The organism is Pantoea sp. WMus005 (assembly GCF_013415305.1).
Taxonomy (GTDB): Bacteria; Pseudomonadota; Gammaproteobacteria; order Enterobacterales; family Enterobacteriaceae; genus Pantoea; species Pantoea rara.
This window is the reverse complement of sequence record NZ_JACBXU010000001.1, coordinates 633,336-689,331: the sequence shown is the minus strand read 5'-3', so window position 1 is coordinate 689,331 and position 55,996 is coordinate 633,336. Positions and strand designations below refer to the sequence as shown.

Annotated in this window: 54 protein-coding genes, 1 tRNA gene and 1 pseudogene (1 of these 56 running past the window's edge); 16 read left to right on the top strand and 40 right to left on the bottom strand. The window is 56.6% G+C overall.

What is annotated here, in order from left to right:
* Positions 1-207 precede the first annotated feature (207 nt).
* From HZZ01_RS02965 to HZZ01_RS02955, 3 genes are all read left to right on the top strand, one after another.
* Positions 208-426: a DUF2525 domain-containing protein gene (locus HZZ01_RS02965; protein WP_179895444.1), complete on the top strand. Its 219-nt coding sequence runs from the start codon at positions 208-210 to the stop codon at positions 424-426.
* A gap of 367 nt (positions 427-793) precedes the next feature.
* The gene (locus HZZ01_RS02960; protein ID WP_179895443.1) at positions 794-1,585 is read left to right on the top strand and encodes a mannosyl-3-phosphoglycerate phosphatase-related protein; all 792 of its coding nucleotides are present in this window, start codon (positions 794-796) and stop codon (positions 1,583-1,585) included.
* A gap of 30 nt (positions 1,586-1,615) precedes the next feature.
* Complete coding sequence (locus HZZ01_RS02955; protein ID WP_090959981.1) at positions 1,616-2,836, top strand: glycosyl transferase; 1,221 nt, start codon at positions 1,616-1,618, stop codon at positions 2,834-2,836.
* Between the two features lie 85 nt (positions 2,837-2,921).
* On the opposite strand, the gene HZZ01_RS02950 is transcribed toward HZZ01_RS02955, so the two are convergent.
* The 5 genes from HZZ01_RS02950 to HZZ01_RS02935 form a co-directional block, all read right to left on the bottom strand.
* Entirely contained in the window at positions 2,922-3,098 is a 177-nt protein-coding gene (locus HZZ01_RS02950; RefSeq protein WP_179895442.1) for a YodC family protein, read from the bottom strand.
* 184 nt (positions 3,099-3,282) lie between these two features.
* Positions 3,283-3,414, bottom strand: a complete 132-nt coding sequence (locus HZZ01_RS20920; RefSeq protein ID WP_255434091.1) for a hypothetical protein — start codon at positions 3,412-3,414, stop codon at positions 3,283-3,285.
* Between the two features lie 33 nt (positions 3,415-3,447).
* Positions 3,448-4,359: a DUF808 domain-containing protein gene (locus HZZ01_RS02945; RefSeq protein WP_179895441.1), complete on the bottom strand. Its 912-nt coding sequence runs from the start codon at positions 4,357-4,359 to the stop codon at positions 3,448-3,450.
* Positions 4,360-4,369: 10 nt separating this feature from the next.
* On the bottom strand, positions 4,370-4,645 hold the full coding sequence (locus HZZ01_RS02940) for a hypothetical protein (protein ID WP_090959971.1): 276 nt from the start codon (positions 4,643-4,645) through the stop codon (positions 4,370-4,372).
* A 51-nt stretch (positions 4,646-4,696) separates the two neighbouring features.
* Complete coding sequence (locus HZZ01_RS02935; RefSeq protein ID WP_179895440.1) at positions 4,697-5,176, bottom strand: very short patch repair endonuclease; 480 nt, start codon at positions 5,174-5,176, stop codon at positions 4,697-4,699.
* 190 nt (positions 5,177-5,366) lie between these two features.
* Here HZZ01_RS02935 and dcm point away from each other — a divergent pair, with 190 nt between their 5' ends.
* Positions 5,367-6,752 (top strand): DNA (cytosine-5-)-methyltransferase, encoded by a 1,386-nt coding sequence (gene dcm, locus HZZ01_RS02930; protein ID WP_179895439.1) that lies wholly within the window; start codon positions 5,367-5,369, stop codon positions 6,750-6,752.
* Positions 6,753-6,786: 34 nt separating this feature from the next.
* Here dcm and HZZ01_RS02925 read toward each other — a convergent pair whose 3' ends face one another.
* Both HZZ01_RS02925 and HZZ01_RS02920 read right to left on the bottom strand, forming a co-directional pair.
* Complete coding sequence (locus HZZ01_RS02925) at positions 6,787-7,068, bottom strand: Arc family DNA-binding protein (protein ID WP_179895438.1); 282 nt, start codon at positions 7,066-7,068, stop codon at positions 6,787-6,789.
* A 71-nt stretch (positions 7,069-7,139) separates the two neighbouring features.
* Entirely contained in the window at positions 7,140-7,844 is a 705-nt protein-coding gene (locus tag HZZ01_RS02920; RefSeq protein WP_179895437.1) for a phosphohydrolase, read from the bottom strand.
* Positions 7,845-8,451: 607 nt separating this feature from the next.
* Between HZZ01_RS02920 and HZZ01_RS02915 the strand changes: the two genes are divergently transcribed.
* The 3 genes from HZZ01_RS02915 (at position 8,452) to HZZ01_RS02905 (ending at position 10,254) form a co-directional block, all read left to right on the top strand.
* Entirely contained in the window at positions 8,452-9,129 is a 678-nt protein-coding gene (locus HZZ01_RS02915; RefSeq protein WP_179895436.1) for a hypothetical protein, read from the top strand.
* A 172-nt stretch (positions 9,130-9,301) separates the two neighbouring features.
* Positions 9,302-10,075 (top strand): DgsA anti-repressor MtfA, encoded by a 774-nt coding sequence (mtfA, locus tag HZZ01_RS02910; RefSeq protein WP_179895435.1) that lies wholly within the window; start codon positions 9,302-9,304, stop codon positions 10,073-10,075.
* Positions 10,076-10,178: 103 nt separating this feature from the next.
* Positions 10,179-10,254 (top strand) — tRNA-Asn (locus tag HZZ01_RS02905).
* 58 nt (positions 10,255-10,312) lie between these two features.
* Here HZZ01_RS02905 and HZZ01_RS02900 read toward each other — a convergent pair.
* From HZZ01_RS02900 to HZZ01_RS02890, 3 genes are all read right to left on the bottom strand, one after another.
* The gene (locus tag HZZ01_RS02900; protein ID WP_179895434.1) at positions 10,313-10,468 is read right to left on the bottom strand and encodes a hypothetical protein; all 156 of its coding nucleotides are present in this window, start codon (positions 10,466-10,468) and stop codon (positions 10,313-10,315) included.
* A gap of 140 nt (positions 10,469-10,608) precedes the next feature.
* Entirely contained in the window at positions 10,609-11,721 is a 1,113-nt protein-coding gene (locus HZZ01_RS02895; protein WP_179895433.1) for a beta-propeller fold lactonase family protein, read from the bottom strand.
* A gap of 193 nt (positions 11,722-11,914) precedes the next feature.
* Positions 11,915-13,324, bottom strand: coding sequence for an EmmdR/YeeO family multidrug/toxin efflux MATE transporter (locus HZZ01_RS02890; RefSeq protein ID WP_179895432.1), 1,410 nt, complete (start codon positions 13,322-13,324; stop codon positions 11,915-11,917).
* Positions 13,325-13,785: 461 nt separating this feature from the next.
* Here HZZ01_RS02890 and HZZ01_RS02885 point away from each other — a divergent pair, with 461 nt between their 5' ends.
* Complete coding sequence (locus tag HZZ01_RS02885; RefSeq protein WP_179895431.1) at positions 13,786-15,240, top strand: AMP nucleosidase; 1,455 nt, start codon at positions 13,786-13,788, stop codon at positions 15,238-15,240.
* A 730-nt stretch (positions 15,241-15,970) separates the two neighbouring features.
* On the opposite strand, the gene HZZ01_RS02880 is transcribed toward HZZ01_RS02885, so the two are convergent.
* The gene (locus HZZ01_RS02880) at positions 15,971-17,269 is read right to left on the bottom strand and encodes an NCS2 family permease (protein WP_218928096.1); all 1,299 of its coding nucleotides are present in this window, start codon (positions 17,267-17,269) and stop codon (positions 15,971-15,973) included.
* A gap of 423 nt (positions 17,270-17,692) precedes the next feature.
* Between HZZ01_RS02880 and HZZ01_RS02875 the strand changes: the two genes are divergently transcribed.
* A complete protein-coding gene (locus HZZ01_RS02875; RefSeq protein ID WP_179895430.1) occupies positions 17,693-18,436 on the top strand; it encodes a response regulator in 744 nt (247 codons plus the stop codon).
* Between the two features lie 35 nt (positions 18,437-18,471).
* Here the strand turns inward: HZZ01_RS02875 and HZZ01_RS02870 are convergent, their stop codons facing one another.
* A complete protein-coding gene (locus HZZ01_RS02870; protein WP_179895429.1) occupies positions 18,472-19,203 on the bottom strand; it encodes an SDR family oxidoreductase in 732 nt (243 codons plus the stop codon).
* A gap of 135 nt (positions 19,204-19,338) precedes the next feature.
* On the opposite strand from HZZ01_RS02870, the gene HZZ01_RS02865 reads away from it, so the two are divergent.
* Positions 19,339-20,271 (top strand): AraC family transcriptional regulator, encoded by a 933-nt coding sequence (locus HZZ01_RS02865; RefSeq protein WP_179895428.1) that lies wholly within the window; start codon positions 19,339-19,341, stop codon positions 20,269-20,271.
* 23 nt (positions 20,272-20,294) lie between these two features.
* Here HZZ01_RS02865 and HZZ01_RS02860 read toward each other — a convergent pair whose 3' ends face one another.
* The 4 genes from HZZ01_RS02860 to HZZ01_RS02845 form a co-directional block, all read right to left on the bottom strand.
* Entirely contained in the window at positions 20,295-20,978 is a 684-nt protein-coding gene (locus HZZ01_RS02860; protein ID WP_179895427.1) for a D-lyxose/D-mannose family sugar isomerase, read from the bottom strand.
* 43 nt (positions 20,979-21,021) lie between these two features.
* Positions 21,022-21,960 carry an ABC transporter substrate-binding protein gene (locus HZZ01_RS02855; protein WP_090959892.1) on the bottom strand — a complete coding sequence of 313 codons (939 nt, stop codon included), beginning with the start codon at positions 21,958-21,960 and terminating at the stop codon, positions 21,022-21,024.
* A 90-nt stretch (positions 21,961-22,050) separates the two neighbouring features.
* Positions 22,051-23,031 (bottom strand): ribose ABC transporter permease, encoded by a 981-nt coding sequence (locus HZZ01_RS02850; RefSeq protein ID WP_179895426.1) that lies wholly within the window; start codon positions 23,029-23,031, stop codon positions 22,051-22,053.
* A 10-nt stretch (positions 23,032-23,041) separates the two neighbouring features.
* Positions 23,042-24,556, bottom strand: a complete 1,515-nt coding sequence (locus HZZ01_RS02845) for a sugar ABC transporter ATP-binding protein (RefSeq protein ID WP_179895425.1) — start codon at positions 24,554-24,556, stop codon at positions 23,042-23,044.
* A gap of 147 nt (positions 24,557-24,703) precedes the next feature.
* On the opposite strand from HZZ01_RS02845, the gene HZZ01_RS02840 reads away from it, so the two are divergent.
* A complete protein-coding gene (locus tag HZZ01_RS02840; protein WP_179895424.1) occupies positions 24,704-27,319 on the top strand; it encodes an ATP-binding protein in 2,616 nt (871 codons plus the stop codon).
* Here HZZ01_RS02840 and phnE (HZZ01_RS02835) read toward each other — a convergent pair.
* The 16 genes from phnE (HZZ01_RS02835) to HZZ01_RS02760 form a co-directional block, all read right to left on the bottom strand.
* Positions 27,273-28,157, bottom strand: a complete 885-nt coding sequence (phnE, locus tag HZZ01_RS02835) for a phosphonate ABC transporter, permease protein PhnE (protein WP_179895423.1) — start codon at positions 28,155-28,157, stop codon at positions 27,273-27,275. The genes HZZ01_RS02840 and phnE (HZZ01_RS02835) overlap by 47 nt on opposite strands.
* Positions 28,154-29,014, bottom strand: a complete 861-nt coding sequence (gene phnE, locus HZZ01_RS02830) for a phosphonate ABC transporter, permease protein PhnE (RefSeq protein ID WP_179895422.1) — start codon at positions 29,012-29,014, stop codon at positions 28,154-28,156. The genes phnE (HZZ01_RS02835) and phnE (HZZ01_RS02830) overlap by 4 nt, the downstream gene beginning before the upstream one ends.
* A 94-nt stretch (positions 29,015-29,108) precedes the next feature.
* The gene (gene phnD, locus HZZ01_RS02825) at positions 29,109-30,035 is read right to left on the bottom strand and encodes a phosphonate ABC transporter substrate-binding protein (RefSeq protein WP_179895421.1); all 927 of its coding nucleotides are present in this window, start codon (positions 30,033-30,035) and stop codon (positions 29,109-29,111) included.
* Between the two features lie 26 nt (positions 30,036-30,061).
* Positions 30,062-30,892, bottom strand: coding sequence for a phosphonate ABC transporter ATP-binding protein (gene phnC, locus HZZ01_RS02820; protein WP_003852452.1), 831 nt, complete (start codon positions 30,890-30,892; stop codon positions 30,062-30,064).
* 79 nt (positions 30,893-30,971) lie between these two features.
* Positions 30,972-31,742 (bottom strand): phosphonate metabolism protein PhnP, encoded by a 771-nt coding sequence (gene phnP / locus HZZ01_RS02815; RefSeq protein ID WP_179895420.1) that lies wholly within the window; start codon positions 31,740-31,742, stop codon positions 30,972-30,974.
* The gene (gene phnN, locus HZZ01_RS02810; RefSeq protein ID WP_179895419.1) at positions 31,739-32,275 is read right to left on the bottom strand and encodes a ribose 1,5-bisphosphokinase; all 537 of its coding nucleotides are present in this window, start codon (positions 32,273-32,275) and stop codon (positions 31,739-31,741) included. Before phnN ends, phnP begins: the two co-directional genes overlap by 4 nt.
* On the bottom strand, positions 32,275-33,411 hold the full coding sequence (gene phnM, locus HZZ01_RS02805; protein WP_003852448.1) for an alpha-D-ribose 1-methylphosphonate 5-triphosphate diphosphatase: 1,137 nt from the start codon (positions 33,409-33,411) through the stop codon (positions 32,275-32,277). Before phnM ends, phnN begins: the two co-directional genes overlap by 1 nt.
* Positions 33,408-34,121: a phosphonate C-P lyase system protein PhnL gene (gene phnL, locus HZZ01_RS02800; RefSeq protein ID WP_179895418.1), complete on the bottom strand. Its 714-nt coding sequence runs from the start codon at positions 34,119-34,121 to the stop codon at positions 33,408-33,410. The genes phnM and phnL overlap by 4 nt, the downstream gene beginning before the upstream one ends.
* Entirely contained in the window at positions 34,122-34,883 is a 762-nt protein-coding gene (gene phnK, locus HZZ01_RS02795) for a phosphonate C-P lyase system protein PhnK (RefSeq protein ID WP_179895417.1), read from the bottom strand.
* Entirely contained in the window at positions 34,873-35,721 is an 849-nt protein-coding gene (locus tag HZZ01_RS02790; RefSeq protein ID WP_179895416.1) for an alpha-D-ribose 1-methylphosphonate 5-phosphate C-P-lyase PhnJ, read from the bottom strand. Before HZZ01_RS02790 ends, phnK begins: the two co-directional genes overlap by 11 nt.
* A complete protein-coding gene (locus HZZ01_RS02785; protein WP_179895415.1) occupies positions 35,714-36,790 on the bottom strand; it encodes a carbon-phosphorus lyase complex subunit PhnI in 1,077 nt (358 codons plus the stop codon). The genes HZZ01_RS02790 and HZZ01_RS02785 overlap by 8 nt, the downstream gene beginning before the upstream one ends.
* On the bottom strand, positions 36,790-37,365 hold the full coding sequence (gene phnH, locus HZZ01_RS02780; RefSeq protein WP_090959849.1) for a phosphonate C-P lyase system protein PhnH: 576 nt from the start codon (positions 37,363-37,365) through the stop codon (positions 36,790-36,792). Before phnH ends, HZZ01_RS02785 begins: the two co-directional genes overlap by 1 nt.
* A complete protein-coding gene (gene phnG, locus HZZ01_RS02775; protein WP_179895414.1) occupies positions 37,365-37,811 on the bottom strand; it encodes a phosphonate C-P lyase system protein PhnG in 447 nt (148 codons plus the stop codon). Before phnG ends, phnH begins: the two co-directional genes overlap by 1 nt.
* The gene (gene phnF / locus HZZ01_RS02770; RefSeq protein WP_179897028.1) at positions 37,811-38,524 is read right to left on the bottom strand and encodes a phosphonate metabolism transcriptional regulator PhnF; all 714 of its coding nucleotides are present in this window, start codon (positions 38,522-38,524) and stop codon (positions 37,811-37,813) included. The genes phnG and phnF overlap by 1 nt, the downstream gene beginning before the upstream one ends.
* A gap of 152 nt (positions 38,525-38,676) precedes the next feature.
* On the bottom strand, positions 38,677-39,486 hold the full coding sequence (locus HZZ01_RS02765) for a Brp/Blh family beta-carotene 15,15'-dioxygenase (RefSeq protein WP_179895413.1): 810 nt from the start codon (positions 39,484-39,486) through the stop codon (positions 38,677-38,679).
* Positions 39,483-40,196, bottom strand: a complete 714-nt coding sequence (locus HZZ01_RS02760) for a bacteriorhodopsin (protein WP_179895412.1) — start codon at positions 40,194-40,196, stop codon at positions 39,483-39,485. Before HZZ01_RS02760 ends, HZZ01_RS02765 begins: the two co-directional genes overlap by 4 nt.
* Positions 40,197-40,758: 562 nt before the next feature.
* On the opposite strand from HZZ01_RS02760, the pseudogene HZZ01_RS21165 reads away from it, so the two are divergent.
* Both HZZ01_RS21165 and HZZ01_RS02755 read left to right on the top strand, forming a co-directional pair.
* Positions 40,759-40,902: pseudogene (locus tag HZZ01_RS21165) on the top strand (chloramphenicol acetyltransferase); the annotation flags it as partial.
* Between the two features lie 269 nt (positions 40,903-41,171).
* Positions 41,172-41,675 (top strand): AAA family ATPase, encoded by a 504-nt coding sequence (locus tag HZZ01_RS02755; RefSeq protein WP_179895411.1) that lies wholly within the window; start codon positions 41,172-41,174, stop codon positions 41,673-41,675.
* 109 nt (positions 41,676-41,784) lie between these two features.
* On the opposite strand, the gene HZZ01_RS02750 is transcribed toward HZZ01_RS02755, so the two are convergent.
* From HZZ01_RS02750 to HZZ01_RS02735, 4 genes are all read right to left on the bottom strand, one after another.
* Complete coding sequence (locus HZZ01_RS02750) at positions 41,785-43,323, bottom strand: methyl-accepting chemotaxis protein (protein WP_179895410.1); 1,539 nt, start codon at positions 43,321-43,323, stop codon at positions 41,785-41,787.
* Between the two features lie 672 nt (positions 43,324-43,995).
* Positions 43,996-44,199: a hypothetical protein gene (locus HZZ01_RS02745; RefSeq protein ID WP_179895409.1), complete on the bottom strand. Its 204-nt coding sequence runs from the start codon at positions 44,197-44,199 to the stop codon at positions 43,996-43,998.
* Between the two features lie 91 nt (positions 44,200-44,290).
* Positions 44,291-46,207 carry a methyl-accepting chemotaxis protein gene (locus HZZ01_RS02740; protein WP_179895408.1) on the bottom strand — a complete coding sequence of 639 codons (1,917 nt, stop codon included), beginning with the start codon at positions 46,205-46,207 and terminating at the stop codon, positions 44,291-44,293.
* A gap of 681 nt (positions 46,208-46,888) precedes the next feature.
* A complete protein-coding gene (locus tag HZZ01_RS02735; RefSeq protein WP_179895407.1) occupies positions 46,889-48,367 on the bottom strand; it encodes a SulP family inorganic anion transporter in 1,479 nt (492 codons plus the stop codon).
* A 708-nt stretch (positions 48,368-49,075) separates the two neighbouring features.
* Between HZZ01_RS02735 and HZZ01_RS02730 the strand changes: the two genes are divergently transcribed.
* Together HZZ01_RS02730 and HZZ01_RS02725 are read left to right on the top strand one after the other, a co-directional pair.
* Positions 49,076-50,338, top strand: coding sequence for a DUF2254 domain-containing protein (locus HZZ01_RS02730; protein ID WP_255434089.1), 1,263 nt, complete (start codon positions 49,076-49,078; stop codon positions 50,336-50,338).
* 94 nt (positions 50,339-50,432) lie between these two features.
* Positions 50,433-52,427, top strand: a complete 1,995-nt coding sequence (locus HZZ01_RS02725) for a choline BCCT transporter BetT (RefSeq protein WP_179895406.1) — start codon at positions 50,433-50,435, stop codon at positions 52,425-52,427.
* 107 nt (positions 52,428-52,534) lie between these two features.
* Here the strand turns inward: HZZ01_RS02725 and HZZ01_RS02720 are convergent, their stop codons facing one another.
* On the bottom strand, positions 52,535-53,626 hold the full coding sequence (locus HZZ01_RS02720; RefSeq protein ID WP_179895405.1) for a mechanosensitive ion channel family protein: 1,092 nt from the start codon (positions 53,624-53,626) through the stop codon (positions 52,535-52,537).
* A gap of 164 nt (positions 53,627-53,790) precedes the next feature.
* Here HZZ01_RS02720 and HZZ01_RS02715 point away from each other — a divergent pair, with 164 nt between their 5' ends.
* A complete protein-coding gene (locus HZZ01_RS02715) occupies positions 53,791-53,928 on the top strand; it encodes a hypothetical protein (RefSeq protein WP_179895404.1) in 138 nt (45 codons plus the stop codon).
* 47 nt (positions 53,929-53,975) lie between these two features.
* Here HZZ01_RS02715 and HZZ01_RS02710 read toward each other — a convergent pair whose 3' ends face one another.
* The 3 genes in view from HZZ01_RS02710 to HZZ01_RS02700 are tightly spaced (each overlapping or abutting the next) and all read right to left on the bottom strand, a layout consistent with a single transcriptional unit that may run on beyond the window.
* Positions 53,976-54,662, bottom strand: coding sequence for a cysteine hydrolase family protein (locus tag HZZ01_RS02710; protein ID WP_179895403.1), 687 nt, complete (start codon positions 54,660-54,662; stop codon positions 53,976-53,978).
* Positions 54,643-55,959: a cytosine permease gene (locus HZZ01_RS02705; RefSeq protein WP_179895402.1), complete on the bottom strand. Its 1,317-nt coding sequence runs from the start codon at positions 55,957-55,959 to the stop codon at positions 54,643-54,645. The genes HZZ01_RS02710 and HZZ01_RS02705 overlap by 20 nt, the downstream gene beginning before the upstream one ends.
* Positions 55,956-55,996: the end of an amidase gene (locus HZZ01_RS02700; protein WP_179895401.1), read on the bottom strand. The gene runs 1,396 nt beyond the window's last position; the window shows 41 of its 1,437 coding nt (coding positions 1,397-1,437); its start codon lies off the right edge, out of view — the gene reads right to left on this strand; the stop codon is at positions 55,956-55,958. The genes HZZ01_RS02705 and HZZ01_RS02700 overlap by 4 nt, the downstream gene beginning before the upstream one ends.

The following is a 55,996-nucleotide window of genomic DNA, read 5'->3' as shown; positions in this document are numbered from 1 at the left end:
GTCTTAACATTTCACTGCAAGACTTCTTACGCGTCTGCCCTTTAAACTTCTCTCTACTGCACCACCCCATAGGTGCAGCCACAACCTGAAAGTAACAAGGATTTTGCCCGCGCAGCGCGGGCTTTTTTTTGCCTGCGATCTGCCCGCCCCCGCCTTTCGGTATCGCGTTCTATACTGAATATTCTGTTTGCTCTCAGGAGTAAGAAAATGACAGACGAAAAACAGCACAGCGAGGGTCAGCCGTCGGATTTGCAGGTTGATGTCGAGGGTTTACTGGCGGCGATTCAGGCCAGAACGTCAGGAGAAATACGAGAGTACATGGATCAGGGTCAGACGCCACGGCTGGAAGTTGAAGGACACATTTACTCTTCCTATACCGAACTGGCGGAGGCGTTTGAAATTGACATTTCTAACTATCGCGCCTGAGAAATCAGCCGATGAAATCGATTTCAAAAAAATACCCGGCGGGATGGCCGGGTAAAAAATTCAATTCGTTACACCAGGGAATTCTTAACACCCTTGCAGATTACGCGATCCCGATTTCGAAACAAGCATCAGATATGCACGTTTCTGCAACCTGCCAGGTAATTTTAGCGCTACTGTAATCAAAATATCGCACCAGTCAGTGACTTAGCCCCGCACACTTCATGCATTCCCTTTTTTCAGTCCTCTGTTTTTAAGAATTATCCTGGATTTCGCGACAGCGTGGCAGGAAAAAAAGTGTGAGCCATATTCAACTATAATATTGAAAATCCGCTGCTTTAGCCGCGAACGTGATGAAAGGAGCCTGTCAATGCCCGATCTCCACCAGCCGTTAATGATTATCACCGATCTGGATGGTTCATTACTTGACCATCATACCTATCGCTGGGATGCGGCCACCGAGTGGCTCACCACACTGAAGCAACACGACATTCCGCTGGTGATCTGTTCCAGCAAAACGGCAGCTGAAATTATTCCGCTGCAAAAAAGGCTCGGCATCAGTGCTTCACCATTCATTGCTGAAAACGGGGCCGTGGTGCAGACGCTCGATCAGCAGCAAATCCGCCTGCCCGACAATACGCTGACCTATGACACCCTCTGCCAGCGTCTTGCTACTTTGAAAACCGACTACCGTTTTACCGGCTTCCATGACTTCTCTGATCCGGAAGTGGCCTCAATGACTGGTCTGAGCGAGGCGGAATCGGCGCTGTCCCGTCAGCGCGACGCGTCAGAAGTGATTGTCTGGCGCGACAGTGATGAAGCCTTTGACCGGTTCCATGACGCGCTGCGCGCAGAAGGTCTGGCACTGACGCAGGGCGGTCGTTTCTGGCATGTGATGCCGGCGGGCAGTGGCAAAGGCGAAGCGCTGCGCTGGCTACTGGACCACTCGCCCGGTGAGACGCGCACGACCATCGGTCTGGGTGACGGACCCAACGATGCCCCAATGCTGGATGCGGTTGATTTTGCCGTGGTCATCAGGGGCTACAGTAAAACACCGGTCACACTCAGCCGGACCGACCAGCAGCAGGTTTATCATACCGCCCATCATGGCCCTGAAGGCTGGCGTGAAGGGCTGGACTATTTTTTGACTCAACCTCAATAAGCTGCCCACGGGCATTAAAAGGATGATGCGATGAGTGACTTTTATCAGAATGGCGTAATCACCAACTTCCACAACCTTACCCACCGTAGCGTGGAGTCGCTGGAAAAAGAGATGGTTCGCTTTGCCCGCAAACGCAAAATGGGGCTGATCCTGCCATCGCTTTTTTCTGAACTTGAAGGCCCGGCGCTGACAAAAATCGTCGATGAGCTGGCGAAAGTGCCCTATCTGGATGAGATCGTCATCGGACTGGATCGGGCCGACCGCGACCAGTTCCTGTTTGCCCGCGAGTTCTTTTCCCGCCTGCCGCAACGCCATCGCATTCTGTGGAACGATGGCCCGCGTCTGAAGGCGATTGATGCAGAGCTGGATAAAGAAGGTCTGTCGCCCACTAATCCTGGAAAAGGCCGTAATGTCTGGTTCTGTACCGGCTATACGCTGGCGTCGGACCGCACCAGCTGTGTCGCGCTGCATGACTGCGATATCGTGACCTACGAGCGCGGCATGCTCGCCCGTCTGCTCTACCCGCTGGCCAACCCGTCATTTCAGTATGAGTTCTGTAAGGGCTTCTATGCGCGCGTCGCGGATGGCAAGCTTAATGGCCGCGTAGGGCGTCTGCTGGTTGGGCCGCTACTGCGCTCGCTGCAGAAAGTTTATGGTCACTCAGAGTACCTGGATTACCTGTCGAGTTTCCGCTATCCGCTTTCCGGGGAGTTCGCCATGCGGACGCATGTGCTGAACGGCATCAAAATTCCTGGCGACTGGGGTCTGGAGATTGGCGTGCTGTCGGAGATTTACCGTAACTACACCACCCGTCAGTCATGCCAGGTTGAGATCGCCGACAATTACGACCACAAACACCAGCCTCTGGCGGAAGATGATGGCACCGGCGGCCTGAAGCGCATGAGCAGTGATATCGTCCAGTCACTGCTGCGTAAGCTCGCCACCATGGGTGTGCCACTGACCAGCGACTCGTTCCGTGTTCTGAAGGCCACCTATTATCGTAATGCGCTGGATATGATGGAGACCTATAACCATGAGGCGGCGATGAACGGGCTGAAGTTTGATCAGCACGTAGAAGAGGCAGCGGTAGAAATGTTTACCCAGTCGATTCTTGAAGCGGGACAGGCCTTTATTGAGCGTCCTAACGATAAGCCGTTTATACCGAGCTGGAGTCGCGTGCAGTCCGCTTTCCCGGACGTCTTGCAGCGCATCTATCAGGCCGTGGAAGAGGATAACGACGGTAACGTCTGAAACAGGGCGGCACAGGGAGCGTGCCGGGCCTTCAATAAGCAGAAAGCGGGCCTGACGGGTCGCAGGACCCACAGGCCTGATGTTATCAGCTCGCCAGTTGCTCAGCATTCAGTGCGCTCAGCTCATCGCTGCGAAACGCTTCGCTGCGCACGGCATAGCCGTCATACCAGCGGCACTCCACCATGCCACTCGCGAAGCCGGTCACCACCATCGTCTGACCCTGTTCCTTGTGCTGCACTTCTTCACTGATTGCGAAAACCATGTTGCGCTCCTTAAATGGATGTTACTAACCTGAGTGATTATTATCTTTATAGCAGGCAAAGCCGACACCTGCCTGTTAAGGCAAGTAAAAAACGGGCAAATTCGGAATTAATCAGCTGGATATGCGGAAAATAAAAAAGCGGATAAGAAAACATATCCGCTTTGATGAAGCATTGACGCTGACGTCAGATTTTACAGCCTTCGCAATCGGCTTCGTCGCCAGGATCATCCGGCACTTCGCTGGCTTTTTTCTCTGCTTTCGCTTCAGCCTGCTCAAGCTGTGCGTCGATATCAAATTCAAACATGTCGTCGTTCATCGTCATTCTCCTGACCGTAAATCACAGTGCGCTTTATACCGATTTTCCGCGCACTCTGGCAATAAGGTTGACCACTAACAGCACGATCGACCCAATGATAAAACCGAGTACCAGGTTGGCGCCGTTGCTCAGCAGCATCGCGATCCAGCCGCTGAAGCCGCCGCTGACTTCCTCAATAAGATGATGCAGCGGCGCAATGCCATGAACCACGATACCGCCGCCGACCAGGAACATCGCGATGGTGCCGACGACCGAAAGAATCTTCATCAGCCAGGGCGCGGCAGCCAGCAGCACGCTACCGATGCCCTGCGCGATGCGTGACGTTTTTTCACGCAGCCAGAAGCCGAGGTCATCAATTTTTACAATGGCCGCCACGATGCCGTAAACGCCGATGGTGACCAGAATCGCGATGCCCGCCAGAATAATCACCTGGTTGAGCAGCGGCGCCTCCGACACGATGCCTAAGGTAATCGCGACAATTTCTGCTGACAGAATAAAATCGGTGCGCACTGCGCCTTTGATCTTCTTCTTTTCAAACTCAGCCGCATTCTGGTTCGCCAGCGAATCGAGTCGCTGCTTACGCGCTTCCGGTGATTTGCTCTGCTTGTCCTGCTGCAGCGTGTGCATCACCTTCTCAACGCCTTCGTAGCAGAGATAGGCACCGCCGATCATCAGCAGTGGCGTAATCAGCCAGGGGGCAAACGCGGAGATAATCAGCGCCAGTGGCACCAGAATCAGTTTGTTGAGAAACGATCCCTTGGCCACGCCCCATACGACCGGCAGTTCACGGTTGGCTTTTACGCCGGTGACCTGCTGTGCATTCAGCGACAAATCGTCGCCCAGTACGCCAGCGGTCTTTTTCGCCGCCACTTTTCCCATGACGGAAATATCGTCCAGAAGTGTTGCAATATCATCAAGTAAAGTCAGTAAACTGGTGCCTGCCAAAATCTTATCCTTAGTCTGGTTCGTTATGTTGACAACATGGGCAGCGCTCAATTTCCGTTACGGTCATCTCGGCGATGCCCTCACAATCCCACTCTACCCGCACCGTCTCGCCTGCTGCTCCTTCAGCATGCAAATATTTGCTGACCGGGCTTTCAGTCATGCCAGTGATCTCCTCCGTGGCGATAAGCCTGTCGCCGCAGTAGACCCGCGCGGTCGCTTTGGTATTCACCATTCGCTCGTCACGAATCTGGTAAAGGCGTTTTACCGTCAGTTTTATGCTGCTCATTAAGGCTCCTGGCCACGGAGAAAGCGCAGATCTAACCAATTATGTCCCTGATTAGCAATCGGCGTTGTAATGATGGATGCCCTGATGGTCGACCTCGGCACTCTCCGACATCACCATCAGCCACTCCTCCAGCCGCTCCAGCAGGTCCTGATCGCCCAGGCGCAGTTTGCCGCGAAGCGCGCACTCCCAGATGATCAGTACTTTCCAGCCGGCTTCCTGCAGCAGGCGCACATAGCGCCGGTCGCGTTCAACATTACTGTTGATTTTGCCGGTCCAGAACTCTGTGCGCGTCGCCGGCATTTTAAACAGATAGCAGTGATGACGATGCCAGAAGCAGCCATGAACAAAGATAATCGCCTGTTGTTCTGTCAGAACGAAATCGGGCCGTCCCGGCAGATTTTTATCCTGTACGCGAAAGCTAAACCCCCGGTCTTTCAGCAACAGCGCAATACGTTGCTCAATGGCCGTATCCTGAGCGCGAATGGCACGCATATTTTTGCTGCGTGTTTCGCTGGAGTGAACATCAGCCATAACCTCTCCTTTTTTGCTGGTTCAGTAACTTTAGTCTGCGCCACGAAAAGCGAAAGCTGTCGCCAGACGACTTCGGAACAAGCACCGCAAAAACAGAACTTTCCGGGGCGCGGGTACAGGGCACATCCCGGCAATTTCCACACAGCGTCTGGAGTGATAGCATAGGCACCTTACTGTTAAGGAAAAACGCATGCATCCCGCCGCCCTCGCTGAACCACTCTCTGCTGCACTTTCATCTGCTGATGCGTCTGAACTTTTTCAGCAGGTGCTGGCAATCTATTCGGTTCGTGATGTCACGACCCGCCTGCAGCAGGCGGGATTTTCCTGCTGGACGCCGGCCCTGCTGAACCGGATTCGGCAGGGTAAAAGCGCCCTGCCACCGCTGTGTGAGGCGGAGCTGTCGCTGTTACAGGGTCTGCTGCCGACCCGACCGGCCCATTATGATCATCCTGAGTTTCGTTTTATCGATCTCTTTGCCGGGATTGGTGGTATTCGCAAAGGATTCGAAGCGATTGGCGGCAAGTGCGTCTTTACCAGTGAATGGAATAAAGAAGCCGTGCGCACTTACAAAGCCAACCACTACAGCGATCCACTGGAGCATCACTTCAATACCGACATCCGTCAGGTGACCCAGCCGGAAGGTCTGACTGACGATGACGAGATATACCGCGCGATTGATGCCGCGGTTCCCGATCATCAGGTGTTACTGGCCGGTTTTCCCTGCCAGCCCTTTTCGCTGGCGGGCGTCAGCAAGAAAAATGCGCTGGGCCGCGCGCACGGTTTTGAGTGTCAGGTACAGGGCACGCTGTTTTTTGATGTCGCCCGCATTCTGGCTGCCAAGAAGCCGCCCTTCTTTGTGCTGGAGAATGTGAAAAACCTCAAGAGCCACGATAAAGGCCGCACCTTCGCCATTATCATGGAGACGCTGGATGAGCTGGGCTATGACGTGGCGGATGCCGGCGCCAGCAGCCCGGATGCCAAAGTGATCGATGCGCGTCACTTCCTGCCGCAGCATCGCGAACGCATTGTGCTGGTGGGTATTCGCCGTGACCTGAAAAAGCAGGATTTCACCCTGCGCGATATCCGTCGTTTCTATCCGGCGCAGGTGCCCAGCCTGCAAAGCCTGCTGGAAAGCGCGCCTGACGACAAATATACTCTGTCGCCAGTGCTGTGGCGCTACCTCTATCAGTATGCAAAAAAACATAAAGCGAAAGGCAATGGGTTTGGCTTTGGCCTCAACGATCCGCGCAATCCTGACTGCTGCGTGCGTACGCTGTCGGCGCGTTACTATAAAGATGGCTCAGAGATTCTGATCGATCGCGGCTGGGATAGCGCATTGGGTGAAGCGGCGTTTCAGGATGCGGATAATATGGCGCGGCGGCCACGCCGTCTCTCCCCACGCGAGTGCGCGCGCCTGATGGGCTTTGATGTGCCAGGCCGTGAGCCGTTCCGCATTCCGGTCTCGGATACCCAGGCGTATAAACAGTTTGGTAACTCGGTGGTCGTGCCGGTATTTGCTGCGGTCGCACAGCTGCTGCTGCCCCATATTCGCCAGCTGAAGTCGTCAATGCTCTGAAATGAAAAAACCCGTCCTGAGACGGGTTTTTGTTTTATTTCTTCTTCTTGGTCTGCTTCTTCAGCAGCAGGCGGATCTGCTTCAACTCAGAGGCGCTTAATCCATCGGTCTTCGCATCCGTGGCACCGGCTCCCTCCGTCCCCTCTTCAGTGATGTCCTGATTATCAATTGCCGGATGGGGATGCGTTTCCAGGCTCGCCTGCAAACGCTGAACGATTTCCTGGCTCATTGAAATCTGGTTTTCCAGCGCCAGCTGCTTAATCGTTTCTTTAAGCTCGGGATCAATTTTAATCGTTAAATTAACAGTTTCGGTCATCGGGCAGCTCCTTTTTGTTATCGCTACACGCTACCGGATGACCGTTTCGATTAACATACTGTCATAAAAATTTAATATTCGGTTTGCAAAGGGGTGAAGTCCCGCAGCACGCCTTCATCCATTCCCACCAGATTGCCCTGAAGCTCGGCATAAAGCTTTGCCATATAGCGTACCAGGAAGTCGGCGTTATGCTCAGCCAGCAGGCGACCGGTTTCGGTGTGCATGGTTTCCGGCAGCCGGAGCAGCTTCTTCTGAAAATGGTCCAGAGTCCACTTAACATCGTTCAACTCGCGATTTTTACCCAGTGGGTCCTGACTATCGAACAAGGGGCGATTCAGTGCACCAGCGGTGTAGAAGACACGCGCCAGCCCGATTGCGCCCAGCGACTCCAGCCGGTCAGCATCCTGCACAATTTTGGCTTCCAGCGTTTGCGGCGGTATCCCGGCGCTGAAACTGTGGGTTTTAACGGCATGCATCACCGCATCAATCTTATCAGCAGGGAAATCGAGGAAATCCTGCTGCAGAATGCGCTGGGTTTCCGCTGCGGCATAGGTCGAGGCGAGATGGCGTTCCGGATGGTTCTTCGGCAGATTCACCACATCGTGAAAATAGCAGGCGGTCAGCACCACCAGCGGATCAGCGGGCGTACCGGACATGATGCGCTGTGCGCTCATCCAGACGCGCCGTAAATGGGCGATATCGTGCGCGCCGTCGTCGTGGATCCAGTTCGCCTGAAACCAGCTTTCATAGCGAGATTGCCAGAGTGTGAGTGACATAAACTTTCTCCCTGTAGTGATCGACCGCAGATTCGTTGCGCCAGTGCGCGAACGGCAAGCCATCATAGCGACTGGCTAATGACACTTTTCTTACAGTGGTGTTGAAAAGAGCGGCGCTGCCAGTGTTTTCGGGCAGAAAAATGAGATCTGGATCATCTGTATAGCATCTCTGTTACACAATAACCGCAATTTTGGCCGTTTTCAGCCTTTACTCAGTCAATTTCTGCTAAGAAAATTAGTTTAACAGCAGTAATGTTTTGTAAGTGCTTAACCCATTATACAGACCCTGCTGAACATTTTTTTGTCACGCAATTAATTGTAAAAGTGTGCGCAATGACAGGCGAGAAAGTCTGAAAAGGTTCCTATTTTTATCGTTATAACGTACTGTATCCGTGCTGTTCGTCGCGATCAGCCCGTTGTGAAAAAAGCGTTGGTGCGCTTTTTGCATTTTGCTGGTTTTTGATACCCAACGTGACAATTTCCAGGCGACTATCAGGCGAAAAATTATTAAGCAAAATGATTTAAAGCTTTTATGCTAACTACCAGATGTGAAGCAAATGGACTTATACAGCAGTAACCGGGTTCTACTAATAAAAAGAGGTAATCAATGAAAGAACGGCCGATTCTTTTTTCCGAACAGCGTGTTCGTGCCCTGTTGGTTGGCCAGCAAACGCAAACCCGGCGCATTATGAAAACTCAGGCTTTCGGTCCGGGACAGGATCATCACGAGGGCGTACACGCCTTCGATGTGAGTGCTAACCATCTGCATGGCTACAAAATGATGTCGATGACCGACATCAGCTATCAATGCCCCTATGGCAAACCAGGTGACATACTCTGGGTGCGTGAAACCTGGCGTGGCCCGATGGTGCCTGAGCGCGATCTGGCCGAGTATGAACGTGACCCGACACCATTTCGCCTGCCAGAATATTGTCAGTATCGTGCCGACAGCAATGAGCTGGGACAGCATGCACTGAGCACCCCGGAAGCCGAAGAGTTTGGCTGGCAGACTGCCATTCATATGCCGCGCTGGGCCAGCCGCATCAATCTTGAAATTACCGGCGTCCGTGCAGAGAAGATTCAGGACATCAGTGAAGATGACATCCGGGCCGAGGGCGTACAAACCGACTCGCATTTCCTGAATAACTTCTTCACCATAAAAGCCAACTCTGAATCCCCCAAAGAGGCGTATCGCAAAGCCTGGGAAAAACAGTATGGTGCGACCAGCTGGGAAGTGAATCCCTGGGTCTGGGTCATTGAATTTCAGCGCATCGAACGCAACTGATGCCTCAGCCCTGAGCTTTGCGGGTTTAATCACAGACAATGGTCGCGCTAACGGGTTGAATAGACAGTCTTCAGCCCTGCACTCAGATAGTTGATGCCAGCATTCGATGCTGGCATTTTTATGTCTGGCGCGTCAGGATAGCGAAATAGTCCGGTTCTGTGCGGGAGTTGCGATGTTTAAATGGCCCTGGAAAACGCATGATGACATGCTGGCTGCGCTGCCGTGGCAGCGGGGCCTTGCCCAGCCGGTATTCAGCCCGCTCAGTGATGCCGAACAACAGGCGCTCGTTGAGCTGGCGAAGCGCTTTCTGCAACAGAAAAAACTGGTTCCCCTTGAAGGTGCACAACTGGATGAACTGCGCAGCGTGCGCATCGCCCTGCTCTTCTCTTTGCCGGTGCTGAAACTGGGTCTGGAATGGCTGGACGGTTTTCACGATGTGCTGATCTATCCTGAACCGTTCGAAGTTGACGACCACTGGCAGGATGAAGATGGGCTGGTTCACAGCACGCCTGCTGTTCACTCGGGGCAGAGCTGGACCCAGGGGCCGGTGGTGCTCAACTGGCTTGATATTCAGGACTCTTTCGATCTGTCCGGCTTTAATCTGGTCATTCATGAAGTCGCACACAAGCTGGATGCGCGCGGCAGCGGTTATACCAGCGGCGTTCCGGTGATACCGTTGCGTGACGTGGCGCAGTGGGAAAAAGATTTGCGTGCCGCAATGGCAGAGATTGAGAGTGAGGTTGAACTGGTGGGCGAACAGGCTGCCACGATTGATCCTTACGCTGCCAGCGATCCGGCTGAATGCTTCGCCGTGCTCTCTGAATATTTCTTTACGGCTCCGGTTTTGCTGGCCGAGCGTTTTCCCGCCATGTATCAGCATCTGCGCCAGTTTTACCAGCAGGATCCGCTCACCCGAATGGCTGGTGATACGGCTCAGACTGCTTAAATCACGATCGCTTTGCGTTAAAGCTAGCCAGTTGAATGATAATGTATTTTTTGCTGTTGACACCTTAGAGCGACGCCGTTAATATTCGCCTCGTTCAAACGATTCCTCTGTAGTTCAGTCGGTAGAACGGCGGACTGTTAATCCGTATGTCACTGGTTCGAGTCCAGTCAGAGGAGCCATATTTAGAGAAGCCCGCTCAGGGAAACCTGAGCGGGCTTTTTGCTTTATACCCGATCCCTACTTTTCATGATAACGATGCACTGCCGGATAATATTCCAGTCCATACAGCTGACTCAGCGGCAGCAGGAGTTCCACGTGAATGTCATGGCTATGCGCATTCCCGGCAGAGCCGTTCAGCAGCTGTTCAAACCAGGCTATCAGTTTCTGTTTCATCTCAGGTTCTCCGCATCAGTTAATAACCTGAGTAAACCTGCTTGCGCGCGCAATCTGAAGCAAAAATTTCTGCGCTGCTTATGCCGGAAATGGCATAAGCCACCTGCCTGGCCAATTAGCCAGCACCAGACACTGGCCTGTTACTGCCTTATCAGCGTCACCCAGTTCGCGCCTTTACCGGCCGGCGCTTCAGCGACCCGTTTGAGTTCGCCGCTGGCAGGATCGATAGCGTAGCTGCCAATCACGGCACTCTTCTCTCCGCTGGCGATCAGCCATTTGCCCTGCGCATCAATAGCTATACTGCGCGGCTGTTTTTCCACTGGCCAGCTGCCGATGAGCGTTAACTCGCCCGACTGTTTATCTACCCGGTAACCGCTGACGGTACTGGAGGTGCGCTCGGTTACGTAAATAAATTGTCCATCCGGCGTAATTTTGATGTCTGCCGCCCAGATGCGCGGCGTCGGATCGCTGTAACCCGCCGGGCGCTGCTCGCCATGCTGCAGGTTATATTTCTTCGCCACCGCATTCGGCCAGCGTTTCAGCTCTGTTAGTGAGCCATCCGCCGCGCGCCGGAACTGGGTGATGGTGCCGCTCATTTCCGCGAGGTTATAGAGAAAACGATTATCCGGCGAGATCACCGAATGCCGCGCACCGCTGTTCTTCTCACCCTGAACAAAACCGGTGCCCAGCGGCGTGATGGCTCCATCACTGGCAAAGGTATATTGCAGCACCCGATCCGCGCCAAGATTGCCAACGTAGAGTGAATGGTTAGTGACGTCGGTGATGACGGAATGAGCATGTGGCCCGGTTTTCACCTCGCCCGTGACCTGAGCGGTCACAATCCCTTTGTCATCAATCCGGTTGCTGGTGACGATATCGCTGTCATAGGAGGCGGCCAGCAGATAGCGCCCGCTCTTATCAGTGGTGATCCACGGAAAGCTGGCTGCAACCGGCGTTACCGCCAGTTTCTTCAGATCGCCGTGCGGGCCGGTGACGCGCCAGCTGATGATCGAATAAGGCGGACTGCGCAGCGCACCATAGAGATGTTTACCATCCGGGCTGGCCGCCAGCGGCATGATTTTTTTTCCGGCCGGCGTATCGCCCCGCCATTGCAGGCTGCCGTTCGCCTCACTGAGCTGATAGCGTGAAACGGTGCCGGATTCAGCATTCGACACATAGACAAAGGTTGTCGCCCACAGCGGGCAGCTACACAGCAGCGGCAGGAGCGCCAGCGCCGTTTTAGGACGGATCATAGGGTCACCTTGATAAGTAGTCTCTGCGTCAGTGCGCAGCAGGCGTTACGCTAACCCTGTCCGGCGAGGCTGGCTTTGTGCAACTGTCTGAATTTAGGACCGGAAGTCTGGAGATGTGACGGAGATGTTATTTTTTGGGGCGGGAATGAGAGTTGACGCCTTCCCCGGGATCAGGGAAGGCGTAAGCAGAACGCTAACCGGTTTTGGCGATCATCTTCCGGTAGCGATTGAGCCACTTACCACTGTTGAGCCGCCACCAGAAGAAGATGCCGCGCACCGTCCAGTCGAGGAACATCCCCAGCCAGACACCAGTGACGCCCATCCCCAGCACAATGCCAAGCAAATAACCAACCACCACACGGGCGCACCACATGCTGAACATCGAGACATACATGGTGTAACGTGCATCACGCGCGCCCTTAAGTCCGGCGGGCAGCACCCATGACGCGGCCCACAGCGGCATAAACAGCGCGTTAAGCCAGAGCAAATGCTTCGTCACATTGATCACCTCTGGATCGCTGGTGTAGAAACGCGCCAGCACCCCGGCCAGGGGAACCGTCAGCAGCGCTATCACGCTCAGACACAACGTCGCCAGCCAGAAGACATGGCGCACCTGACGCTCAGCCTGAAACACCTGATTTCTGCCCAGACGGGTGCCGGTAATAATGGTGGATGCTGAACCCAGCGCATTGCCCGGCAGGTTAATCAGGGACGCTACCGAGAACGCGATGAAGTTACCGGCAATTTCGCTTGTACCCATGCCAGCCACAAACACCTGAGTCAGCAGTTTACCGCCGTTGAACAGCACAGACTCGATGCTGGCTGGCACACCGATACCTAAAACTTCCATCAGAATGCTGCTGTTCCAGCGCCGGAAATAGCTCGACAGCGTGATTTTCAGTGAGGCGTTGAAGCCGATCATCAGCACGTAAATCACCGCGATCGCCCCGATGTAGCGGGTGATGGTCAGCCCGAGTCCGGCTCCGACAAACCCTAATCCCTCCCACGAGAAGCAGCCATAAATCAGCACGCTACTGATGATGATGTTCAGGATGTTCATGCCGCCGTTAATCAGCATCGGAATCTTGGTGTTGCCTGCACCGCGCAGCGCCCCGCTGCCGATCAGCGTAATGGCGGCAGCCGGATAGCTCCAGGCAGAGGTCTGCAGATAGCTCAGCGCCAGCGCTTTCACTTTAGGATCGGCCGCACCAGCGATTGCATCAACAATCAGGTGGCCCCAGAACTCAATGGCGATCACCAGCACAAAGGCGAGTATCGTCATCATGGCCAGCGACTGACGCGTGGCGGCGCGCGCGCGCTTGCCGTTGCGTTTTGCCAGGCTGAACGCCACCACTACCGTGGTACCGAGATCGATGGCAGCAAAGAACGAGATGATCACCATGTTGAAGCTGTCGGCAAGGCCAACGCCCGCCATCGCCTCTTTACCCAGCCAGCTGACCAGGAAGGTGCTCAGTACGCCCATCAACAGCACACAGGCGTTCTCGAAGAAGATAGGCACTGCTAATGGCGATATTTCACGCCAGTAGAGCGTGCGATACGAGCGGCGTTTCGGATACCACGCCGTGCGTTTGATCGCCTGCATCACTGCTACGCCAGGATTTTGCAAAGGATTACCAAATCAGAAGTGACAGACGAGATCTAATGATGATAGGGGGCAGAGAAATATGCAAAGTCTTTCCGGTGCAAATTAATCATGGTTACAAACTTTTTAATCCCGTTACGGCAGATTCTGCCTCACTGCCCCGTCCGCTGTAGCAAACCTGATTATTTCCCTGACGTTATGACCCGATGTTAATGCTTTGCCGCTGCCTGCTTTGCCACTCTTTTGTTATCTGAATCGCATTTGAATATGGCGATTCTTTTCTGAAATAGTAAAGATTTTCTTAATGGATTTAAGGGCGCCGGATTCTTTCTTAAAACAGCACTGCTCAGATTATCTTCGCCGTTAGTGCAAAAAAAAGGCGATCACAGATTCTTCACCAATCTCTGCAACAAACCCGCTAAGCTTGGGGCAAATTGCGGAAAAAAATGGAAGGAGAAACCATGCCGACATTACGGAAAAACCTGACCAGCCAGCAGGCGCTGGATGAACTTGAACGCCTGTACGACGGTGCCGTTGATGCGCTGCGCGCGGCGATTAAAGTCTTTACCGAAAACGGCACGCTGCCCGACGAGGCCGATCGCGCCAGGGGACTGTTTGTCTACCCGGAGCTGCGCATTACCTGGCACGGTGAAGGTCCACAACAGAACCGCACGCGTGCCTGGGGACGTTTCACCCACACCGGTAGCTACAGCACCACGGTTACCCGTCCGGCGTTGCTGCGTCACTACATTTCGGAACAGCTTCAGATGCTGGAGAAGGAGTATCAGCTGGAGATCGACGTGGGGCCGTCCAGCCAGGAGATCCCCTATCCTTACGTGATCGACGGCTCCGATCTGTCACTGGATCGCACCATGAGCGCCGGTATCGCGCGCCACTTCCCGACCACCGAACTGTCGCAGATTGGCGATGAGACCACCGATGGTCTGTTCCACGCTGACGCCAAATTCCCGCTGTCGCACTTTGACGCGCTGCGCACCGACTTTTCACTGGCCCGTCTGCGTCACTACACCGGCACCAGCGTGGAGCACTTCCAGCCGTTTGTACTGTTCACCAACTACACCCGCTATGTTGATGAGTTTGTGCGCTGGGCGATCGAACAGGTGCGCGATCCCAATACCCCTTATGACAGCCTGGCCTGCGCCGGTGATGTGGTGCTGACCGCCGACACCGCCGATAGCGAGTCGATGCTCTCTGACCTGGCGTGGAAGAAGCACCAGATGCCAGCCTGGCACCTCACCTCACCGAATCGTCGCGGCATTACACTGATCAATATCGGTGTTGGCCCGTCGAATGCCAAAACCATCTGCGATCACCTGGCAGTAATGCGACCCCACGCCTGGCTGATGATTGGTCACTGTGGCGGCCTGCGTGAAAGCCAGCGAATTGGCGATTATGTGCTGGCCCACGCCTATCTGCGCGACGATCACGTGCTCGATAGCGTCCTGCCGCCCGACATCCCGGTGCCAAGCATTGCCGAAGTCCAGCGTGCGCTGTATGACGCCACGAAAGCCGTCAGCAATATGCCAGGTGAAGAAGTGAAGCAGCGACTGCGCACCGGCACCGTGGTCACCACGGACGATCGCAACTGGGAACTGCGCTACTCTGCGTCAGCCCTGCGCTTTAACCTGAGCCGTGCCGTCGCGGTCGATATGGAGAGCGCCACCATTGCCGCACAGGGTTATCGCTTCCGGGTGCCCTACGGCACGCTGCTGTGCGTTTCCGACAAGCCGCTGCACGGCGAGATCAAGCTGCCGGGTCAGGCAAACCGCTTCTATGAGGGGGCGATTTCAGAGCATCTGCAGATTGGTATCCATGCGGTTGAGCTGCTGCGCGCCGAAGGCGATAAGCTGCATTCGCGGAAGCTGCGGACGTTTAATGAGCCGCCTTTCAGGTAAGTTTTTCGCTGCTGGCGAGGGTGGTGTTCGCTGCGCGAACGGGCTATGAGAAGGTTTCGTTCGCCTGGCGGATTGGGCAGTTTCAGTCACGTCTCTGCAGGCGACCCACAAGGGGGCGCCAGTCGCCGCGCCCCCTTGACCCCGGGCTCCGGCCTGCTTCACCGCCGCTTCGCGGTTCCTTCGCCTCTTCCGGATTTCTTACGGACCGCCGGGACGCGCCATCCCTGGCGCGAACCCGCCTCTTCGCGGCATCCCTGCCGCTCGTCCTGAAATCCCTCATCCGCTCAGCGGTTCTGACGGCCTCCTTCCCCGCTTTTATCTCTTCTTTTTGTGTTGAGTACGTTATCGCTTTACGTCTCAGAAAAGGTCTTCAGGCAGCAGACAGCTCAAAAAACTCACAGACGAGGGTTTGTGAGAGGCATCCGAAGCGCTGAGGAACAACCGGAGGCGAGGATGAGCCGACAGGACGTCGGCGAAAGGACGGTTCGCGCCAGGGATGGCGCGTCCGGACGGTCCGTGGGCCGCAGGGCGTGACGAAGGCACCCCGCGAAGCGGGGCGCGCAGGCAGCCGGACGCCGGGATTGTTAAGGGGCGGGCGTCCGCCCCTTGACGCGTCCGCCTGCACGGGCGACCTGAAACTCCCCACCGCCTGGCGGGCGTAACCTTCTCAGCGTAACCCGCTCAGCGCCAGCCCGCCGCAAGGCGTAACATCCCTGCCGCCAGGCAACAGCTAAGCACTCAGCCATCCCAGCTTAATTACAAACAGAATCGACAGAATCACCAGCGCCGCATTCACCTCTTTCACACGACCGCTGAGCAGTTTCACCAGCGTCCAGGTAATAAAACCAAACGCGATGCCGTTAGCGATCGAATAGGTCAGCGGCATAGTCAGCGCGGTGACGGTGACCGGCGCGGCAGTTGTAATATCTTTCCAGTCAATATCAGCCAGACCGGAGGCCATCAGCACCGCCACAAACAGCAGCGCAGGCGCAGTGGCATAAACCGGCACGCTGGAGGCCAGCGGCGAGAAGAACAGCGCCAGCAGGAACAGCACACCGACCACAATCGCGGTCAGTCCGGTACGGCCACCGGCACTCACGCCCGCCGCAGACTCCACATAACTGGTCGTGGTCGAGGTGCCGAGCAGTGAACCAAACAGCGCAGCCGCACTGTCAGCAATCAGCGCGCGGCCCATCTTCGGCACGTTGCCCTGCTCATCCGCCAGACCGGCGCGTTTGGTCACGCCCAGCAGCGTGCCGGTGTTATCAAACACATCGACAAACAGGAAGGCAAAAATCACGCTGATCAGGCCAACGTTAAACGCCCCGGCGATATCCAGCTGCATAAAGGTCGGTGCAATCGACGGCGGCGCAGAGAAGACACCCGCAAACGGCGACAGGCCAATGCCCATGGAGATAAAGGTCACCAGCAGAATGCCGATCAGCACCGCACCGGTTACGCGACGCGCTTCCAGTACCACGATCACCACAAAGCCCAGCATCGCCAGCAGCGGGCCAGGTTTGGTCAGATCGCCAATACCCACCAGCGTGGCCGGGTTAGCGACCACAATGCCCGCCCCTTCCAGTGCAATAATCGCCAGGAACAGCCCGATACCGGCACCAATCCCGGCGCGCAGCGGCAGCGGGATACTGGCAATAATCCACTCACGGATTTTAAACAGTGACATCGCGAAGAAAATCACCGCCGAGAGAAACACCGCGCCCAGCGCAATCTGCCACGTGTAGCCCATGTGCAGCACGACGGTGTAAGTGAAGAAGGCGTTAAGCCCCATGCCCGGTGCCAGCGCAATCGGGTAGTTGGCTATCAGCCCCATCAGCGCGCAACCAATCGCCGCCGCCAGACAGGTGGCGACAAACACCGCGCCCTTGTCCATGCCTGTCGCGCCCAGAATGCTCGGGTTTACAAACAGAATATACGCCATCGCCAGGAAGGTGGTGATCCCGGCGATAATCTCGGTACGAACCGTGGTGTTATGCGCTTTGAGTTTGAATAGTTTTTCTAACATCATCATCTCTCAATACAGGAGACATCAGTCTCACTTGCCAAAGGGGTTTGCATGCTGATTTATTCTGTTTTTGGGACGTTGATAACGGCTGCCGCCTGCGTGCGTGCCAGAATCGCCTGAAATCCCTGTCTTACCCACTGCCCAAAGCAATTGCCATGCCATCTGCCGACGCAATCGATTACCTGGCAGCGCCGGACGCGTCTAAGAAGATTCCGAATCAAAACAGGGCGCGATTATGGTGCAATGCACCGATCCCGCGCAATCGTTTTCCTGTTGTAAACAGGCAACCCCGAAAAACTCTGCGCCAGCGCACGCTTCCGTACTCTCACAGGCGAAGCGGGTCACGTTTCAGCACGCTGCCTCAGCAACCTTTTATGGCCTGTGTAGACTCCAGAATTAACTCTTTCGTAACATTGAGGCCGCGCCATGAAGCCAGCGATTTTGGTGGTGGATGATGATCCTGCTGTCTGCGACGTCCTGCAGGATGCGTTAAGTGAACATCTGTTAACGGTCTACAGTTGCCATCAGGGACGCGAGGCGCTCTCCATGCTTAGCGAGCACCCGGAAATTTCGCTGGTGATGCTGGATATGATGCTACCCGATACCAATGGACTACTGGTGTTGCAGCAGCTTCAGCGGCAGCGCCCGGACGTGCTGGTGATTATGCTGACCGGCATGGGTTCGGAGGCGGAAATGGTGGTGGGTCTGGAAATGGGTGCAGACGACTACATCGCCAAACCCTTTAATCCCCGCGTGGTCGTGGCGCGCGCCCGGGCGGCTCTGCGTCGCAGCGGACGCATTACGCAGCCCGATCCAGAACAGGCGGGCTGGCGTTTTGGCGGCTGGCAACTGGACGATGGCCGCTGTCAGCTGTTTAATCCGCAGCGCGAGCTGGTGCCACTGACGCAGGGAGAATATACCCTGCTGCGTGCGCTGGTGCGTCATGCCCGCAAAGTTCTGACCCGCGATCAGCTGCTTGAACTGACGCACAGCGAAAGTCTCGATGTGTTTGACCGCACCATTGACGTGCTGATCATGCGCCTGCGCCGTAAAATCGAAACCAACCCACATCAGCCCGACCTGATCCGCACGATTCGCGGTCTGGGTTACGTCTTTTCGGCAGACGTGATGAAACCCGAAACCGCGCCGCGCACCAGCCAGATCGCCTGAATCATCTTGCCGGGCCTGTGAACAGCGGCCCGCTCTTATCCCTCGTAACTCCCGCCATAGGCGCGCGGCACCAGATCGACCTGCGCTTCCCCGCTTCGGATGACGGCGAGAATCGTTTCGGCCACGCGTTCAGGAGTGTGAGCGAACGCGGCGCTCTGCTGCGACTGCTCAGTCGCTACGTCCTGTCCCGATTTCACCGACTGATAAAATTCCGTGGCGGTCATAAAAGGATGAACAACAGAGACCGTAATTCCGGTATCAGCCAGCTCCAGCTGCGCCACGCCGGAGAGCTTATTCAGCCCCGCCTTGGAACTGGTGTAGGCCGCCGATCCCGGATACGTCGCCAGCGTTGCCCCGGAACTGATGTTGATAATGCGCCCAGCGCCCTGCCGCCGCATCTGCGGGATCACCGCCTGCATCATCATCAGCGGCGCAATCAGGTTAAGGTCGAGCAGCGACCTGAATTCCGCCACATCAATCTCCTCAATCGCCGCGAACAACCCCTGCCCGGCATTGTTGATAAGCACATCAATCCGGCCAAAGCGTGCCATTCCGAGTCTGACGGCGTGTTCAATCTGGTCAGCCTGGGTGACATCACAGGCTACCGCCAGCGCATTGACAGACGTCTCAGCCAGAGCGTCAATACGCTGTTTGCGCCGCGCCAGCAGGATAACCCGCGCCCCCGCCTGCAGCGCCGCACGCGCCGTAGCCTCACCAATCCCCGACGATGCGCCGGTAATCATGATCACTGCGTCTTCAATTCTCATTTAATTTTTTCCTGTAAAACGATCAGACAGCGAGAATAATCCTCAGCCGATTGCGCGGCGGCTGCAATCCTGCCTAAAATTTGCCTGTTCCTGCTTTTCTCCTGACAGGCGTGGAAACCCCCGGAGACACGTGGCATGAAGGGTATTGAAGCGTTGAGAGAGGAAATACTGGCGTGCGCGGCGGACGCACTCACCGCGACGGCGATTCCGCGCGTGGATTTGTATCGCGTCAGCCAGCCGATGGCCCTGCCGCCGGAAATCTACTCGCCGTTCGTCAGCCTGATCCTGCAGGGAGAAAAAAGGCTGCAGGTGGGCGACCGCGCTATACGCTATTCCGCTGGAGAGATGTTTACGGCGTCGTTCGACCTGCCCGCCACGGGTGACATTACCCATGCCAGCGAAGCCTCGCCCTATCTGGCCGTGCGTCTGACGCTCGATTACGCGGCCATCAGCGATCTGCTACATCAGATGCCCGTTACCGATTTTTCTGCGACGAAGAGTGGCCTGTCAGTTAACAGGGTCGATGATGCGCTGGCGGATGCGTGGCTGCGGATGGTGCGCCTGCTGGAAAAGCCGGAGGAGATCGGAGTGATGGCACCGTTAGTGGAGCGCGAGATTCTTTACCGGCTGTTGCAGGGCCCACAGGGCGGCGTGCTGCGTCAGGCGGCGGAAGTGAACGGGCATTTCGCGAAGATCAGAAAGGCGCTGGTCTGGCTTCGCACGCACTATACCGCCGCGATTCGTATTCAGGCGCTGGCGACGATTGCGGGCATGAGTCTGTCAGCTTTTCATCGGGGCTTTCGGGCCTGCACCGGGCTTTCCCCGCTGCAGTATCAGAAACATCTGCGGCTTTACGCGGCGCGCAAAAGGCTGGCACTGCGGCCCGGTAATGTCGCCGCCGTCGCGGCGGATGTCGGCTACGAAAGTCTGACGCAGTTTACCCGCGACTATGCGCGGCTGTTCGGTGAGCCGCCCGCCCGCAGCATCAGAAAACTCAGGCAGAACGGTGCTGAACACCGTGCGGAATTGTTGCAGCTGAGCGAAGATCGGGGTGGCCCGACGCTGTGATGGCGGCGGACCTGCACACCGTTTCAGAAAAAGCCGTTCGGATAGTCATTACACAGCAGCCAGCGCGGCGCTTCATCCTCATCCAGCGGGTTGAAACGGGCCAGCGGCGTCAAAAATACATTGTCGTTTTCATCATCGTTGGGCATCGACACTTCGCCCACCAGCACGTCGCCGAAGCCGTTTTCGCCCCAGAAACTGTGCCAGATGCCCGCTTCCAGCGTCACACTTTCACCCGGAGAGAGCCGCAGTTGTGTTCCGGCGGCATGGGTCTGACGCAGGCCATCCAGCGACACCGCCACCGGCGAGTCAGCCAGCCCATCGCCGTCGCGATTGTGCAGTTCGACAATCAGATTGCCGCCGCCGCGATTGATGATGTCTTCCATCTTGCGGGGATGATAGTGCATCGGCGTCAGCTGCTCTTCACGCACGTGCATAATCTTTTCGGCGTAGGGTTTGTGCCATGGCTGCCCGCCTGGCGAGCCGTTGCGCAGGGTAAACAGCGTCAGCCCGGTGTGCATAAAATCCGCCGCGCCAAAACTGGTGAGATCCCAGCCCAGTCGCAGTGCCAGAATCTCCTGCGCTGCCTCACGGTCCTGGGCGCGCCACTGGCTCACGCTGTAATCAGCCCACGGTGGCAGATGGACATCCTGCTGCCAGAAAAATTCGCGGGTATGTTGCAGGTAGTCGTTAACCTCTGAACGTAGCATGGTGGCCTCCTGAAGGCGGCACCCGAAGGTGCCGCATTAACGCTTATTTCACCGTCCAGCCCTGGTAGCTGCCGATATTATTACGATCGATCAGCTTCACCGGGATCAGCACCGGCTTATCCGGTGCGGGTTTGCCCTGCAGGATGTCATAGCCAATCTCGACCGCTTTGGCCGCCATCACCTGCGGGTCCTGAGCTGGGGTTGCGACGAACAGTGAGTTTTTACGCTTCAGCGCCTCTTCCCCATCCGGCGATCCATCGACGCCCACGATAAAGAATTCGCTGCGCTGCGCCTGTTTCGCCGCTAAATCGGCGCCAATCGCGGTCGGGTCATTGATGGCAAATACCGCATCAATTTTCGGGTTAGCCGAGAGCAGACCGGTCATCACTTCCAGTCCGCCTTCACGACTGCCTTTGGCGTTCTGGTTGGAGGAGAGCAGCTTGATGTCCGGATGGGTTTTCAGCTCGTTCATGCAGCCTTCAACGCGGTTCTGCACGGCTGAGACGGGCGGTCCGTTGATGATCACCACGTTGCCTTTGTTCTTCAGGCGGTCAGAAATATATTTACAGGCCATTGCGCCCGCCTCGGTGTTATCGGAGGTGATGGTCGCATTCGCACCATCGGCTGCCACGTCAACCGCCACCACCACGATACCGGCGTCACGCGCACGCTTCACCGCCGGGGCGATCCCTTTGGAGTCGGCGGCGTTGAGGATAATCATGTCGACTTTCGCCGCAATAAAGTTATCAATCTGGCCGACCTGCTGACCGAGATCGTACCCGCTGGAGACCAGCGTGACGTTAACTTTATCGCCCGCCAGCTGGCGCGCCTTCATCTCTGCGCCTTTGGTGATCTGCACGAAGAAGGGGTTAGCCAGATCACCAACCGTGACGCCGATAGATTTGAGTTCTTTTGCCTGAGCCAGGCCGGTGCTGAACAGCGTTGCCGCCAGCAGCCCGGTTACAATCGGATTAAAACGCATAGACCTTCTCCTGCTGTTTTCAAGGTGCCAACCGCTTAATGGCGTTTTTGGGGGAGCGGAGGCTAAAGGACCCATCCGCCCTTTTAAGCCTCAACTCACATGATGACGGGTACGGTATTTGTCGATCAGGACCGCGATGATGATCACCGCGCCTTTGATCACCAGTTGCCAGAAATAGGAGACACCCATCAGCGTCATACCGTTATTTAGTGTGGCGATAATCAGTGCACCAATCAGCGTGCCGGTGATGGTGCCGATGCCGCCGACAAAACTGGTGCCGCCGAGGATCACTGCGGCAATCGCATCCAGCTCATAGCCGACGCCGAGGTTGCCGTTGGCGCTGTAGAGTCGCGAGGCACTCATCAGACCGGCCAGCCCCGACAGCAGACCGCTCATGCCGTAGACAAACAGCAGCACGACGCCCACCTTGATCCCGGTAAGACGCGCAGCCTGAATATTGCCGCCGACCGCGTAGATATGAACGCCCAGCGTGGTGCGACGCAGGATGAACCAGCAGAGGGCAATCACCGCAAAGGCAATCACAATCAGCCACGGTACCGGCCCGAGATAACCGTTGCCGATCCACTCAAAGTTAATATCGGAGTTGATCACCGTGGTGCCGTTCGCCAGCAGATAAGCCGCTCCGCGCAGCGCGGTGTAGGTGCCGAGCGTGACAATAAAGGGCGGCAATCCGGCCCAGGCGACCAGAATGCCGTTAAACAGCCCCATCACCAGACCCGCGCCCAGCGCCATCGGAATGGTCAGTGAGGCAAGCATCGGGTCCAGCGACGCCACCAGCGCCACTACCGCCGTGGTGCCCAGCATCGACCCCACCGACAGATCGATACCGCCGGTGAGAATGACAAAGGTCATGCCTGCCGCCAGCACGATGTTGATTGAGGCCTGACGGGTGATGTTGAGCAGGTTGGCTTCGGTAAAGAAGTTTGGCGTAACGAAACCAAATACCGCCACGATCAGGATCAGAATCGGCAGGATACCCACCGTTTGCAGCAGATCGCCCATCAGGGCGCGTTTCAGCGTCGGCGCTTTGGTGCGGGCCAGTTGTGTCATGGTGGTCTCCTTAGATTTCGCCTGTTGACGCGCTGTGCGCACCGGTTGCCAGCGTCATAATATTTTCCTGACTGATGTGGCTGCCCTCCAGCTCACCGACGATGGTGCCTTCGTGCATCACGTAAACGCGGTCGCTCATGCCGACCACTTCCGGCAGTTCGCTGGAGATCATTAAGATCGCCACGCCCTGTCGCGCCATCTCCTGCATGATGCGGTAGATCTCGCTTTTCGCCCCGACGTCGACACCGCGCGTCGGCTCATCGAGGATCAGGATGCGCGGGCCAATTGCCACCCAGCGCGAGATCAGCAACTTCTGCTGGTTGCCGCCTGACAGGCCGCCCGCACGCACCTGAGCATGCGGGACACGAATATTGAGTGAGGCGATCGCCTCACTGGCGATGGTTTGCCCTTTGCGGCGGTTAAGCAGCCCCATGCTGGCATCGCGCTCCAGCGTCGCCATGACAATGTTCTCCTGCGCGGCCATCTCCAGAAACAGCCCCTGCTCCTTGCGGTTCTCGGTGAGGAAGCCGATACCACGCGCAATCGCATCGCGCGGCGAATGAATGGTGACTTTTTCGCCATCGATCCAGATTTCGCCTTCTTTCGGCTTGTGTACCCCGAAGATCAGCTGCGCCAGTTCGCTGCGACCGGCGCCCACCAGACCGGCCAGGCCAACAATCTCTCCGGCACGCACCTCCAGACTGCTGGGATGCACTTTGCCGCCATCGGTCAGGTGATTCACCGCCAGCCGGATATCACCTAAAGGAATCGCGCGGTCTTTGTTAAACAGATCGCTGAGCGGCCGTCCAACCATCATCCGCACCAGTTCACTGGCGTTGAGCTGGTCGCGCGTCAGGCTGCCCACATACTCTCCGTCACGCAGCACGCTGACGCGATCCGACAGCTCATAGACCTCCGCCATGCGGTGGCTGATGTAGATAATCGCCATACCCTCGCTGCGCAGCCGTTTTATCAGCGCAAAGAGCTGTTCGGTTTCACGGTTGGAGAGCGCAGCAGTCGGCTCATCCATCACCAGAATGCGGCTGTTACGTTGCAATGCGCGGGCGATCTCCACTTGTTGCTGTTCGGCAATGCTCAGGCGGCTGACGAGATCCCATGCGCTGAACTGCGCGCCGAGCCGGTCAATCACCCGCTGCGCCTCTTCAGCCATCTGTCGCCGCTTCACCAGCCCGCCGGGCGCGATTTCGCTGCCCAGAAATATGTTCTCCGCCACCGTCAGGTTAGGTGCCAGGTTGATCTCCTGATAAATCAGGGTGATCCCGGCGGCCAGCGCCTCTTTCGGCCCTTTGAGGGCGTACGGCTTGCCTTCAATAAGAATTTCCCCGCTGCTGGCGGTATAGGCACCGGCCAGAATCTTCATCAGAGTGCTTTTACCCGCGCCGTTCTCTCCCATCAGCGCGTGAACCTCACCGGGATACACCGTGAGATCAACGCCCTTCAGGGCATAAAAATTGCCGAAGCGTCGGGTAATTCCCCGCATTTCCAGTATCGGTGTGGCTGTCATCGCCTCGCTCCTGCGGACTGTGGATAGCCGCCAGTAAAGCAACGCCAGATAAATGGAAAATGTCAGCGGCCATTCATATTTGTCATAAACGCCTGACATCGCGCTCCTATACTCGGCGCATCGTTGCAGTGATTAAGAGGTCGTGGGATGCAGCGCAGTTATCCGTGGCAGGCCGGGGCGCGTGGACGCCTGTTGATGTTCAATCTGCTGGTGGTGTCGGTCACGCTGATGGTTAGCGTGGTGGCGATCGTTGGCTTTCGTCATGCCGGGGCGATTCAGGAGCAGGCACAGGCGCAGACGCTGGCGGATATGAACGGCAGCCTGGCGCTGGCGCGTGATACCGCCAATGTGGCGACGGCGGCTGTACGGCTGTCGCAGGTGGTCGGGGCGCTGGAATATCAAAGCGAATCCCAGCGGCTGCAACAGAATCAGCAGGCGTTGCAGCAGTCGCTGAGCCTGCTGGCCAGCGCGCCGCTGGCAGCCCGTCAGCCTGAGCGCATCGCCCGGATCCGCGCCCGCAGCCTGATGCTGGAACAGACGATTAACAGCCTGCTGCTGAACAGTCATCAGCGACATCTGCAGCGCAACAACATGCTGAGTGACCTGTGGCAGGCGCAGATCCTGCTCAGCCATATCGACCAGCTGGTGCAGCGGGAACAGCGGACGCAGCCGGATGCTGCCTTGCGCGAGCAGACCGAACGGCTAATCACCATCGCCATCCGCACGCCCTCGCCCATCGCCGTTATTGAGCAACTTCAGCAGCTGATGACGCCGTGGCGCACTGTGCCGCTGACCGGCGTCACCGGCGAGAACGTGCAGCGACTGCTGGCCACCCAGCAGCGTCTGTTGCCGCTGGCGGAGGCGCTGGAGCAGAGCGACCTGGCAATCGCCTACGCCACCTACCGGGTTAAAGCGCTGGTGGCGATGCTGAACGACGATATTAATGCGTCGGTGCAGCAGGTGGCGCTGCAAAGTGAGGCGCGCACCCAGGCCACCCACCACGAACTCGACTCCATCATCGGCTTTATCGCCCTGTTTGTGCTGCTGGCGCTGGCGATCACCGGCTATGCCGGGATCTATATCTACCGCAATCTCGGGTCGAGCCTGACGGCGATTGCCGGCGCGATGACGCGGCTGGCGCAGGGCGAGCAGAATGTTAGCGTGCCGGGGCTGCAACGGCGCGACGAGCTGGGCGAACTGGCGCGAGCCTTTAACGTCTTTGCCCGTAATACCGCCTCGCTGGCCCACACTTCACGGCTGCTGAAAGAGAAGAGCAATCAACTGGAGTCCACCTTCCTGGCGATGCGCGACGGCTTTGCCCTGTTTGATCACAACGGTCAGCTGGTGGTGTGGAATGCGCAGTATGCCGAACTGCTCGGCCTTGCACCACGTGAGGTCCATCGCGGCGTCCATTATCAACAGCTGCTGGCCCCGCTGGCGGTCGATCTGCACGATCCCGGCGAGCCGCAGGAGATTCGGCTGGCTGATGGCCGCACGCTGGAGCTGCGCTTCAGCCCGATTCCGCGGCGTGGCATGGTCAATACCGTACTGGACAGAACCTCACGTAAAACGCTGGAGGAAGCGCTGCAGCACAGCCAGAAGATGAAGGCGGTCGGTCAGCTGACCGGCGGACTGGCGCACGACTTCAACAATCTGCTGGCGGTGATTATCGGCAGTCTGGCGCTGACCGAGGGCCAGCTGATGCCCGGCCCGCTCGCCACGCGGATTGAGCGGGCGCGACAGGCGGCCGATCGCGCTGCCCAGCTGACCCAGCGGCTGCTGGCCTTCTCACGCAAACAGGCGCTCTTTCCGCGCGCGGTGTCGGTGGTCACGCTGGTGGATAACCTGCAGGGGCTGCTGCAGCATTCGCTGCTGCCGGGACAGCAGCTGATTATTGATGCGCAGCGTCCCGGCTGGCCTGCCTGGATCGATGCCAGCCAGCTGGAAAACGCGCTGATGAATCTGGTGGTGAATGCGCGCGATGCGATGCATCAGCAAAGCGGCGAAATCCGGCTGCGCATCTGGAATCAGCGCCGCCTGGAAGGGGATGAAAAACGTGACCGGGTCACAATTGAGGTGATTGACCATGGCTGCGGCATGGCCGCCGGGGTGCGCGAGCAGGTATTCGAGCCTTTCTTCACCACCAAAGCGACCGGCAGTGGCAGCGGACTGGGGCTGTCGATGGTTTACGGCTTTGTGCGTCAGTCAGGCGGGCAGATCGAACTGGAAACCGCGCCAGGCCAGGGCACCACGGTGCGGTTGCTGTTGCCGCGTGCAGCGGAAGCCGCCACAGTCATCGCCCCGCCACCGCCCGTTGAAGCGCCTGTTGAAGCGAACATTGATGCAGCCAGTAACCGGCTGATACTGGTGCTGGATGATGAACCGGCGGTGCGCCAGACACTTTGTGAACATCTGCATCAGCTGGGTTATCTGACGCTGGAGTGCGGCGACGGTGAAGCGGCGCTGGCGCTGCTGCGCCAGACACCGGATATCGACCTGCTGATCAGCGACCTGATGCTGCCCGGCGACATCAACGGCGCGGAGGTGATCCGCCAGGCGCAGCAGAACTGGCCGCAGCTGGCGACGCTGCTCATCAGCGGTCAGGATCTGCGCCACCAGCCGGTGACGCTGCCGCTGTGCGAACGGCTGGCGAAACCCTGGCAGCAGGCACAACTGGTGCAGGCGCTACAGCGCGCCTGGCAGCGCAGCGAACGGCTTAATCGCGCGCAGCAGGCTGCCACAACGGCACCGGCTTCCCACTGATGTAGCGCTTACGCAGGCGGCTGGAGAGGACATCCATGACCATCACCACCACCACCAGAATCAGCGTCAGGAACATCACGACATCCCAGTTCCACAGGCGCATGTTTTCGGCGTAGACCAGACCGACGCCACCCGCGCCGACAAAGCCCAGCACCGCTGCCGAGCGGGTGTTGGACTCGATCTGGTAAAGGCTCAGCGCCAGGAACTGCGGGAATGACTGCGTAAAGATGCCGAAGCGGTGTTTCTGCAGACTGTTGGCACCCACGGCGCCCAGCCCGCGCCCCGGAGATCGCTCTACCGCTTCGTGTCCTTCGGCGTAGAGTTTGCCGAGCAGGCCGACATCCTGCAGGATAATCGCCAGCACCCCGGCCAGCGGCCCCATGCCTACCGCACGCACGAATATCAGCCCCCAGATCGCCATGTCGATACCACGTAACACATCGAACACGCGGCGCATCATAAACGCCAGTGGTTTCGTGGCGCGATCGTGCATCACATTGCGCGCCGCCAGAAACGACAGCGGCAGCGCCAGCAGTGAGGCGGTCAGCGTTCCGGCAAACACAATCCCAAGGGTGATCCCGACCTGCGAGAAATAGTAGCCAAACGGCCAGTTCAGGAAGTCATGCCAGACAAACATCCGCAGGAAATAGCGCCCCAGTTGCTGGCAGCCCATCAGCAGGCGCGACCCTTCCAGGCCAAATACCGAGAAGAAATAGAGGTAATAGAGCAGCACCGCCAGCGCCATCAGCCCAATGCGGCGCAGATAGCGCGGCTGCGCGGCAAACAGTTCACGATGCTGCTGCTTCATTAGCGCGATATCGGGTGCGGCGCTGATCATGTCCGGTCTCCTGTCACACGGCGACGAAGCTGGCCGGATAGCGTATCCAGCAGCGACACCACAATCAGGATCAGCAGCAGCGTGATACTGACCTGATCGTAGCGGTCCAGTTTGATATTAGTCATCAGCTCCTGGCCGATACCGCCCGCGCCGACCAGTCCGAGGATGGTTGAGGAGCGGAAGTTAATCTCCAGGCGCATAAAGCTGTAGGAGAGAAAAACCGGCTTAACCTGTGGCCAGAAGGCGAAGCGCATCCGCTGCAGCTTGCTGGCGCCGCAGGCGGCCAGGCCGCGCACTGGCTTATCTGATGCCGACTCAATCGCCTCGTAAAACAGCTTGGTCAGGCTGCCCACGGTGTGCAGCGCCAGCGCCAGAAAACCGGGAATCGCCCCGATGCCAAACGCCATCACAAACATCACCGCCCACGCCAGCTCTGGCATGGTGCGCAGAAAGGCAACAAAGGCACGAATCGTCATCCGCACGCTGACCGGCGTCAGAGTATTGTCGGCGGCGAAAAAGGCCAGCACCGCGGCCATGGCCACCGCGACAAGCGTTGAGGCCAGCGCCAGCTGCAGGGTTTCCCAGATCAGCGGCAGCTGGATCGGCAGGCGGTAGCCCCAGTAGGCCAGCGAGCCTTCGGTCTTGCCGTCGGCAAATAGCAGCGGCAGATGCAGCACCGGCAGGATTTCATGCAGATAGTCGAAGAAGTGCGGCAGCGACTGCCAGACGGTAAGCAGATTAAACTCTGCTACCCTGCCGGCCGCCAGATAGAGTGCCACCAGCAGCAATGACCAGAGCAGCGTGTCACGTTTCTGCTGGCGGCGGATGCGTTGGTAGTAGTGTTCGAATTCGGTCAAAGGGGATCTCCGGCGCTAAAGCAGCGGGACGCAGGCGGGGTTGCCGCGTCCCGCTCTCCCCGCCTGGGCGGGGAAAGTCAGGGCGTCGCCAGCCTTAGCCGCGGCTGCCTTTCATCAGGTCGCGCTTCATATCAATGATGTTCTGATAATCGGCGACCGTCGCATGACCGATGTGCTGCTCACCGCCCACCGCTTTCACGAAGCAGGCGTGATCTTCCTTATCCAGCTTTTTAATCGCCGACACCACTTTCGCTTTGAAGTCAGCGGGCAGCTTATTGCTGACCAGCACCGGGCCGTTCGGGATCAGCGGGGACTGCCAGATGATGCGGATCTGCTTCATCAGGTCCGGATGGTCCATGCGGATCAGACGGCCAAATGCGCCAGAGGTATAGCCGCTGTTGTAGTCACCGACCAGTGAGGTCCAGGTGACGGCACCATCAAACTGGTTGTTCAGCACGCCCAGAATGTCCTGCTCATGGCCGCCAGAGAAGGTGACGCTGGAGAAGGTATTGTTATATTTGTCATCCACCGAGCCGCCGAACATCTTCTTAAACGCCTGGTTCGGCATCAGGAAGCCGGACGTCGAGTCGGGATCGGCCATACCGAATGATTTGCCTTTCAGGTCTTCCAGCTTTTTGTACGGGCTGTCCGCTTTGACGATCACGACAGAGTGATAGCCACGTGACTGATCTTTGTCATCCACCACAATGCCGACCACATCCACCGCTTTCGGGTCCTGAATGTAGACCGACGCAAACGAGGCCGGTGACATGCTCAGCACCATATCGATCTTCCCGCCCAGCAGGCCCTGAATCACGCCGGAGTAGTCTGAGGCGTTGCGCATCTGGGTATCCACACCCAGCTCTTTATCAAAGAAGGTTTTCACACACTGATTATCGCCAATCTGCTGGGTGGCGTTCTGCCCGCCCAGAATCCCCAGATTAAGCTGTTTCGGCGCATCCGCTGCGCTGACACCAAACGCCATGACACTGGTCAGAAGTGCTAAAGAAGTCAGTTTCATTCAGAATTATTCTCTTGCTGTGGACGTTAATGGATTTGGTTAAGTTCATCACCGTACAGCTGGTGCAGCAGGCTGTCGGTGAGTCGGGAAGGATGTCCGTCAAACAGCACCACGCCGCGCTGAATACCAATCACCCGGGTGCAGTAGCTTTTCACCAGCTCAATCGAATGCAGATTGACCATGACGCTGATGCCCTGCTCGCTGACCTGACGCAGCACATCCATGATGCGTTTGGTATTTTTAGGGTCCAGCGATGCCACCGGCTCATCGGCCAGCAGGATTTTGGGGTTCTGCATCAGGGCGCGGCAGATCGCCACGCGCTGCATCTGTCCGCCAGAGAGGTTTTCCGCCCGCTGCAGCGCCTGCGGCAGCATGTTCATCCACTGCAGCAGTTCGATGGCGTGCGCCCGATCCTGGTCAGAGAAAATTTTGAAGAAGGACTTCAGCGTGCTGGTCTGGCTCAGACGGCCCAGCAGCACGTTGGTCAGCACATCAAGGCGCGGCACCAGACAGAAGTCCTGAAAGATCATGCCGCACTGGCTGCGCCATTCGCGCAGCTGGCGGCTGTTGAGCGTGACCACGTTACGATCCGCTTCGCCCTGATGCAGACTGATAATCGCGCCGGACGTGGCGTTAATCGTGCCGTTGAGCATGTGCAGCAGGGTCGATTTACCTGCGCCAGAGCGGCCAATCACCGCCACCAGCTCCCCGGCGTGCAGGTCGAAACTGACCTGATCCAGCACCTGCGTGTCGCCGTAAGCTTTGCTCAGTTTCTGCACCGACAACACTTTTTGTCCGCTGAGGCTGGCCGGGGGCAGATCGTTATCGACCACCGTTTTCAGAAGTGCCTGTGCCATGGTGTTCTCCGTCATCGCTGATTGCGTTCTGCCGGTTATTAAGGCGTGACGCGATGAACACGAGATGACAGCGAGATGATCAAACCGTGACAGGCCAGTGCGCGCCGCACAGCAGTGTCTGGCCGTCACGGGCAGGCAGCACGCCCTCCGGCAAGGGGTTTTCGGCTAACCAGTTATCCATCTCATGACTGAGGTGGGTCAGCCATGTCTGACGCGGCTGGAGCCTCTCTGCTATCGCCAGCGCCTGGGTCAGATCATTGTGATTACGCGGCTCGGCACGCGGCGGATCGTTGCAGTCAATCACCAGTTGATCCAGCGGCTGGCCGCGCAGGAAGTCAGCGGTGTCGGGCGGCAGCCCGCAGGTATCACACAGCCAGGCGAGCCGGGTGCCGTGCCAGTCAAACAGATAGCCGTGCGTCAGCTTCGAGTGCTGCAGCGGCAGCGGCGTAACGTCCAGCTCACCAAAGGCGTGCGCCATAAAGGGGGTTAAGGCGGGGCGGAAATCGAGCAGGCCGGGATGTTTATAAAGATCGTCACAGCCACGTGGATCGGGCGGTCCCCAGACCGGAATTGGTGCGCCCACTCCCCAGCGCAGCGCAAACAGGCCCTGCACATGATCCATGTGATAGTGGGTCAGCAGAATGCGGGTCAGCGAGCCGGGCGGAAAGCGTGATGCCAGCAGCGGCAGACCGGCATCCAGCAGGATGCGTTCGTGGCCAAACTCAATCAGCGCGCTGCAGGGCGCCCGCGCATGGGCGCTGTTGCGCTGCGCCCGCTGACAGGCGCGACAGTTGCAGCCTGGCAGCGGTGCCGCAGTGACCCCGCCGGTGCCCAGAAAAGTGAGTTTCATTGATGCGCCTCCAGTATCTGGCGTAGCTGGCAGACGGTCTCTGCCAGCGCGCCGTCGTTATTGAGGATCAGACAACCATCAGGCTGCGGCTGGGCGGCGCGCGCCAGCCGACGGGCGATTTCCGCCTCATCTTCCCGTCCGCGCTGGCGCAGCCGCGCCGCCAGTACGTCGGGCGACACCTGCAGACAGACCGGCAGCAGCTTTGAGCCAAAGCGGCCCTGCGCCTGCGCCAGATGCAGCCGCGAACCGTTCACCACGACATTCTGTCCGCGCAGCAGCCACTGCTCCGTCTCACAGCCAATGCCATAGCGGAAGCCGTGCGCCTCCCAGCTCACCGCAAACAGACCGAGTGTGGCGCGACGGGCAAACTCCGCCTCGGTCAGCGCCACATGGTTTTCACCGCCCGCATCGGCGGCGCGGGTGATGTAGCGATGGGCGATCAGCAGTCGTGGTGGCGGTGACGCCCGCAGCGCATCCAGCAGGCTATCCTTGCCTGAACCGGAGGGGCCGGTAAGCCAGATCAGCCGCGCCATCAGTACACCTGCCGACCTTTGCTCCAGACGTGCCGCACGTGTGGATAGCCATGTGCGGTGTGCGCCAGCACCAGGTCGGCGCGGCAGCCTTCGGCGATGACGCCGCGATCCTCCAATCCTAACGCGCGGGCCGGGTTACAGGTCACCAGTGCGATAGCCTGCGCCATGCCGAGACTGTTGCGCTCGTCATCTGCCAGCCGGAACGCCGCATCCAGCAGGCTGGCCGGGTAGTAATCGGACGACAGAATATTCAGCAGGCCGTGTGATGCCAGCTCCCAGGCGGCAACGTTGCCGGAGTGCGAGCCGCCGCGCACAATGTTAGGCGCCCCCATCAGCACCTGCATGTTGCGATAGCGTGAGGCACGCGCGGCTTCCAGCGTGGTCGGAAACTCCGCGATGCGGCTGCCTGCCGCATGGGATTCTTCCACGTGCGCCGCCGTGGCGTCATCGTGGCTGGCAATGGCAATGCCATGTTCCCGGCATAGTCCGGCAATCGCCTGACGATTAGGCTGCGACCACGCGGCCGCCAGGGTGAGCTGGTCATGCTCGAACTGATCCATCTCCGCGTCGTTGAGCTGATATTTGCCCTGATAATATTCGCGATATTTGGTCAGCGACGCGTACTGACGCTGTCCCGGCGAATGGTCCATCAGCGAGACCAGCGCCAGCTCCGGCGTGCCCATCAGTGCTTCAAACAGCGGCGCGGTGGTGGGATGCGGCAGTTCACAACGCAGATGCAACAGATGCTCGGCCCGGTTCAGCCCCTTGCGGTTGCTGTCGCGGATGGCGTCGATCATTTTGCTGAGGTTATCCAGCCGGTGCCCGCCGTCGCGCACATCACCAACGCCTATCGCGTCCAGCACGGTGGTAATGCCGCTGGAGACCATCAGTGCATCGTGGCTGCTCATCGCGGAGTGTGCGGGCCAGTCCACTTTCGGTCGTGGCGTGAAAAACTTGTCGAGGTTATCGGTGTGCAGCTCCACCAGCCCTGGCAGCAGCCAGGCCCCTTCGCCGTCCAGCGCACCGGGCTGCTGGCTGGTGGTTTCACTGAAGCTGCTGATGCGCTCATCGCGAAACTCCAGCGATCCGCTGACCACTTCGTTTTCCAGCACCAGTCTGACGTTATTGATGATCATGCCTGCACTCCTGTGTCGATCGGGTGCATCAGATGCAGCCGGTCGGCGACCCGCTCGCGTACCGCCCGATCGTGAAAAATACCGACGATGGCGGCACCCCGGGCGCGCGCCTGTTTAATTAAGCTCACGACCGCCTCGCTGTTGACGCTGTCGAGCGAGGCGGTGGGTTCATCCAGCAGCAGCACCGGATAGTCGGCGATAAAGCCGCGAGCGATATTCACGCGCTGCTGCTCACCGCCAGAAAACGTAGACGGGGCCAGCGACCAGAGACGCTGCGGCACATTCAGTCGGGTCAGCAGGTCGGCGGCCCGCGCTTCACAGAATTCGCGCCCGACGCCGCGCTCCAGTAGCGGCTGCATGACAATCTCCAGCGTCGGCACGCGCGGGATCACCCGCAGAAACTGGCTGACCCAGCCCAGCGTGTCGCGACGCAGGGCGATAATCTGCCGCGCTGACGCCTGCGCCATGTCGATCCATTCGCCCTGATGTGCAACCCGGATATGACCGCTGTCAGGCTGATAGTTGCCGTAAAGCGCGCGCAGCAACGTGGATTTTCCGCTGCCGGAGTGACCGTGCAGCACCACGCACTCGCCCTCACCCACCGTCAGGCTGGCATTGTGCAGCACCGGCAGCGCCGCCCCATTCTGGTTATGCAGCACAAAGGTTTTACACAGATTTTCTACCCGCAGGCGCGGAGTGAGAGTCGTCATTTAATTGAGCACCGAAGAGACCAGCAGTTGAGTGTAAGGATGATGAGGATCGTCCAGCACGCGGTCAGTCAGACCGCTCTCCACCACCCGCCCCTGTTTCATCACCAGCAGGCGATGCGCCAGCAGTCGCGCCACGCCGAGATCGTGGGTGACAATCACGACCGCCAGATTCAGCTCGCGCACCAGCGTGCGCAGCAGATCCAGCAATCGCGCCTGCACCGAGACGTCCAGCCCGCCGGTCGGCTCATCCATAAACATCAGCTGCGGCTGCGTCACCAGGTTGCGGGCAATCTGCAGACGCTGCTGCATCCCGCCGGAAAAGGTGGTCGGCAGATCGTCAATGCGCCCGGCGTCAATCTCCACCGCCTGCAGCCAGCGGCTCGCCTCGGCGCGGATCTCGCCATAGTTCCGCTGGCCGGTCGCCATCAGCCGTTCGCCAATGTTACCGCCCGCGCTGACCTGCGCACGCAGCCCGTCCATCGGATGCTGATGCACCACGCCCCAGTCGGTGCGCAGCAGCTGACGGCGGTCGCTTTCACTCATCTCATAGAGGTCGCGGTTCTGATAGTGAATGCTGCCCTGCTGCGGCGTCAGACGGGCCGACAGGCTCTGCAGTAGCGTGGTTTTACCGGAGCCGGACTCGCCGACAATCCCCAGTACTTCGCCAGGCCAGAGATCAAAACTGACCTGCTCAAACCCTTTGCCCGGCGCATAAAGATGGGTGAGCTGGTTCACCGCAAGCAGCGGCTGTTCACTGTGCATGTTGCTGTTCCTGCTGCTGATGGCAAAAGTCGGTGTCGGAGCAGACAAACATCCGCGTTCCCTGGTCGTCCATCACCACCTCATCGAGGTAGCTGTGGCGCGATCCGCACAGCGCGCAGGGTTCATCCCACTGCTGTACGGTGAAGGGGTGATCGTCGAAGTCGAGGCTCTCCACGCGGGTATAAGGCGGTAAGGCGTAGATGCGCTTTTCACGCCCGGCCCCAAACAGCTGCAGCGCGGGCATCATGTGCATCTTCGGGTTGTCGAATTTGGGAATGGGCGACGGATCCATCACGTAGCGATCGTTAACCCGGACCGGATAGGCGTAAGTGGTGGCGATATGGCCATAGCGGGCGATATCTTCATACAGCTTCACCTGCATGATGCCGTACTCCTCCAGCGCATGCAGGGTGCGGGTCTCGGTTTCGCGCGGCTCGATAAAACGCAGCGGCTCCGGGATCGGCACCTGGAAAATCAGGATCTGATCTTCTTCCAGCGGCGTTTCCGGGATACGGTGACGGGTCTGGATCAGCGTGGCATCGGCGGTGCGTTCGGTGGTCGCTGCACCGCTGACCCGCTTGAAGAACTGGCGGATCGACACCGCATTGGTGGTGTCATCTGCGCCCTGATCGATCACTTTCAGCACATCCTGATCGCCAATCACGCTGGCGGTGATCTGGATGCCGCCGGTTCCCCAGCCGTAGGGCATCGGCATCTCGCGTCCGGCGAAAGGCACCTGATAGCCGGGGATCGCCACCGCTTTCAGGATGGCGCGACGGATGGTGCGTTTGGTCTGCTCGTCGAGATAGCCGTTGTTATAGCCGGTGAGTTCAGCCATGGTTGCGCTCCTGATAATCGTGCTGCAACTGTTTCAGCAGTTCCAGCTCCGCCTGGAAATCGACGTAATGCGGCAGCTTGAGATGCGAGACAAAGCCCGCCGCTTCGACATTGTCGGCGTGCGACAGCACAAACTCTTCATCCTGTGCCGGGCTGGTCACGCGCTCATTCTGCTCGCGGCTTTGCAGCGCCCGATCCACCAGCGCCATCGCCATCGCCTTGCGTTCGGCACGGCCAAACACCAGCCCGTAGCCACGGGTAAACTGCGGCGCGGCGTCATCACTGTGGGCGACGCCGTTGACCATTTCGCATTCAGTGGCAAGCAGTTCCCCGATCTCCAGCTCAAAACCCAGCTCTTCGGGACAGATGCTGACGCTGAGATAGCCGGTGCGGATCTCGCCAGCAAACGGATGGGTACGGCCATAGCCGCGCTGAGTCGAATAGCCCAGCGCCAGCAGAAAACCTTCGTCGCCACGCACCAGCTGTTGCAGCCGTGCAGCGCGCGAAGCGGGAAAGCTCATTGGCTCGCGGGTGATGTCAACCGGCTCGCTGCCGTCATCCCTCTCGGCGGTAGCCAGACCTTCCTCACTCATCATGCTGAACATGTGCGGGCACTGGTCAGGCACCGAGCGATCGTCACGCGGCGCGGCAGGTGTTTCGCCATTGGCCAGCAGGGTGAAGTCGAGAAGACGGTGGCTGTAGTCATAGGTTGGCCCCAGCACCTGGCCGCCCGGCAGATCTTTATAGACCGCCGAGATACGGCGTTCGATGCGCATCGAACCGGTCGCCAGCGGTGTGCTCTCCGCCAGGCGTGGCAGCGTGGTGCGATAGGCACGCAGCAGAAAGATCGCCTCGACCAGATCGCCACTGGCCTGCTTAATCGCCAGCGCCGCCAGTTCCGGATCGTATATCCCGCCTTCGGTCATCACCCGATCCACCGCCAGCCCCAGCTGTTGCGCCACCTGATCGCAGCCGAGTTCGGCTATCGCCCGATCGCCGCGTCGCAGATCGGCCTGCAACTGGTGGGCATTAAAGATGGCCTTTTCGCCCCCTTTCACCGCGACATACATCAGCACACCTCCACAACGGTGGTGCGCGGCACGGCCATGATCGCTTCGCCACAGGTGAAGATCAGATCCACGCCCTGCGGGAAGGGATGCGGACGGGTACGCAGATATTCCAGTACGCTCTCCGGCAGCTGTGGCGCAATGGCGCGTGTCTCACGCAGGCCAGGGCCGGAGAGGCGCAGAGTCAGGCCGCCATTCAGTGACGGCACTTCGATGATCAGCGTGGTGCTTTTTTCCGGCGACATATTGTCACCCGCCGCGAACTGCGTCGGATCGGGCTGCGCCGCCGCATGGCTCAGGGCAAATGGTGCGTCCTGCTGCGTGGTGATGGGCGCGCCGGTATGAAAGCGCAGATTATTACGCAGCTGTTCATTGTCGATTTGCGCATCCAGCCAGACCGGGCTTTCCTGATCGACCAGCGTCAGCAGCAACGCTGTGGCCGCCGGTGACAGTGCGCCCCAGCCCTGCTGCAGCGGCAGCGAGACCATCACGCCCGGCTCACTCATCGCTTTCAGAATGCGGCGAAACGCGCGCTGTGCATCCGCGACCGGATGGTTAAAACTTGCCAGTAAAGTCATCAGTTATCTCCGCGAACCAGCGTAAAGAAATCCACTTTGCTACTGGCGATTTCGCGGGCGCGCAGCTGTCGCTGCTCATCGCGCCACGCCGCCAGCGGGGTAATAATCTTCTCTTCCAGCAACTGCCGGGTTTCCGGCTGCTGTAACAGCGCGTCCAGCAGGGCGCAGCGTTCAGCGTGGGCTTTGTCGCGCCCCAGCAGATAGCTGTAACCCAGCGTGCCGTCGCCCAGCTGCACCACCGCACGTGTTACCGTGGCGTCGCCCATCACAAAGCGTTTGCCCGTGGCCCCCATCCGCGCCTGTAACCGCGTCAGCCCGATCTCTGCCGGACGGACCAGCGTGAATGCTGGCTGGAGGTTAAGCGCCTGCCAGTGCGCTTCAAGTAACGCGGCGCTGCTGTGTGCCAGCACCGACAGCCAGCGCTGGCGATCCGTTTGCTGTTCCATTAGTGCTCCAGAGTCAGTTCGATCATGTCGCCGCGCGTCAGGCTGACGGAATATTCCGCCACCGCGCCATCACGGGTTTTGTTGAGCGTCCGCACGCAGAGCAGCGGCGCGTGCAGGGCGATGTCGAGCTGTCGGCACTCTTTGGCCTGCGCCCGGCGGGTGCTGATACGCGTCTGGGTGCGCACCAGCTGTTTGCCGGTGTGCTCCACTAAGAAGTCGTGCAGCGATCCGCTGTTAAATTGCTGAAGCTGGGGCCACCAGCTGAGGTCGGCGAGAAAATGGTTGATCAGGCAGAGCGGCACGCCGTTGGCGCGGCGCAGGGTGCGCAGATGAATGACGCTGTCGCCCTCTTTGACGCCCAGCGCACTGGCGACGTCATTGCTGGCCGGACGTAATACCGCCAGCAGCCGTTCGCTGGTCGGGTGACTGCCCTGTTCCATCAGGTTCTGACTGAAGCGCGCCTGCGCATGCAGCGGATAGTCATAAGGACGCATCAGCACCAGGATGCCGACGCCGTGACGGCGCTGCAGCAGCCCTTTGTGCACCAGTTCGTCTACAGCCCGGCGCAGCGTGTGGCGATTCACCTCATAGTGATCGGCCAGCTGTTGCTCAGAAGGAAGATAGTCGCCGCAGCGGTAGCGCTCTTTCAGCGCCTGCTCCAGTTGTGCGGCAACAGCCTGATAGACAGTGGTCGGATGTCTGGATAACTCCATCACGATGAAATCCTCACGGGTTACAGAGTGGGAACGCAGTGATAAGACGCTGCGGGATGGTGTTAGCCTGAAGGGATCAGATGACAGAACCGTGACGCGCGGGTGAAAGAGCGGTGAATGTGGGGGGCATTTACCCTGTTAGCGGGACAGATTCACGCCTGATGCCGTGATTCAAACAGGGGCGTAATGAGCATATGCGGGATTGCCAGTGCGGCCAGTACAGCAAACAATGGCTGAATGCCCGCGTTGCCCACAGGATGCATCACCACAATGGTTCCTGCAGCCAGCAAAAGGGCCGCCGTCAGTACCGGCCAGGTGGCCTGAAGGTAGCGGAGGTAGCTGGTGCAGTTCAGCTGATCGCGCCGCTGTCGGGTTTGCGGCAGCGCATGCAAAATTAAGAATCCCATTGAAAAACCGACGAAAGGTGGAAGCAGCAACAACGCCAGTGTACCCGTAACAAGACGCCTGTCCTGGCGGATTAAACCCACGGCAATCAGCCCTGAAGCACAGGCCCCGCCCATAATGGCAATGCCCACAGCAAGAGCGTCCGGCATTGAAAATCCTGGTGCCGCCTCATGCAGAATCGCGCTAAATGCCTGCAGGTGCAGTGTCGCTGGGGCCGCTATCATACTTATCCCCCGCGCCAGACGTTCGGGGCTGCGTCCATCTGGAGCGTCTTCAAGCGCAAAATGCAGGGCAGATGCCAGAAGAAAAACGGGCAATGCCAGTGCCGGAGCACCGTGCCACCAGAACAGACAGATCAGGATGACCAGTCCATAGGCGGCAAGAAACGGGAACTGACGCTCGCGTTTAACGACGTCAAGATCGCTGGCACCGTGTGCCATGCCGATAACGCCAATGGCCAGAGTCGCAAAAAGCACTTGCCCCGCAGGGGGGCTGAAAGAGGCAGCCAGCGCTGCCCCCCAGAGTCCTGCCCAGCCGAACCGCACCGGGCCTGTCATCTCCTCACAGCACCAACAGGCGTGGTATGAGAGAGCGCTTTTTTCATGTTAGCCGCAGCGTAGAAGGCGTAGAAAACTTTAGCGATAATATCCAGAATCAGGAATGCCTGAACAGATGTCGCATCAGTAATGATGCTGAGACCTTCCGGACCGACCAGAAAAACGATCGGATAGATAAACCACACGAGGGTCAGCAAGGCCACATTCTTGTTGTAGGCACCTGCCAGCGCGTTGCCTCGCGTCGCGGCCAGTGCGCGCAGTGGCCCCCAGAGCAGATAAACAACGCCCAGAAATGCCGCACACGACCATGAATACCACACCCATTTCGCGACAGAATTTTCCGCCAGCGAAGAGACCAGACCGGTAATAATCATCATCACATCCAGCACAATGATGGCCGTTAGAAAGCCGCCCATTTCGCCGGGTTTACCCTGTTCATGAAAAGCCAGCATGACCAGACCGGCCAGTAAGAGAGGCGTGGTGATGGACCAGTCAGCATAACGCGCCAGGTACACTATCGTGCCACTGTCCAGCGTGAGATTGCCAAACCCAAACGCCATCGCCAGATAGGCCGTGGCGGCAATAAACGGCACTGACGCGTGCACGAGTGTATGGTGACCAAAGGGATATTTCTTGTCACCGGTGGCGTAAATAATCAGTGACGCAATGGCCATGACCGAAAACCCAATCATAAATGCGGTTTGATCCATTTTACTCTCTCCTGTGCTAAGACGCCGGTATCGTGCCAGCCATACCGCGATGAATTAGCGTTAATAAAAGACGGTTATATTCATGCAACGAATATGCTGTCAGTATATGGCGATATAGATAATTTGCCCGGCGAGCGAAATTTACCCTGTTAATTTTAAGCAATCTGATTAAATTAACGTCTTTTACTGGCCTTCTGAGCGTGATATAAAAAAACCAATGTAAAGTTATGTTTCTCAGCGTTTCGCTTTCCTACCAAGCCCTCCCTATAGCTAAAATCATTATTCATATAAATAATTGATTTAAAATCAAAATAAATTCTGAGAATCAGAACCCTTTGCCTTTGCATAAACTGACAAAAGTGCAATATTTTTATTTTTGAGTGGTAAATCTGAAACCAGCCGCTATGAAAATGGCGTCATGTGGCGCTTCACACGGGCGAAACGGCATTAATAAAATCGTTTCTGATTCTCAATGATTGATAATTAAGGGATGAACAGGGAATGAAAATTTTGCGTATTATTTACCCAGGATCTAATAAGCAGCCAATCAGGAAACTGAAGTTTTTCACAGGTTTGTTTTACAAAAAACAGGGTGAAAAAACCCAACATCATCATCGGTGATTTTACGTATTATGATGACCCTGAAGGCGCAGAAAACGTCGAGCGCAATGTCCTTTATCACTTCCCGTGTATTGGCGAAGGGTTATCAGGCAGCGTTTCAACGATGAGGCCATATCAACACTCGGGAAGCTGGCCTGGTGGGACTGGCCTGTGGAGAAGATTACTCAAAACCTCCCGGCAATCCTCTCTGCTAATGTTGAAGCCTTGCCAGATAAATAGCTGTGCAGAATCACCCACGTTCGCTGCGGGCAAAGGGTGATGCGCACCCGTAATGTGTATGGATAATCGCGCGCAGCATGCTGTGCAAACAGGTCAGAATTTAACGCTGGCGCGCGGAGTTAAACAGGAGTCGTTATGCTGTACATATTCAGTGGCCTTCCCGGTTGTGGAAAAAGCACGGTCGCTAAAATGTTATCTGAAAAATTAAAAGCGGTGTATTTACGCGTCGATACGATCGAACAGGCACTGCGTAATGAATCAGCAGCATTCACAGAGATTGGCCCTGAAGGCTATTTTATCCTCTATGCGCTTGCGCGGGAGAATCTCAGACTGGGACTACCTGTTGTCACTGACTCGGTGAATGATCTTAATCTGGTGCGGGATAGTTTTCGTGATATCGCACTATCATCAGGTGTTCCCTTTCTGGAAATCGAAATCCTCTGTTCGGATCCGGAACAGCATCGGGCGCGTGTAGAGAACAGAATCTCAGAAATTCCTGGCTTAAACGTGCCTGACTGGCAGGCCGTCATGGATCGTGATTATGAACCCTGGGGAAGGGATCATCTGCAGCTGGATACCGCAAAATTATCGCCTGCTGCGTGCGTCGATAACATTCTCAAAGCGAACCTTCCGTTCTGAGGCATTCAGGCTGCACCCTGCCCTACACGGGATTGAACCGGTAAAACAGGGCCAGCCACGCGATGCTCTCAGCCTGTGCGGTAAAAACGTTGACTGAATCCGGCCTGGATCAAAGCTTAAATGAGCTGACCTCTGTCAGCAGTCTGCCCGCCTGCTGACTCAGTGAGCCGGCAGCGGCAGACATCTGCTCTACCATTGCGGCATTCTGCTGCAGATTGCTTTCCATCTGTGTGACCGCAATGTTCACCTGGTCGATCCCATAACTCTGCTCTTTAGATGATGTATTGACCTGATTAATCAATTGCGTCGTTTCATCAACAACACTCAGCGCTTCATTCATTCGCGACGACACATTCGCTGCGTATACCACGCCTTTATCCACATTCTGGATGGCTTCCTCAATCAGGCCCCGGATATCCTGGGCTGCAACAGAAGAACGCTGTGACAAAGAGCGGACCTCGCCGGCGACCACGGCAAACCCCTTGCCCTGCTCACCGGCACGGGCCGCTTCCACTGCAGCGTTAAGCGCCAGAATGTTGGTCTGAAACGCAATGCCATCAATAATGGAGATAATTTCTGAAACCTTATTTGAAGAGACAGAGATATCGTTGATGGCACTTGTTAAATCATTAAGCTCACGGTTGCTGTGATTGACGATGGATTGCACTTTTCCGATGAAGTTATTCGCCTCTGTCGCGTTATCCATATTGTGTTTCACGGTGGCCGACAGCTCGTTCATACTGGCTGCGGTTTGCTCAAGTGAAGAAGCCTGAGACTCTGAGCGTGATGACAGATCATCATTGCTGTGAGCGATTTCCTCTGACGCCGTATCCACCTCTTTGCTGGCATCCCGGACGCCTGACAGAACCTCCCGGAACTTAGACACAAGGGCATTAAAACTGCCCGCCGTTGCGCCCAGTTCATCTTTTTTATTGAGATTTACCCGAAGAGTCAGATCCAGGTTTTCCTCGATGGTTTTCATGGTGCTCTGTAAATTCTGCAGGCCTTTTCTGATATAGCTCAGGACAGAGTACGAAGAAAGGGCTGTCAGTAACACCGCGGCTGCAATAATGCTGCTCAGAAGCCATAACGTATGCAGATACTCGGCATGGTTTTCCGCTGCAAATTTGTTGGCAACCTGATAGTTATAAGCCAGGATGTCCTTCAGATTCTGGCTCACCACAACCGAAGCCGCCGCTGTCTCTCCCTGATCGGAAACCATAGCCCTGGCCGCATCAATGCCGCCGGTCTGATAAACGCCCACCATCTTATTCACTTTCTCAAGATAGACCCCGAAATTCTGAATAGTCTGGCTTATCATCTGGCCGTCGTTATCGTCTGTAATCAGGTGGGATTTATAATAATCCATTGCCTCGCGCGTTTTGGTCAGATATTCCTTTGCGGTGACCATATGCTTTTCAAATATCGCTTTATCGGTAACCAGAAGACCCATCAGAATCTGCCGTCTTGCTTCTTCACGAAGCTGAGAGATTTCACTGATTTTGTTGATGCTGGGCAGGGAGTTGGTCGCCACATACTCGAACCGATCCTGTGCGCCGCCCAGAGATCGGATGCTGATGATGCCCAGGAACAGCAGCGCCAGAAGTGTAAAGGTAAAGACCAGCGTAAGTTTCTTTAAAATTGTCATGAAAGGTTACCCGAGGGAGAAGTCAAGATACCTTTCGTTTATCGGCTATCCTAAAACACACTTTATGGTCAGGCGGTGAAACTAAGCAGTAATTTTTATGTTTTTTGAGAGATATCAAAGTTTACACTCATTACGGTAAGTGACCTTTTCCGAATAAACAGGTGACGCGGCATGACCGGCGACGCCCGTCCATAACGCGGCACCATGAAGGGAATAAGCGAGAAACGCTGGCAAATCACTGCCAGACACCCCAGAGCGGAAAAAGCTAAAATTCACCTGCAGGTCAATTACCTGCTCCTTAAGCGGCTGTTTGAATTAATAAAATTACTGTAAAAAACGGAATGCATCAGCCCCGGACCTGCTGAATACATCAGAATACTTACTGATATCTGTCAGCGATTTCACAGGTTTGCTTATCCGGACTGATACAGCGTCCAGCGGGTAATGCGTTCAGCCGCCGGGTTAGCAGCCCCCCTTCCCTGCGCTCGTCTGAACGCGCCACGTTGCCAGGGAGATTGAGGATCACAGGAATAAATCTGAATGTCTGTCACTACCGCAACGCGGGTATGCCCGATCATTCATGCAGTGCGGAGGTTAAGCACGTCCTCTTCAGATCAACCTCTCATCGCACGCAAAAGTCTGTCGCCAGAGATTAGTGGAACCCGTTCACTCTCACTTTGTGGCGAACGGGTAAGTGAGCAGGCTGACTGCGCCTGCTATTTCGTTTTGCAGGATGCAGTCCGGTTCTTCATCTAACAGCAGACATAACTGGGCAATGACTTTTGCACGGGTGACTGGCTCGCCATCATAAAAAAGAGCCTCCACCGCTTTACCAATGTGAACATGCATTGCATTAACGGCGTTATCGTCACACATTTACCACCTCCGATGACATAAACCCGGAAAGGAGACCACCGTATGCCAGAAACGACGTCGGGCGGCCCCTCAGAATGCAGGACAACGATGATCAGAAGGTTTCCCAGTTTGCTTTCGACGCCATCAGGGATACTGACGGTTGTACGTTGCGCCTGGTGGTCTGCGCCCTGGGTGTAAACGCCCCGGAAGACGGCACACGGAAAACGGCAACGGTTTTTTCAAGCTCAAGCGCCTGTTCTTCGAGACTGCTGGCCGCAGCGGAAGACTCTTCAACCAGCGCAGCGTTCTGCTGGGTTGTGCTATCCATTTCCGTCATGGCCTGCGCAATCTGGGTAATGCCGCGATTCTGTTCGTCTGATGCAGCGGCAATTTCGCCCATGATGTCCCTTACCTGCGTCACGGACCTGACGATACCCTCCATTGTCACACCGGCACGGTTTACCAGCTCAGTACCGTTGCTTACTCTGTCCAGTGATTCCCGAATCAGCACCTCTATCTCTTTTGCAGCCAGTGAACTGCGCTGTGCAAGATTGCGCACTTCGCCTGCCACAACGGCAAAGCCCCGGCCCTGCTCACCTGCGCGTGCGGCCTCTACTGCCGCATTCAGCGCCAGAATATTCGTCTGGAAAGCGATACCGTTAATAACAGTGATGATTTCGCCGATTTTGCCTGAGCTCTGACTTATTCCACCCATTGTGGTTATCACCTCACTGATGATTTCCCCGCCGCAGCTGGCATTGTGCGACGCATCCGTGGCCAGCTGACTGGCGTGATGGGCGTTCTCCGCATTCAGCTTAACGGTGGAGGTTAATTCCTCCATGCTGGCAGCCGTCTCAACCACGGCAGCCGACTGCTGTTCTGTGCGTGATGAGAGGTCGGTGTTTCCTGCTGCAATCTCAGACGAGGCGCGGGCGACGTTATTCACCCCATCCCGGACCCGGGAGATGATGTTACGCAGGCTCTGGTTCATGGCACCCATGGCAGTCATCAGTTCGCCAAGCTCATCAGTGCGGGAACTGGTTATTTCAGCGGTCAGGTCACCTTCAGCGATACGCTGTGCCGAAGAAAGCGTCTCTCTCAGCGGAACGGTGATGCTGCGGGTCATTCTCCAGGCAATCAGCAGACTGAGGGTGATACAGACAAGGGTGGCAAAACCAATCTGCCACAGTGCGGTATGCATATACTTCTGAGCCTGTTCAGACTGAAAGAACGCGAGGTCTGTGATTGACTGATTCAGTTTTCCCGCAGCTTCGGTCATTTCATCTGAGGCGCGTTTTTCGACCTGCACTGACTGGAGATAATTATTTAACAGCGTGGTGCCTGAGGTGGTTTTTTGCGCCACATCGGCCAGAAGCGCACCGAGTGAGGTGTCAGCGAGACCACTAAGCTGACTGACAAGTGGTGAAAAACCGTCTTTGATTTCGTTAAACTTATTCAGTGTGGAAGCATCTGGCTTTTGCATGAACGCCTGAACATAAAATGCAGCCTGTTCAGTTTTGAGGCTGAGAGCCAGCAGGGGTGCAGCAAGGTCTGCCGGGACATAAGCCTGACGGGCAGCCAGTTTTTCCGCCACTGACGTCAGTCCGAGAGCCTGAATGTCATTCAGAGAAAGGGCTGCACTGTGGTTGCTTGCGAGAAAGTGCTGACGCTTTTCCTGATACTGAGCCAGAACAGTACTGAGCGCAGAAAGCTTTTCACGACCGCCTGTTGACCAGGAATATTTCTCAAGATTTTTGTACAAAGCAGATAACTGATTCATCGCCTCACCGTTGAGCTCAATGAATTTAGTGTCGCGGGTGTACTGAAATAGCGTGCGGTTCAGCCTCGCTTTCGCCAGTGCATCAACCATTTGTACCGTGACATCGCGCTTTTCCGAGTTATCCTGAATTTTTAAAAAACAGAGGGCAGCAAGGGCTGATATAGCCAGTGACGCCAGTATAACCAGCAAAAATCCCAGCGTAAGTTTTCTGCCTATATTGAATTTTGAAACTTTTTTTATAATATTCATTTTAATAACCCTGGTGTTGAAAAGAACCTGAGACTGACATTTCCTCAGGATTACATTACCTATCGGCATAGAAACGATATTTATTACACCTGCGCTCATTGCCCGCCCTTAAATAATGGTATTTATTGATGTAGATCACTTCTCTTAATATTTATATTTAGCTGTTTAAATTAAGACCCCTGATAATTTACCAGGTTATCATTCAGACTCTACTCTGAATAACTCTGGTGAAGAAAAGCGGCAACTTATTCCGCAGGTTACTGATTTTGTTTTGAAAAAAATCCATGAGATAGAATGGGATGTTAGCTGAATAAATAGTTAGAAATCGCCGTCAGATCTTAAGGTTTTATTAAGCTTTATCTGCTCACCTGAAAATTTATTCCCGGAACGATAGGCATAAAGGGCATATCAGCCTTCCTGTCTTTCAGAATAAGAATGCGAGTTCAGCGCGTTACTTGATTTTATAAGCAGTCAATTACGTAAATGAAAAACGATTAACAGGCCTGCTTTAACATTCAGTCCGGAACCTGCGGGAGGATCTTTTTTCCAGCTCGTGCATCAGGGCTGGCGGCACATCCGGTTTTGCGGCTGCCCAGGCCGCATATTCACAGACAAAACGGGTTGACGGCGAGCCGTTAATTCAGGCAATAACGCTGTTACTTATGATGAATCTCCGCTGAATTAATGGCCGCCCATCAGCTTTTCAACGTCTTCGGGTTTGTCATGCACACCAAAGCGGTCAACGAGAGTGCGGGTCGCCTCGTTCATGCCCCTGATGTCCACGTCGGTGCCCTCGCGGCGGAACTTAATCACGATGCGGTCCAGCACGCTGACCGACGTAATGTCCCAGAAATGGGCGAGCGACACGTCGATGACTACGCGCTCCAGCGTCTCGTGGAAGTCGAAATGATGGGTAAACCGGTCAGCTGAGGCAAAGAAGACCTGCCCGGTTACGGTATAGGTACGTGTCTCGCCCTCTAGCACCGAGGAGACCGTCATAAAGCGGGCCACTTTGGTGGCAAAGTTCAGAGACGCAATCAGCACGCCGGTCAGTACCCCAAACGCCAGATTGTGGGTGGCCACCACCACGGCAACAGTCGCCAGCATCACGACGCTGGTTGAAACCGGATGGGTGCGCAGGTTCGCAATGGACCGCCATGAGAAGGTGCCAATAGAAACCATAATCATCACTGCAACCAGCGCCGCCATGGGTATCTGCGACACCCACTCGCGCAGAAATATCACCATTAACAGCAGCACCACGCCCGCCGTGAGTGTGGAAAGCCGCCCCCGTCCGCCAGACTTCACGTTAATGACCGACTGACCAATCATGGCGCAGCCCGCCATCCCGCCTATGAATGCGGTACAGATATTAGCAATACCCTGCGCCTTACATTCGCGGTTCTTGTCGCTCGGCGTATCGGTCATGTCGTCTACGATGGTGGCGGTCATCATGGACTCCAGCAGTCCCACGATGGCAAGTCCCGCCGAGTACGGCAGAATGATCAGCAGGGTATCAACGTTAAGCGGGATATCCGGAATCAGGAACACGGGCAGGCTGTCCGGCAACCTGCCCATGTCACCCACGGTGCGCACGTCCAGGTGCAGCCACATCGAAATAGCAGTCAGCACGATGATGCAGACCAGGGGAGAGGGAATGGTTTTATTCAGGTACGGGAAGAGATAAATGATCCCGAGACCGCCAGCGGTGAGCGCATAGACGTGCCAGGTGACGTTGGTCAGCTCTGGCAGCTGGGCCATAAATATCAGTATCGCCAGCGCGTTCACGAAGCCGGTCACGACCGAACGGGACACGTAACGCATCAGGCTGCCGAGCTTCAGATATCCGGCGAGCAACTGTAATACGCCGGTCAGCACCGAAGCCGCGAGGAGGTACTGCAGCCCATGGTCCTTAACCAGCGTGACCATCAGTAGCGCCATCGCGCCGGTTGAGGAGGAGATCATCGCCGGACGGCCGCCAAAGAAGGCCATGATGATGGGGATACAGAATGCGGAATAGAGTCCGACCTGCGGATCTACGCCAGCGATGATGGAAAAGGCGATCGCTTCAGGAATAAGTGCGAGCGCGACAACAATACCAGCAAGGACGTCACCACGGACGTTACCCAGCCAGTCCTTACGCGTCGAGGACAGCAGCATAGTCATTTCTCAGATTGTGAATAAAGTCAGCCCGTCAGGGCACAAAATTTCAGGGACGAAAAAGCACATCCGCAGAGGGGATGTTTACGGATTCGCGACTGAGATTGCTCAGTGCGACAGAGGAGGGTGACGACTCAGGGTGGCGTAAGACGCATGATTTTTTGATTTCTCCTTTACGGCAACAGGCTGCCTTCAGGACGGAGGTTAACCCGCGCATCGCGGTGATGAACGCTGGCAGCGAAGTCTGATCTCAGCGGAAAACAGATCAGAACAGGCAAATAACTATAAACGAAAGTACGATGAGTTCAATCGTTGTCCGGCCAGACCTGCGCGCTGAAGGGCAAAAGAAAGCCCTGTGAGACGTCGCTGGATACGTCACAGGCGCGTTCATTTTGTTCAGTCCGGCAGGATTTTATCAGGGCGTGCAGATGTTAATACTGTATCGCAGGGCTACTCTTATTCCTGAGCCAGATACAGGAGAATAAGCCTGAAAACGGGCGCGAAGGCAGCCCCGCGCCGCGGCCGATAACTGAAACTGTCTATGTGACGACGTTCTGCAATGCTATGCAGTTGCTCCTCAACTCACTGATAATACGCTTTTTTCAGGGCGTTCAGCTCTGTATGGACGCCGTGCTGGCGCGCTGTTTTGCGCCGCAGGGTTAAGCACACTAGTGAGTTACAACTGACCCGCTCATAACAACAGGTGACATGATGTCTAAAACGCAATGGCTGATTCACCGGCTGACCCGACAACTCTGGTTTCGCAGTTCGTTATTTGCGGGGCTGGCGATTATTACAGCGTTGGTGGCTATCGCGATTAAATCCTTCATACCCCTTTCAGTATCAGGCATCGTGGGCAGTGACGCAGTAGATAAAATACTGGCCATTCTCGCCTCAAGCATGCTGGCTGTGACCACCTTTTCGCTCAATATCATGGTGTCTGCTTACAATTCTGCCAGCAGCAGTGTCACACCGCGCGCCACGGTATTGTTACTTGAAGATGGGACGACGCAGAATGTACTGGCAACCTTTATCGGCTCCTTTCTTTACAGTCTGGTGGGCATTATCGCACTCGGCATGGGCGCTTATGGCTCACAGGGGCGGGTTGTTCTGTTTTTTGTTACCCTGGCGGTCATTGCGATGATTGTTATTACCTTGCTGCGCTGGATACAGCATCTGGCACAGTTTGGTCGTATGTCTGACACTTCGCGTCGCGTTGAGGAAGCCACGACCGCGGCGCTTCATCATCGCCTGCAGGAACCCTGTATGGGCTGTTCTTTCTGGGACGGCTTCCTGCCGGAAGCGGCTTTACGGCAAAGCGTGTACCCGCTAAAGACCGGCTATTTGCAGCATCTGGACCTGCAGCATCTCTCTGACTTTGCACAGGAACAGAGTTGTAATCTTTATCTTGCTTCACAGCCAGGCAGTTTTGTTCACTGTGGTGCCCCGCTCCTGTGGTGTAACCAGCCGCTTTCCGATGATGAGCAGCAGAGACTACGTAACGCGTTTACGCTGGGTGAACAGCGTTCCTTTGAGCAGGATCCGCGCTTTGGACTCTGTGTCCTGTCTGAAATTGCTTCTCGTGCCTTATCTCCGGCCGTTAACGATCCTGGCACTGCCATCGATATTATCGGGCGGGCAGTCAGGTTGTTCAGCCCGCCTTTTTCTGCAGATTCTGTCACGACGCAGTATTCTCAGCTCTTTATGCGGCCTGCTCAGATTAGCGATATGTTCGACGATATGTTTACCGGCATTGCACGTGATGGCGCCGCCCTGGTTGAAGTACAGTTGCGCCTGCAGAAAGCACTGCATGCGCTGGCGATGATTACCCCTCATCGTTACGCCAATGATGCAAAACGCCACGCACAGCTTGCGCTGATGCGAGCTACTCACGCCATGACCTGTGAAGCGGACAAGGCTGCTCTGGAGCATGTTACCCGCTGGCAGGCAGATACCCTCACACCGCGATGAATTGCTGAATATTTGCTCAACTAATGTCGTTTCGCTTTTACTCCTTCATACTGATTGTTACATTTGGTCTTCATTCACGTTGAGCAGGATAGTTATGTCTTCATCAGAAACCGAAACGCCACACAAAAGAAGCCAGATTAATCCACCGGTATTTTTCACTTCTGCCGCCCTTATTTTTATTCTTGTTGCCTTTGCAGCCCTTTTTCCTGAACTGGCTGATAAGCAGTTCGGTGCCCTGCAAAACGCGCTGTTTGCGAACGCCAGCTGGTTTTATATTCTCGCAGTGGCATTGATCCTGTTGACGGTAGCCTATTTAGGTTTCTCCCGTTATGGCGATATCAAACTGGGCCCCGACCACGCAGAACCCGACTTCAGCTACCACTCCTGGTTTGCCATGCTCTTTTCGGCTGGCATGGGTATTGGACTGATGTTCTTCGGCGTTGCGGAACCCGTGATGCACTACATGGCCCCCCCTACCGGCCAGCCGGAGACCGTGGAGGCCGCACGGGAAGCACTGCGAATCACCTTCTTCCACTGGGGCCTGCATGCCTGGGCAATTTATGCCATTGTGGCGCTGATTCTGGCGTTCTTCAGCTACCGTCACGGATTGCCGCTGACGCTGAGATCGGCGCTCTACCCTATTATCGGTAACCGCATCTACGGCTGGATGGGCCATGCCGTCGATATTTTTGCCGTGATCGGTACAGTACTGGGTGTGGCGACCTCGCTGGGTTACGGCGTGCTGCAGGTTAATGCCGGACTGAATCACCTGTTTGGCCTGCCGGTTAATCAGACCATGCAGGTGATTCTGATTGTCGGTATCACCGCGCTGGCGACACTTTCCGTGGTCTCCGGGCTCGATAAAGGTATCCGTATTCTTTCGGAAATTAACCTGGGTCTGGCAGTACTGCTGCTGATTATGGTGGGTGCACTCGGCCCAACCGTTCTGCTGCTGAAATCCTTTGTGGAAAATACCGGCGGCTACCTCTCCGAGCTGGTCACCAAAACCTTCAACCTCTACGCATATGAGCCAAAATCGAGTAAGTGGCTCGGCGGCTGGACACTGTTCTACTGGGGCTGGTGGCTGGCCTGGTCGCCATTTGTGGGTATGTTCATCGCCCGTGTCTCGCGTGGCCGCACCATCCGTGAGTTCGTGACGGGTGTACTGTTTGTGCCTGCAGGCTTTACACTGCTCTGGATGACTTTTTTCGGCAACAGCGCAATCTGGCTCATTATGCAGCAGGGTGCCACTGACCTGGCGCAGACGGTCATGAGCGATCAGACGCTGGCACTGTTCAACTTCCTTGAGCACTTCCCCTTCAGCTCGGTGCTCTCCTTTATTGCCATGGCGATGGTGGTCGTGTTCTTTGTCACCTCTGCGGACTCAGGCGCTATGGTGGTCGATACGCTGGCATCGGGCGGCACCGACAAGACTCCCGTCTGGCAGCGCATATTCTGGGCTGCCATGATGGGGGTCGTGGCGGTCACGCTGCTGCTGGCAGGCGGCATGAAGGCGTTGCAAACGGTAACCATTGCCAGTGCGCTGCCCTTCGCGGTTATCCTGCTCATGTCGATATATGGCTTGTTCAAGGCTTTACGCGTTGACGCCTGGAAGCGCGACAGTAAGCAGATTGCGACCATCGCACCCACAGCAGCGCGTAACCCTATTCCCTGGCAGCGACGATTGCGTAATATTGCCTACTTCCCGAAACGCTCGCAGGTAAAGCGCTTCATGACTGAGGTCATCTACCCCGCTATGGAAATGGTAGAGCAGGAACTGGCGAAACAGAATACCGTGTCGCATACCCAGGATGAGGTCGAAGATCGCGTGCGCTTTGAGGTGGATTTGGGTGAAGAACTCAACTTTGTTTATGAAGTTCGTGCGCGCGCCTATCTGCAACCCGCCTTTGCTCTGGCAGGCATGTCTGACAGTGATAAAGCTGAAGAGCAGAAATATTACCGTGCGGTTGTCTACCTCAAGGAAGGGGGGCAGGATTATGATGTGATGGGCTGGAACCAGGAGCAGATCATCAACGATATTCTCGACCAGTATGAGAAGCATCTGCACTTCCTGCATATCGTTCGTTAATATCCCTATGCATGACTAAAGAGGAGCCTGGCTCCTCTTTTTTTTCGGGCATCGGACCTTTACGCTTTTTTGCAACAGTACACTGCCGTTCCGCACCTTAAACCCGGCTATTCAGCCATTGCCCTTGCTGACTTTTCACCCCCGCTATCCGTCAGTGAGGCTCTGACCTGTGGCAGGCTTTCAGGGTAAGTCTGCTGAATAAACTCAATCATCTTTTCCCGCACGTAGCAGCGTAAATCAAAGGCAATTGGGGAGTTCTGCGCGGTCATCAGCATCCTGATGGTCATTGTTTTCTCAGTGGTGTCGGTCACCTGAAGCACGGAGGTTTCCCCATCCCAGAGTTTGGTTTCACTGAGGACTTTTTCAAACTGCCTGCGCAGTGGCTCCAGCGGCATGGAGTAATCCACGTAGAGAAACACTGAGCCTAAAATCTGGGCGTTGTTGCGTGTCCAGTTCTGAAACGGATTCTCCGTAAAGTAGGTGATCGGCAGTACCAGCCGACGCAGATCCCAGATGCGCACCACCACATAAGTCAGGTTGATCTCCTCAATCCAGCCCCACTCTTTTTCCACCACAACCGCATCATCAATTTTGATGGGCTGGGTAAAAGCGATCTGAATACCGGCAAACAGGTTAACCAGCGACTTCTGGAGGGCAAACCCGATAATGATACCGGCAACACCCGCACCGGCCAGAATAGTGGTGCCGAATTTCCGGACGCCGGGAAAACTCAGCAGAATCAGAGAAACACAGAACAGCACCAGGATGACAATAACGACTTTTTTGACATAGATAATCTGCGTACGGATTTTACGTGCACGCAGATTATTAGAGATATTAATGTCGTAGCGGATATACAGCATATCCTGCGCCACATTGGTCAGCCGTATCAGGACCGAGCAGAATGACATAATAATAAAGACGTTGATGATATTCGTGATTAACTCAAGCGACTCAGGATGAAAGTTAATGTAGTTAATCCCGACATTGATCATTAATAGCGGAACAAAAAAGAACATGGAGCCGCTAAGGTGCTTCTCAAGGGATTTGAACAGCTTTCTGTCACGAATCTGCCAGTAGCGGATAAAGGCAAGCAGGATAAGCCGGGCCAGGAAGCCCAGGATAAACGAAAGCGAGACGAGTAATACAACAGGCACCCATGACGGGAAGCCAGATAACTCACCGAATAACAATGGCATTATTTTCCCTTCTGGTCAGCTGACAACCTCAGGCTGTCAGCGAAGTAACAAACTCAGTAACCGTTGTCTTCACGGTTATCCGTTCGTAAATCATTTAGCGCCCATGAGTATGAACCATAGCGACGAAGTTGGCTGGAAATGCGTGGTGACGCGGTGGATTTATCTTGATTGCCGAAGAGAGCCGTCGGACTATCCCGCCCGGCGTAGCGATTATTAAATCGGTGGTGAAGCCGGGTCACGTCATGGGCCTGCTGGTCACAGCTGAAGGCGTGGAAACACAGAGACAGGTGTCACCGCCTTAAGGGATAGCCTGAGCGGAGTGATACGCTCAGGTTATCCGCCAGAAAGGTTAAATGCCCAGGCTATCCAGTAACGCGGCAGAGGTGGCAACCGCGCCAAAGATGCCGCCCTGCATATGGATCATGCTCAGCGCCGCCTCATGATGCCGCCGCTCGGTTGCAGCGCAGCAATCGGACAGCACCAGGCACTCAAAGCCGCGATCGTTGGCTTCGCGCAGCGTGGTATGGACACAGACATCAGTGGTAATACCGGTGAGGATCAGATTACGGATGACGCCACTGCGCAGGATTAACTCCAGATCGGTGGCATAAAACGACCCCTTACCCGGCTTATCAATGACCACTTCACCCGGCAACGGGGCCAGTTCCGGAATAATCTCCCAGCCTGGCTCGCCGCGCACCAGAATACGGCCGCACGGTCCGACATCGCCAATTCCTGCATTCATCCGGCGAGAGCGCCAGCGTTTGTTGGCGGGCAGATCGCTGAGATCGGGCCGGTGCCCTTCGCGGGTATGAATAACTGGAAACTGCCGGGCGCGCATTGCCGCCAGCACCTGCTGCAACGGGGTGATGGGTGCGCGGGTCAGGCTGACGTCATAACCCATGCTATCAACATAGCCGCCGACGCCACAGAAGTCGGTCTGCATATCAATCACGATCAGTGCCGTGTCAGCCGGGGTAAAGCGGCCATCAAACGGCCAGGCGTAGGGTGTTGAATTAACGCTGTAGTCGGGCATTGCTGTTCTCCATTACCGGGCGCGGCATGCGCATTTTGCTGATCACGCTGTAGCTGATGGCGGCGGTCACCAGACCAATTACGGCTTCACCGAACTGCGGGAAAGCCACATGGGCGATCACCGCACACAGGCTGCCAATCGCCCAGGCCGCAAACGCGGTTCCACGGAAACGCTGCGCCGGACGCTGCTCACTGATGCGCGCCATAAAGATTAAATCCACAATCATCACCGCACCAAACGGCGGCACCACAATCCCCAGCAGGCTGAGCCACGCCAGGAAGTAAGACCAGACGCCCGCCAGCGCCAGCGCGCCGCCAATGGCGCCGAGAATCAGCGTCCAGAGCCGCATTTTGCTGCTGAACAGATGGCTGAAACCCACCGCGCCGTTGTAGAGGCAGTGGGTGCAAACCGACCCCAGATTGATAAAGACAAACAGGCAGGCCACCACCGACAGGAAGGCGTTGTGCCCCATCAGCATCGGCAGGAAGTTACCGCCACTGGACAGGGGATCAACCGCTGCGCCTACTGCGACAATCACCACGCCAAACAGATAGGAGATGACGTTTGCGACCGGGAAGGCAGAGAACGCCGCGATCACGGCCGAGCGGCCATTCTTCGACCAGCGGGTAAAGTCAGCAGTCATGGTGCCGGAGTCGGCAAACCCGGCCACCACCATGGTGACGGCGGTGCCCATACTCATTGCCCCGGCGGCGCTGGCGCTGCCCTTCCATTGCGTCACGATAGAGAAGTCGTGCTGTTTGCTGATCAGCCACAGTGCCACCATCCCGAGCACCACAAACAGCGGCGCGGCGATCATCCCCAGCACCGACAGCGCCCGCACGCCCAGAAACGTGATGCCGGTGTAGAGGATCATGGCAAAGGCCGTCACCGCCAGCGCATTCCAGCCGAAGGTCTGATTAATCACCGTGCCGGTAAGGCCGGTCTGGAAGGCATACCAGCCGATCACCACCGTCGAGAGAAAACCCGAGACCAGAATGTAGCCTTTGCTGCCAAAGGTGCGTCTGGCCTGTAAAGCAAAGTTCATCCCGCTGTTACCGGCGTACCAGCTCAGCGCGCCGACATAGGCGAACAGCACCAGGTTGCCCAGCAGAATGGCGATCAGCGCGGGCCAGAAGCCCAGATGCCAGGTAATGATGCCGCCAAACAGCGCATTGGTGAGGATCATCGGGAATCCAAACCAGACCGCCGAGACGGAGCGGGTTGAATGGCGATGCGACAACGGCACCGGCTCATGTTCAAACTCCTGCTCCAGCGCAGGTGTATCAGAGGTTTTCATTGGGCGATTCCGGGTTGAAGGTGATTCCACGGCTGAA

What these genes read in the sequence shown, in the direction of transcription:
- HZZ01_RS02915 (WP_179895436.1), top strand. Translation starts at nt 8,452, where the DNA reads ATGAAAGAACGGCCGATTCTTTTTTCCGAACAGCGTGTTCGTGCCCTG.
- HZZ01_RS02750 (WP_179895410.1), bottom strand. Translation starts at nt 43,323, where the DNA reads ATGACAATTTTAAAGAAACTTACGCTGGTCTTTACCTTTACACTTCTG.
- mtfA (WP_179895435.1), top strand. Translation starts at nt 9,302, where the DNA reads ATGTTTAAATGGCCCTGGAAAACGCATGATGACATGCTGGCTGCGCTG.
- HZZ01_RS02740 (WP_179895408.1), bottom strand. Translation starts at nt 46,207, where the DNA reads ATGAATATTATAAAAAAAGTTTCAAAATTCAATATAGGCAGAAAACTT.
- HZZ01_RS02720 (WP_179895405.1), bottom strand. Translation starts at nt 53,626, where the DNA reads ATGCCATTGTTATTCGGTGAGTTATCTGGCTTCCCGTCATGGGTGCCT.
- HZZ01_RS02765 (WP_179895413.1), bottom strand. Translation starts at nt 39,486, where the DNA reads ATGACAGGCCCGGTGCGGTTCGGCTGGGCAGGACTCTGGGGGGCAGCG.
- HZZ01_RS02860 (WP_179895427.1), bottom strand. Translation starts at nt 20,978, where the DNA reads ATGCTACGTTCAGAGGTTAACGACTACCTGCAACATACCCGCGAATTT.
- phnC (WP_003852452.1), bottom strand. Translation starts at nt 30,892, where the DNA reads ATGGCACAGGCACTTCTGAAAACGGTGGTCGATAACGATCTGCCCCCG.
- HZZ01_RS02920 (WP_179895437.1), bottom strand. Translation starts at nt 7,844, where the DNA reads ATGTCACTCACACTCTGGCAATCTCGCTATGAAAGCTGGTTTCAGGCG.
- HZZ01_RS02880 (WP_218928096.1), bottom strand. Translation starts at nt 17,269, where the DNA reads ATGATGTTAGAAAAACTATTCAAACTCAAAGCGCATAACACCACGGTT.
- HZZ01_RS02870 (WP_179895429.1), bottom strand. Translation starts at nt 19,203, where the DNA reads ATGAGAATTGAAGACGCAGTGATCATGATTACCGGCGCATCGTCGGGG.
- HZZ01_RS02790 (WP_179895416.1), bottom strand. Translation starts at nt 35,721, where the DNA reads ATGGCTGAACTCACCGGCTATAACAACGGCTATCTCGACGAGCAGACC.
- HZZ01_RS02950 (WP_179895442.1), bottom strand. Translation starts at nt 3,098, where the DNA reads ATGGTTTTCGCAATCAGTGAAGAAGTGCAGCACAAGGAACAGGGTCAG.
- HZZ01_RS02705 (WP_179895402.1), bottom strand. Translation starts at nt 55,959, where the DNA reads ATGAAAACCTCTGATACACCTGCGCTGGAGCAGGAGTTTGAACATGAG.
- HZZ01_RS02965 (WP_179895444.1), top strand. Translation starts at nt 208, where the DNA reads ATGACAGACGAAAAACAGCACAGCGAGGGTCAGCCGTCGGATTTGCAG.
- phnL (WP_179895418.1), bottom strand. Translation starts at nt 34,121, where the DNA reads ATGACGACTCTCACTCCGCGCCTGCGGGTAGAAAATCTGTGTAAAACC.
- HZZ01_RS02850 (WP_179895426.1), bottom strand. Translation starts at nt 23,031, where the DNA reads ATGACACAACTGGCCCGCACCAAAGCGCCGACGCTGAAACGCGCCCTG.
- HZZ01_RS02865 (WP_179895428.1), top strand. Translation starts at nt 19,339, where the DNA reads ATGAAGGGTATTGAAGCGTTGAGAGAGGAAATACTGGCGTGCGCGGCG.
- HZZ01_RS02895 (WP_179895433.1), bottom strand. Translation starts at nt 11,721, where the DNA reads ATGATCCGTCCTAAAACGGCGCTGGCGCTCCTGCCGCTGCTGTGTAGC.
- HZZ01_RS02735 (WP_179895407.1), bottom strand. Translation starts at nt 48,367, where the DNA reads ATGCTGCTGTCCTCGACGCGTAAGGACTGGCTGGGTAACGTCCGTGGT.
- HZZ01_RS02845 (WP_179895425.1), bottom strand. Translation starts at nt 24,556, where the DNA reads ATGACAGCCACACCGATACTGGAAATGCGGGGAATTACCCGACGCTTC.
- HZZ01_RS02955 (WP_090959981.1), top strand. Translation starts at nt 1,616, where the DNA reads ATGAGTGACTTTTATCAGAATGGCGTAATCACCAACTTCCACAACCTT.
- HZZ01_RS02890 (WP_179895432.1), bottom strand. Translation starts at nt 13,324, where the DNA reads ATGCAGGCGATCAAACGCACGGCGTGGTATCCGAAACGCCGCTCGTAT.
- HZZ01_RS02760 (WP_179895412.1), bottom strand. Translation starts at nt 40,196, where the DNA reads ATGGATCAAACCGCATTTATGATTGGGTTTTCGGTCATGGCCATTGCG.
- HZZ01_RS20920 (WP_255434091.1), bottom strand. Translation starts at nt 3,414, where the DNA reads ATGAACGACGACATGTTTGAATTTGATATCGACGCACAGCTTGAGCAG.
- HZZ01_RS02745 (WP_179895409.1), bottom strand. Translation starts at nt 44,199, where the DNA reads ATGTGTGACGATAACGCCGTTAATGCAATGCATGTTCACATTGGTAAA.
- HZZ01_RS02875 (WP_179895430.1), top strand. Translation starts at nt 17,693, where the DNA reads ATGAAGCCAGCGATTTTGGTGGTGGATGATGATCCTGCTGTCTGCGAC.
- HZZ01_RS02710 (WP_179895403.1), bottom strand. Translation starts at nt 54,662, where the DNA reads ATGCCCGACTACAGCGTTAATTCAACACCCTACGCCTGGCCGTTTGAT.
- HZZ01_RS02730 (WP_255434089.1), top strand. Translation starts at nt 49,076, where the DNA reads ATGATGTCTAAAACGCAATGGCTGATTCACCGGCTGACCCGACAACTC.
- phnG (WP_179895414.1), bottom strand. Translation starts at nt 37,811, where the DNA reads ATGGAACAGCAAACGGATCGCCAGCGCTGGCTGTCGGTGCTGGCACAC.
- HZZ01_RS02755 (WP_179895411.1), top strand. Translation starts at nt 41,172, where the DNA reads ATGCTGTACATATTCAGTGGCCTTCCCGGTTGTGGAAAAAGCACGGTC.
- HZZ01_RS02855 (WP_090959892.1), bottom strand. Translation starts at nt 21,960, where the DNA reads ATGCGTTTTAATCCGATTGTAACCGGGCTGCTGGCGGCAACGCTGTTC.
- HZZ01_RS02900 (WP_179895434.1), bottom strand. Translation starts at nt 10,468, where the DNA reads ATGAAACAGAAACTGATAGCCTGGTTTGAACAGCTGCTGAACGGCTCT.
- HZZ01_RS02925 (WP_179895438.1), bottom strand. Translation starts at nt 7,068, where the DNA reads ATGACCGAAACTGTTAATTTAACGATTAAAATTGATCCCGAGCTTAAA.
- phnP (WP_179895420.1), bottom strand. Translation starts at nt 31,742, where the DNA reads ATGAAACTCACTTTTCTGGGCACCGGCGGGGTCACTGCGGCACCGCTG.
- HZZ01_RS02785 (WP_179895415.1), bottom strand. Translation starts at nt 36,790, where the DNA reads ATGTATGTCGCGGTGAAAGGGGGCGAAAAGGCCATCTTTAATGCCCAC.
- phnE (WP_179895423.1), bottom strand. Translation starts at nt 28,157, where the DNA reads ATGATCAGCGCCGCACCCGATATCGCGCTAATGAAGCAGCAGCATCGT.
- phnK (WP_179895417.1), bottom strand. Translation starts at nt 34,883, where the DNA reads ATGCACAGTGAACAGCCGCTGCTTGCGGTGAACCAGCTCACCCATCTT.
- HZZ01_RS02935 (WP_179895440.1), bottom strand. Translation starts at nt 5,176, where the DNA reads ATGGCTGATGTTCACTCCAGCGAAACACGCAGCAAAAATATGCGTGCC.
- dcm (WP_179895439.1), top strand. Translation starts at nt 5,367, where the DNA reads ATGCATCCCGCCGCCCTCGCTGAACCACTCTCTGCTGCACTTTCATCT.
- HZZ01_RS02885 (WP_179895431.1), top strand. Translation starts at nt 13,786, where the DNA reads ATGCCGACATTACGGAAAAACCTGACCAGCCAGCAGGCGCTGGATGAA.
- phnM (WP_003852448.1), bottom strand. Translation starts at nt 33,411, where the DNA reads ATGATCATCAATAACGTCAGACTGGTGCTGGAAAACGAAGTGGTCAGC.
- phnH (WP_090959849.1), bottom strand. Translation starts at nt 37,365, where the DNA reads ATGACTTTACTGGCAAGTTTTAACCATCCGGTCGCGGATGCACAGCGC.
- HZZ01_RS02940 (WP_090959971.1), bottom strand. Translation starts at nt 4,645, where the DNA reads ATGAGCAGCATAAAACTGACGGTAAAACGCCTTTACCAGATTCGTGAC.
- phnN (WP_179895419.1), bottom strand. Translation starts at nt 32,275, where the DNA reads ATGGCGCGGCTGATCTGGCTTACCGGCCCCTCCGGTTCAGGCAAGGAT.
- HZZ01_RS02725 (WP_179895406.1), top strand. Translation starts at nt 50,433, where the DNA reads ATGTCTTCATCAGAAACCGAAACGCCACACAAAAGAAGCCAGATTAAT.
- HZZ01_RS02840 (WP_179895424.1), top strand. Translation starts at nt 24,704, where the DNA reads ATGCAGCGCAGTTATCCGTGGCAGGCCGGGGCGCGTGGACGCCTGTTG.
- HZZ01_RS02960 (WP_179895443.1), top strand. Translation starts at nt 794, where the DNA reads ATGCCCGATCTCCACCAGCCGTTAATGATTATCACCGATCTGGATGGT.
- phnD (WP_179895421.1), bottom strand. Translation starts at nt 30,035, where the DNA reads ATGAAACTGACTTCTTTAGCACTTCTGACCAGTGTCATGGCGTTTGGT.
- phnF (WP_179897028.1), bottom strand. Translation starts at nt 38,524, where the DNA reads ATGGAGTTATCCAGACATCCGACCACTGTCTATCAGGCTGTTGCCGCA.